This is a genomic window from Pedobacter jamesrossensis (genome assembly GCF_042650905.1).
Lineage (GTDB): Bacteria > Bacteroidota > Bacteroidia > Sphingobacteriales > Sphingobacteriaceae > Pedobacter > Pedobacter jamesrossensis.
Window position 1 is genome coordinate 1 of record NZ_JBHSBY010000124.1, and the last position, 41,286, is coordinate 41,286.

The 41,286-nt window shown below is 36.0% G+C and carries 38 protein-coding genes; 15 read left to right on the forward strand and 23 right to left on the reverse strand.

Features of this window, described 5'->3' with window-relative positions; genetic code table 11:
• Positions 1–84: 84 nt before the first annotated feature.
• Both ACFOUY_RS13185 and ACFOUY_RS13190 read right to left on the reverse strand, forming a co-directional pair.
• Complete coding sequence (locus ACFOUY_RS13185) at positions 85–354, reverse strand: cupin domain-containing protein (RefSeq protein ID WP_378961286.1); 270 nt, start codon at positions 352–354, stop codon at positions 85–87.
• 71 nt (positions 355–425) lie between these two features.
• A complete protein-coding gene (locus tag ACFOUY_RS13190) occupies positions 426–638 on the reverse strand; it encodes an SHOCT domain-containing protein (protein WP_378961287.1) in 213 nt (70 codons plus the stop codon).
• 277 nt (positions 639–915) lie between these two features.
• Here ACFOUY_RS13190 and ACFOUY_RS13195 point away from each other — a divergent pair, with 277 nt between their 5' ends.
• A complete protein-coding gene (locus tag ACFOUY_RS13195; RefSeq protein ID WP_378961288.1) occupies positions 916–1,110 on the forward strand; it encodes a hypothetical protein in 195 nt (64 codons plus the stop codon).
• A gap of 148 nt (positions 1,111–1,258) precedes the next feature.
• Here ACFOUY_RS13195 and ACFOUY_RS13200 read toward each other — a convergent pair whose 3' ends face one another.
• Both ACFOUY_RS13200 and ACFOUY_RS13205 read right to left on the reverse strand, forming a co-directional pair.
• Positions 1,259–1,981 (reverse strand): BON domain-containing protein, encoded by a 723-nt coding sequence (locus tag ACFOUY_RS13200; RefSeq protein WP_378961289.1) that lies wholly within the window; start codon positions 1,979–1,981, stop codon positions 1,259–1,261.
• Between the two features lie 99 nt (positions 1,982–2,080).
• On the reverse strand, positions 2,081–3,091 hold the full coding sequence (locus ACFOUY_RS13205; RefSeq protein ID WP_378961290.1) for a zinc-dependent alcohol dehydrogenase family protein: 1,011 nt from the start codon (positions 3,089–3,091) through the stop codon (positions 2,081–2,083).
• 329 nt (positions 3,092–3,420) lie between these two features.
• Between ACFOUY_RS13205 and ACFOUY_RS13210 the strand changes: the two genes are divergently transcribed.
• The gene (locus ACFOUY_RS13210) at positions 3,421–4,167 is read left to right on the forward strand and encodes an SDR family NAD(P)-dependent oxidoreductase (RefSeq protein WP_378961291.1); all 747 of its coding nucleotides are present in this window, start codon (positions 3,421–3,423) and stop codon (positions 4,165–4,167) included.
• 320 nt (positions 4,168–4,487) lie between these two features.
• A complete protein-coding gene (locus ACFOUY_RS13215) occupies positions 4,488–5,870 on the forward strand; it encodes an NAD-dependent succinate-semialdehyde dehydrogenase (protein WP_378961293.1) in 1,383 nt (460 codons plus the stop codon).
• 54 nt (positions 5,871–5,924) lie between these two features.
• On the opposite strand, the gene ACFOUY_RS13220 is transcribed toward ACFOUY_RS13215, so the two are convergent.
• On the reverse strand, positions 5,925–6,164 hold the full coding sequence (locus tag ACFOUY_RS13220) for a hypothetical protein (protein WP_378961294.1): 240 nt from the start codon (positions 6,162–6,164) through the stop codon (positions 5,925–5,927).
• A 495-nt stretch (positions 6,165–6,659) separates the two neighbouring features.
• Between ACFOUY_RS13220 and ACFOUY_RS13225 the strand changes: the two genes are divergently transcribed.
• Positions 6,660–6,839: a histone H1 gene (locus ACFOUY_RS13225; RefSeq protein ID WP_378961295.1), complete on the forward strand. Its 180-nt coding sequence runs from the start codon at positions 6,660–6,662 to the stop codon at positions 6,837–6,839.
• A gap of 289 nt (positions 6,840–7,128) precedes the next feature.
• Here the strand turns inward: ACFOUY_RS13225 and uraH are convergent, their stop codons facing one another.
• From uraH to ACFOUY_RS13240, 3 genes are read right to left on the reverse strand one after another with little or no spacing between them, the layout of a single operon-like run.
• Positions 7,129–7,536: a hydroxyisourate hydrolase gene (uraH, locus tag ACFOUY_RS13230; protein WP_378961296.1), complete on the reverse strand. Its 408-nt coding sequence runs from the start codon at positions 7,534–7,536 to the stop codon at positions 7,129–7,131.
• 2 nt (positions 7,537–7,538) lie between these two features.
• Positions 7,539–8,099 carry a GlcG/HbpS family heme-binding protein gene (locus tag ACFOUY_RS13235; RefSeq protein WP_378961297.1) on the reverse strand — a complete coding sequence of 187 codons (561 nt, stop codon included), beginning with the start codon at positions 8,097–8,099 and terminating at the stop codon, positions 7,539–7,541.
• Between the two features lie 52 nt (positions 8,100–8,151).
• Positions 8,152–8,721 (reverse strand): Crp/Fnr family transcriptional regulator, encoded by a 570-nt coding sequence (locus ACFOUY_RS13240; RefSeq protein WP_378961298.1) that lies wholly within the window; start codon positions 8,719–8,721, stop codon positions 8,152–8,154.
• A gap of 279 nt (positions 8,722–9,000) precedes the next feature.
• Between ACFOUY_RS13240 and msrB the strand changes: the two genes are divergently transcribed.
• The gene (gene msrB / locus ACFOUY_RS13245) at positions 9,001–9,513 is read left to right on the forward strand and encodes a peptide-methionine (R)-S-oxide reductase MsrB (RefSeq protein WP_378961299.1); all 513 of its coding nucleotides are present in this window, start codon (positions 9,001–9,003) and stop codon (positions 9,511–9,513) included.
• 7 nt (positions 9,514–9,520) lie between these two features.
• Positions 9,521–10,177 (forward strand): peptide-methionine (S)-S-oxide reductase MsrA, encoded by a 657-nt coding sequence (msrA, locus tag ACFOUY_RS13250; RefSeq protein ID WP_378961300.1) that lies wholly within the window; start codon positions 9,521–9,523, stop codon positions 10,175–10,177.
• Between the two features lie 34 nt (positions 10,178–10,211).
• Here msrA and ACFOUY_RS13255 read toward each other — a convergent pair whose 3' ends face one another.
• From ACFOUY_RS13255 to ACFOUY_RS13265, 3 genes are read right to left on the reverse strand one after another with little or no spacing between them, the layout of a single operon-like run.
• Complete coding sequence (locus ACFOUY_RS13255; RefSeq protein WP_378961301.1) at positions 10,212–11,000, reverse strand: molybdopterin-dependent oxidoreductase; 789 nt, start codon at positions 10,998–11,000, stop codon at positions 10,212–10,214.
• On the reverse strand, positions 10,984–11,691 hold the full coding sequence (locus tag ACFOUY_RS13260) for a cytochrome b/b6 domain-containing protein (RefSeq protein ID WP_378961302.1): 708 nt from the start codon (positions 11,689–11,691) through the stop codon (positions 10,984–10,986). The genes ACFOUY_RS13255 and ACFOUY_RS13260 overlap by 17 nt, the downstream gene beginning before the upstream one ends.
• Positions 11,692–11,738: 47 nt before the next feature.
• On the reverse strand, positions 11,739–12,509 hold the full coding sequence (locus tag ACFOUY_RS13265) for a DUF1223 domain-containing protein (protein WP_378961303.1): 771 nt from the start codon (positions 12,507–12,509) through the stop codon (positions 11,739–11,741).
• 319 nt (positions 12,510–12,828) lie between these two features.
• On the opposite strand from ACFOUY_RS13265, the gene ACFOUY_RS13270 reads away from it, so the two are divergent.
• Positions 12,829–13,089 (forward strand): hypothetical protein, encoded by a 261-nt coding sequence (locus tag ACFOUY_RS13270; protein WP_378961304.1) that lies wholly within the window; start codon positions 12,829–12,831, stop codon positions 13,087–13,089.
• Positions 13,090–13,145: 56 nt separating this feature from the next.
• Here the strand turns inward: ACFOUY_RS13270 and ACFOUY_RS13275 are convergent, their stop codons facing one another.
• The gene (locus ACFOUY_RS13275) at positions 13,146–13,730 is read right to left on the reverse strand and encodes a DUF4142 domain-containing protein (protein ID WP_378961305.1); all 585 of its coding nucleotides are present in this window, start codon (positions 13,728–13,730) and stop codon (positions 13,146–13,148) included.
• A gap of 221 nt (positions 13,731–13,951) precedes the next feature.
• Here ACFOUY_RS13275 and ligD point away from each other — a divergent pair, with 221 nt between their 5' ends.
• The 5 genes from ligD (at position 13,952) to ACFOUY_RS13300 (ending at position 23,441) form a co-directional block, all read left to right on the forward strand.
• Complete coding sequence (gene ligD, locus ACFOUY_RS13280; RefSeq protein ID WP_378961306.1) at positions 13,952–16,681, forward strand: DNA ligase D; 2,730 nt, start codon at positions 13,952–13,954, stop codon at positions 16,679–16,681.
• 76 nt (positions 16,682–16,757) lie between these two features.
• Entirely contained in the window at positions 16,758–17,528 is a 771-nt protein-coding gene (gene ku, locus ACFOUY_RS13285; RefSeq protein WP_378961307.1) for a non-homologous end joining protein Ku, read from the forward strand.
• An 812-nt stretch (positions 17,529–18,340) separates the two neighbouring features.
• The gene (locus tag ACFOUY_RS13290; protein ID WP_378961308.1) at positions 18,341–19,693 is read left to right on the forward strand and encodes a Gfo/Idh/MocA family protein; all 1,353 of its coding nucleotides are present in this window, start codon (positions 18,341–18,343) and stop codon (positions 19,691–19,693) included.
• Positions 19,694–19,756: 63 nt separating this feature from the next.
• Complete coding sequence (locus ACFOUY_RS13295; protein WP_378961309.1) at positions 19,757–20,854, forward strand: phosphotransferase enzyme family protein; 1,098 nt, start codon at positions 19,757–19,759, stop codon at positions 20,852–20,854.
• A 190-nt stretch (positions 20,855–21,044) separates the two neighbouring features.
• Complete coding sequence (locus tag ACFOUY_RS13300; protein WP_378961310.1) at positions 21,045–23,441, forward strand: glycoside hydrolase family 3 N-terminal domain-containing protein; 2,397 nt, start codon at positions 21,045–21,047, stop codon at positions 23,439–23,441.
• A gap of 253 nt (positions 23,442–23,694) precedes the next feature.
• On the opposite strand, the gene ACFOUY_RS13305 is transcribed toward ACFOUY_RS13300, so the two are convergent.
• Together ACFOUY_RS13305 and ACFOUY_RS13310 are read right to left on the reverse strand one after the other, a co-directional pair.
• Complete coding sequence (locus ACFOUY_RS13305) at positions 23,695–24,894, reverse strand: pyridoxal phosphate-dependent aminotransferase (RefSeq protein WP_378961311.1); 1,200 nt, start codon at positions 24,892–24,894, stop codon at positions 23,695–23,697.
• 62 nt (positions 24,895–24,956) lie between these two features.
• On the reverse strand, positions 24,957–25,355 hold the full coding sequence (locus ACFOUY_RS13310) for a DUF1573 domain-containing protein (RefSeq protein ID WP_378961312.1): 399 nt from the start codon (positions 25,353–25,355) through the stop codon (positions 24,957–24,959).
• Between the two features lie 171 nt (positions 25,356–25,526).
• Here ACFOUY_RS13310 and ACFOUY_RS13315 point away from each other — a divergent pair, with 171 nt between their 5' ends.
• Entirely contained in the window at positions 25,527–27,947 is a 2,421-nt protein-coding gene (locus ACFOUY_RS13315; protein ID WP_378961313.1) for an alpha-ketoacid dehydrogenase subunit alpha/beta, read from the forward strand.
• 301 nt (positions 27,948–28,248) lie between these two features.
• Entirely contained in the window at positions 28,249–30,570 is a 2,322-nt protein-coding gene (locus ACFOUY_RS13320; protein ID WP_378961314.1) for a tetratricopeptide repeat protein, read from the forward strand.
• Between the two features lie 3 nt (positions 30,571–30,573).
• On the opposite strand, the gene ACFOUY_RS13325 is transcribed toward ACFOUY_RS13320, so the two are convergent.
• The 9 genes from ACFOUY_RS13325 to ACFOUY_RS13365 form a co-directional block, all read right to left on the reverse strand.
• Entirely contained in the window at positions 30,574–31,323 is a 750-nt protein-coding gene (locus ACFOUY_RS13325) for a LytR/AlgR family response regulator transcription factor (protein WP_378961315.1), read from the reverse strand.
• A 98-nt stretch (positions 31,324–31,421) separates the two neighbouring features.
• Positions 31,422–32,033, reverse strand: a complete 612-nt coding sequence (locus ACFOUY_RS13330; protein ID WP_378961316.1) for a DUF1684 domain-containing protein — start codon at positions 32,031–32,033, stop codon at positions 31,422–31,424.
• 265 nt (positions 32,034–32,298) lie between these two features.
• Complete coding sequence (gene aroC / locus ACFOUY_RS13335; RefSeq protein WP_378961317.1) at positions 32,299–33,396, reverse strand: chorismate synthase; 1,098 nt, start codon at positions 33,394–33,396, stop codon at positions 32,299–32,301.
• Between the two features lie 72 nt (positions 33,397–33,468).
• The gene (aroA, locus tag ACFOUY_RS13340; RefSeq protein ID WP_378961318.1) at positions 33,469–34,737 is read right to left on the reverse strand and encodes a 3-phosphoshikimate 1-carboxyvinyltransferase; all 1,269 of its coding nucleotides are present in this window, start codon (positions 34,735–34,737) and stop codon (positions 33,469–33,471) included.
• A 125-nt stretch (positions 34,738–34,862) separates the two neighbouring features.
• Entirely contained in the window at positions 34,863–36,002 is a 1,140-nt protein-coding gene (locus ACFOUY_RS13345) for a chorismate mutase (RefSeq protein ID WP_378961319.1), read from the reverse strand.
• Between the two features lie 94 nt (positions 36,003–36,096).
• Positions 36,097–36,930: a prephenate dehydratase gene (locus tag ACFOUY_RS13350; protein WP_378961320.1), complete on the reverse strand. Its 834-nt coding sequence runs from the start codon at positions 36,928–36,930 to the stop codon at positions 36,097–36,099.
• Positions 36,931–37,587: 657 nt separating this feature from the next.
• A complete protein-coding gene (locus tag ACFOUY_RS13355) occupies positions 37,588–38,544 on the reverse strand; it encodes a sterol desaturase family protein (protein ID WP_378961321.1) in 957 nt (318 codons plus the stop codon).
• A 1-nt stretch (position 38,545) separates the two neighbouring features.
• On the reverse strand, positions 38,546–39,604 hold the full coding sequence (aroB, locus tag ACFOUY_RS13360; protein ID WP_378961322.1) for a 3-dehydroquinate synthase: 1,059 nt from the start codon (positions 39,602–39,604) through the stop codon (positions 38,546–38,548).
• The gene (locus tag ACFOUY_RS13365; RefSeq protein WP_025142770.1) at positions 39,604–39,810 is read right to left on the reverse strand and encodes an RNA-binding S4 domain-containing protein; all 207 of its coding nucleotides are present in this window, start codon (positions 39,808–39,810) and stop codon (positions 39,604–39,606) included. Before ACFOUY_RS13365 ends, aroB begins: the two co-directional genes overlap by 1 nt.
• A gap of 96 nt (positions 39,811–39,906) precedes the next feature.
• On the opposite strand from ACFOUY_RS13365, the gene ACFOUY_RS13370 reads away from it, so the two are divergent.
• Positions 39,907–41,091 carry a proline dehydrogenase family protein gene (locus ACFOUY_RS13370; RefSeq protein ID WP_378961323.1) on the forward strand — a complete coding sequence of 395 codons (1,185 nt, stop codon included), beginning with the start codon at positions 39,907–39,909 and terminating at the stop codon, positions 41,089–41,091.
• The last annotated feature ends 195 nt before the right edge of the window (positions 41,092–41,286 follow it).

The following is a 41,286-nucleotide window of genomic DNA, read 5'->3' on the forward strand; positions in this document are numbered from 1 at the left end:
ATTAACTAATTGGTTATAAGTTAAATATAAGAAAATAAACCCATAAAAACAAGTCAAATAGTTGGTAATCAGATATTTAAACACTTAACTTAATGACATTGGGCTCGCGCCGGCGGGAACTACAATCGCATCCCCGGCCTTTATGTAATATTCATTTCCATCGATAATGCATATGCCTTGCCCGCCCTCAAAACGGAAAAACTGATCGTTCGAGTGGTGCACCTCTTCACCGATATCCGTTCCTGGGGGCAGGTTCATCAGCACAACCTGAAGGTGCTCGCCTGTATAAATTACTTTTCTAAAATTGCTGTTTTCATGGGCATCTGTTTCGATGCTGCTTTTAAATCCTTTCATTTGATCTTGATTTTAAATTTGGAGAAACAGCTTTGAAATACCATTCCCGTGTTTTGTTTATTTAGCTGAACTTATGAACTCATAAGAATGTCTTTTCTTTCCTTAAATTCTTCCTTGCTTATTTCCCCGGACGCAAATCTTCTGTTAAGGATATCAAGCGGTGAATCTTTTCTGTGTCGCTGTCCAGGTATTTGGTAGGGTAGCGCAAATATCCAAAAGAGTAATACTACCCATATACACCACCAGATGAAATCCATTCCCCAATAGTTGTTTTCATAAAACATTATAATTGTTTTGATATGTGACTGGACATCCGGTCATAACAAATCTGGTGGTTTTTCGATTTGGTAGGTTGTGGAATTATGTTTATTCCTTATATCATTCACACTTTCATAGTATGTTCTTTGGTTCATCTTTCAATTTGGTGATGATTTCACGGATTTCAGCTTTTTCCTTTGATATATCCTGACGGATAAGTCCGAACAGACTCATGTAGGTGTTGGCAATCCAGACCAGAGCAAAGCTAGCAATAAGATATCCTCTCCAATCCTCCATTAAAAGGTGAAAATTTGTAAGGCATATAAAAATAATGGTAATATAATGGCTGAAACAGTATTCGCAGGTAAAAAGGTAAAAGAATTTCCTAACCAGAATGCTTTTACCATTGAGGCTTCTCTTGATGCAATATTCCCTGGGCTCCCGGAAAACCTCCTCATGCGTGACCGTCCATGCCACACAGGCAATTGGTATCGATAATAGGAAGAGCCATGTAATCTCTTGTTGAATTGACATTAGTTGATGTATTATTGATTCGTATAAACTAAAATTCTGTCGGATGTTTAAAGGATAAGGCACAGGATAACATTATGCCTCCAATGCCTTAAACATTTATTGTCTTTAATTCCTAGTGTTCAACTAACAAGTCGTTGCCTACCATAGTTACCCCACTGGCGTTCCAAGCCATTCTGCCAGCCTCATCTTTCTGATAGAAGGTACTTACATGTCCGTGCAGGTTTACGTGGTTGCCCGAAACCTGGACTTTGATCTTACAGTCCTTTAGCGATGAATTACGCTTGATTGCTTTTTCGATAGCCGCCTTTTCTATATCATCTCCATGATCAGATTTGATCTCGATGTAGTTAGAAATTCCTTTTACACCCGCAAGGTTTGTAGCTGCTTTTTCCGCCGCTTCACGCTGATAGTTCCACTTAACCTTTCCGCTCAAGGTAACCCATCCCTGTTCCACTTCAACACTCAGATGATCATCGGGCACTTCAGAATCGCCCTTGAAAGTATTGACCACGTCGGCTGCAATATCGGTATCGTTATTATTGTAGGCTGAACCCAGATTAACTGTAATTTCCTCTGCTACACCCTTAACACCCGACACATTTTTAGCGGCCTCTTCAGCCTCCAGCTTTTTTCGATAGCTGTCTACCGATCCTGTTAAGGTAACAATACCATCCTTAACCGTTACACCGATCTCTGCGGCATGCAAAAGCGGTTCCCATCTGATGGCATCCTGCACATCTTTTTGTAATTCCTCGTTTTTTTTCATCTTTTCTCTGTTTTGTATCCAATACCAGTTTAATATCCTGATCTGGATGAGTCTTTTTGTGAGCGGCATTTTAATCTGGTTTGAATTCTACAGATTCTATTTAAGGGATATTCAGTTTGGAGCCTGAGCGGATTATTGAACTCATTCAGGTCTGTCTCTTCTTCTCATCTACATCATCAGAACTGCAGCACCGGTTATTTTTCCAGCCCGTAGTGCATCAAGGGCCTCATTTGCCTCTTCCAGTTTAAACAGGGTAGTTTCTGTTCTGATGGGTATCTTAGGTGCTAGGCTCAGATACTCAATTGCATCTCGTCTGGTCAGGTTTGCCACCGAACGCAGGGTCCGCTCTTCCCAAAGACTTGAATAAGGGAATGAAGGGATGTCGCTCATGTGGATTCCCCCACAAACGACAGTGCCACCTTTTTCAAGATCTTTTAGCGCTTTGGGTACAAGTGCTCCCAGGGATGCAAATATGATTGATGCATCCATTTTTTCCGGTGTCGGCTGTGAGGAATCACCCGCCCAGGTAGCACCTAAACCCAATGCAAATTTCTGTGCCTTAGAATCCCCATCTCTGGTAAAGGCGAATACCTCTTTCTTTTCGCTGATTACTACCTGCGTAAGCAGACTGGCTGCAGCACCAAAACCATAGATTCCAATTCGATTGGCCGACGAATCGATCATCTTATAGCTTCTGTACCCAATTATTCCGGCGCACATTAATGGAGCGCCCGATGGCTTTGCATAACTAGGATCTAAAGGGAAGCAGTAATTTTCATCAGCCAGTGTATATTCAGCGTAGCCACCATCTATATTGTAGCCAGTAAACAGCGCATCTTCACAAAGATTTTCCCTATCATTAATACAATACCTACATTTACCACAAGTATAGCCTAGCCAGGGCACCCCTACAAAATCATCGGTTTTAAATTTGCTAACTTCATCTCCGGTCTGGCAAACTGTACCTATAATTTCATGTCCCATGATCAATGGAAGCTTTGGGTTAGTAAGCTCGCCGTCCATGATGTGCAGATCAGTCCGGCACACGCCGCAGGCAATCACTTTGATAAGTACTTGCTTTGATGAAGGAGTGGGGACCATCAGCTTTTTGAGTTGCAGCGGTTGCCCGGGTTTTTCCATAACCATTGCCCTCATCATACTCCTGATACGTAATTTCATAGTTGAATAGCTTAAATTGATTGAAAGAAAAAAGCGGGTTAAAAATTTGATCTGCTCCTTCAACAAAATTCAGTATTGAAAGTTGTTTTGAGAATGACGCCCATCATGCCGATTATAGATATTCATCATCAGTCCGTCCGAGATGATAGGCCAGTCAAATGAGTGGTTATCCAGTTTCAATTTTATTTCTTGATTGAAAAGCTACGCTTAGTGTGAATCCTGCAACGCTTTTCTTTAAAGGTGCAACATATAAGGTTTACAAATAGGCAACCTTTGATTGTTCCTGTTGCAGGAATTTTGCATTCTGGAAAAACCTCGAAATATTAACCATGAAAAAACTACAAGATAAAATCGTATTCATTACCGGTGGAAACTCTGGTATCGGAAAAGCAGCAGCACTGGAAGCCGCCCGTGAAGGGGCTACAGTTATTATAGCAGATTTAGCCGGGTCAAACCATCAAAAAACCCTTGAAGAAATAAGTGCCCTGGGAGGAGAATCCTTGTTTGTACCCATTGATGTCTCTGATGTGGAAAGCGTTAAACTGGCAATAAATTCTACAGTATCCAAGTTTGGGAGGCTGGACGTGGCTTTTAACAATGCAGGAATCGGCGCAGCGTATTCGGGTATACATGATCTTCCAGAAGAAGTATGGGAGAGGGTAATCTCTATTAACCTTACCGGTCAGTTTTACTGTGTCAAATATGAACTTCAGCAGTTTTTAAAACAGGGCGGTGGTGTAATCGTAAATATGTCCTCTCTGGGCGGTCTCAAGGCTGAGCATGGCCTGATTCCCTATGCTGCTGCCAAGCACGGGGTACTGGGTATTACCAAAAATATAGCCGTTCAATATGCTACCCAAAATATCAGGGCCAATGCAATATGCCCATACTATATAGAAACTCCACTGATCAGTGCCATTTCAGAGGAAATCCATCATAAATGGATTGAGGGTACCCCTTCAAAGAGGCTTGGTAAGGCAGAAGAGGTAGCCAAAGCATTTATTTATCTCGCCTGTGATGATTCCAGTTATTGTAATGGTACGCAGATCATTCTGGATGGCGGGGTGATGGCATAACATATTGACATATCTGTGCACTGCTTTTCGCCGTTGATGAACATCTTATCTCTGCATAACCTGTATCATTTGTAAAGGGAGAGTATAGGTTGACCTTTATTGGATAATGTCAATAAGTTTCTTTAGAATTTCTAAGCACAAACGGGATCGTGTATTAGCAAACGAAGGCATTTTACATTATCGGGAACTGTTGACAGCTACATAAGAAAAAGAGCAGCTGAACATGTAGCAGGCAAGGTTCTGGAATACGCTGATTGCTGATCAAAGAATAATTATTGATAGTTAACGAAAAAATAAAACAAATACCTTAATTTTTAACCATGGCCATACAAACCATAAATCCTTTTAATAATCAGGTTATTAAAAGCTACGAGGAAATGACTCCAGATGCGGTAGAAATCGCAATTTCCATTGCAGACGAAACCTTCCAGCATTGGAGGAAGACCTCATTTTCGCAGCGTAAAGTGTTGCTGCACAAAGTTGCAGACCTCATGCGTAGTCAAAAGGATGTCCTTGCCAAACTCATTACCCTTGAAATGGGGAAACTGATTGCGCAGAGTTATGCAGAAATTGCGCTCAGTGCAGATATTGTAGATTACTATGCGGACAATGCTGAAACTTTTTTGGAAGACCAGCGTCTTGAACCGGAATATGGGGAAGCATATATCAAGAGCACACCAATAGGCGTTTTGCTTGGAGTAGAGCCCTGGAACTTTCCATTTTATCAGGTAGCCAGTTTTGCAGCACCCAATATCATGGCGGGAAACGTAGTGCTGGTGAAACATGCCAGTAATGTTCCTCAGTGTGCGCTGGCTATCCACAGGCTTTTTGAGGAGGCTCGGGCACCAGAAGGTGTTTATACCAATCTTTTTCTTAGCGGAAGCCGCATAGATGAGGTGGTGGCAGATGAACGTATAAAAGGTGTCTCTCTTACCGGAAGTGAAGCCGCTGGGGCAAGCATTGCTGCCGCAGCCGGAAAAGCACTTAAGAAATCTGTTCTTGAGCTTGGTGGAAGCGATGCGTTTATTGTCTTAGCTGACGCAGACATCGATCAGTCGGTTGACTGGGCGGTAATCGGAAGAATGAACAATACCGGCCAGTGTTGCGTTGCGGCAAAAAGAATTATCGTGGTGGAAGAAGTTGCTGATGAATTCCTGACTAAGTTTAAAGCCAAACTAAGCGGACTCAAAGTAGGAGATCCAATGGATAGTGACACAGAGCTTGGGCCATTAAGCTCTGAAGGTGCGGTTATCCAACTGATTGAGCAGGTGCAAAGGAGCGTAAGCGCTGGTGCCAAGGTTCTGCTGGGCGGAAAACTCATTGAACGCAAAGGTGCCTTTATAGAGGCAACTATTTTAGGTGATATCAAGCCAGGAATGGCCGCTTACCACGAGGAACTCTTCGGGCCTGTTGCAGCTTTTTACAGGGTGAAGGATGAGCAGGCTGCTATTGATCTGGCCAATGATTCTCCATTTGGACTCGGTGGAAGTATTTTCACCAAAGATATCGAAAAAGGGAAACGCCTGGCTGAACAAATAGATACCGGCATGGTCTTTATCAACCATCCTACCTGGACCCAGGCAGACCTTCCGTTTGGAGGTACGAAACGCTCAGGATATGGCAGGGAACTGTCAAGCCTTGGCGTGCAAGAATTTGTAAACAAAAAGCTCATTAGGGTGAGTGCACTCTCTGACCCATTCTAACATCATATATTAATGCCAATGCCTTTTCTGATCCTTACATATACTATAAACGGATTAGGGAAGGTATTTTACCTTTAATATCAAAAACCAAATAAAATAGGTAACCCATGCGTTCATAAAAGAAACCAGATGTGTGCTCTGTAGATGCAAATCATTTTTCTTTTCTTCTAGACTATCTACCTGGGAAAGCGCCGATACATCATTTATCGCCTTTTTACTGGAATCCTGAATCTTTTTGATTTCTGTAAGTTTGTCGTCCGGCAACATCTGAACATGAAATCCATCTAATTCCATAATATAATCACTTTTAGTCCTTCCTGCTGAAGATTCCGGATCGCTGATCGGCTGGTCGTTTTGATCTTGTCTGAAATCACCACAAATCCAGCTATCTTTTCGTTAATTGAAAGATATGAAACGGCTTTACCCATTTTCTGTTCAGCACTCACCTTCTCACCCCAGAAACATTGCAATGGCAGCACTGATCTGATCCATCAGGCTTTTATTTCCCAGCGCAGGATTCTCTTTTCCAAGTTTTCCTGTTATACCTTTTCCGGTAATGCCCTCTAAATGATGGACATGCTCTACAGTGGGCCCCCATCTTCTTCGCCATTTTCGTAAAGAGGCTGGACAGAATAAGTTTATTGCCAAGGGAAATAGTGAGTAAAAAAGCCAATCTGCTAGTCAAGATATTTAAATCCTTTTGTTAATTTCGCGGCTCGTTTTTTGTAAATGAATCATTCAATTGTTAAACCAGATGGCCAATCTTCCGGTCATCAATAAAACCCAATTATGGAAAAGTTTGAAAAAGTAAAAGAGGTAATCTCAGCTATTGAGGCTGATGCAACGAAATTTTATGAAAACGGTAATGCAGCTGCTGGTACCCGTGTACGTAAAGCAATGCAAGATCTTAAAGTTTTAGCTCAGGAAATCAGAGCAGAAGTAACTGAAAAGAAAAACAGCGATAAATAAAAACAACACTGTTTTGGGAAATTATAAATCTCCTGGCAATTTTTGCCAGAAGATTTTTTTAAAATTTAGTTCAGCGAGTATGTTCTACAAAAATTAGGCGTTTATATGCTACGCATAGCGCCTAAAGTATAAAATGATTTAAGATTTAGGTTCAAAATATAAAACCTAGACCAGTTTAATTGAAAACGCAAAGTCTTAGCAGTGAGTTTTTAAAGGCTACACCAGCTTAATTTAAAACCTAGAGTCTACCCCTTAGAACATCACAACTCGATATTTCTCATTTAGGATGTTAATTTCCTCTATATGTGGAGTAACCATATGCTGAGAGTGTGATTGGTACATGGTAATGTTTCTCATCTTGAATCTGAAACACGACCTCAATAAAAGGGTAAAAGCTTTCGGTTTTCCTACTAGAAAAATATTCTTTTATAAAAAAGGTAAGCTTGTATATTCCTTTATTTTGTTCTCTTTGCTCAAGGAAGTCTGTAATCCGGCCTTGCGCATCTGTAACTTTCTTATCTACAAAAGACCATACTTTAGTTCTTTGATCTAGTTTTTCCAGCTGAACGGTAACACCGCTAGCAGGCATGCCTGAAGAAACATCTAAAATATGGCTTGATAACTGATATTTTGGTATCTGTCCATATGCAATATTTAGGATCATCCCCAATAGAGCACTTAAAATAATTTTTTTCATTTTTAATTTTCTTTTACTGTAATATCGGCTATTGGTAGCACCGCCGATCGTGCAATTAAGTCATCATTTTCAGCACTGCCGCCACCTGCAACACCAATACTTCCCACTATAAGATCTCCGTACCATAAAGGGACACCTCCACCGAGTAACAATAACTCAGGTAGAAAAGCTAAATTTTCGCTATCACTGCTCTTTTTTGCATTTCTTGCTAACGTAAGTGTTCTGGTTTTTGTTGAAAGCGCCGTATATGCCTTTCTTCTGGCAGCTTCGGTATTATGAGGGCCAACATCGTCGCCACGAGTAATGGAAATGGTTATTCCCGACTCATCTAAGATCGCAATCGATACCTGTTTACCCATTGCAGTTGCCTTAGCTCTGGCAACTTCGGCTAGGGCATAAGCTGCTTTTAAGGTAAGCCGACTTTTTGTTGTCAAATATGGATTGATTGATACAGCATGTGGCTCTTGCCTGGCAAAATCCTTTTTGTTATGGTTTGCCTCCTGGGCAAGAGCAGATATAGGTACAGTTATAAAAATATAAACTATAAATTTTTTGATTATCATTCTACAAAAATACTGGGTCACTTGCTAAAAAACGTTGACCTAGCGCAAGGATTTAAAGCCTGGATTTTATTCGACTAAGCGTTGAAGGGGATATACCCAGGTATGAAGCGGCCATTTTATTAGATAAACGCAGAAGAAAATCGGGTTGAAATTCAATAATCCAGCGTACTTTTTCCAAAGCATTGAAGCCCTGGAATCCATAAATCCTCTTTTGCGCATTGATAAATCCTAATTCCAGTATCTCACGATAAATCATAGCGAATTGTGGAACCATGTCTACTAAATGGAAAAAATCAGAACGACTAATGTACAATAGTTCCGATTTTGATATAGCTTGCAGATACTCAAGAGCAACAGTTTGCTGAATAAAACTGGGTAATGCCGTGCAGAAGCCACCTTTAAAACCAAAATATCGAGTAGTTTCATTTCCATCAATATTATAGGTAAATAACCTTAAGCAACCTTCATTCACAAAATAGTAACCCTTACATACTTCATTAAATCCTATGAGTATTTCATTGCGTCGAGCTTTTACTAAAATGAAGTGATTGCAAATGAGGTCCAAAATTTCTTCAGAAATGCTACTTCTGCTTGTGATATAGGTTTTTAATTGATGGTACATAGTTTAATATCAATGCCTTATAAAATGCAGATTTCCGCAGTAAAAGGTTTATAAAACACATTTGAAATATACATCAAAGTTAATTATTGTGGTAATTTACGTTTTTTAAGATAAGTAACGCCATCAAAGTTTTTACCCCTTGGTTAAAATCAAAGCAACGCTTTACGCGGCTTTGCCAATTATTTTATGCGTAAATTAGGTATAACATTGCTGGGGGTAATTAATTTACCAATTCACAAGTGTTTGTAAGGATTTGTTTCACTCAACGACTAATTGGTTATGAGAAAGTTAAAATTATTAATAATACCAATATTGGCACTTGCATTAAATGCTTGTAGCCAAAATAAAAGCACCGATGAAAATTCTAAAATGGTTAGCCAGATAAAGGATGTAAAAAAATATCCGATGGCCAAAACAAATGATTACTGGAAAAAGGTGCTTTCAGAAAATAGTTATGAAATTATGGTAAACAGTGGAACTGAAACACCATATAAAAACCCGTATTGGAATAACCACAAAAAAGGTATTTACGTTAGTGCAGCTACTGGAAAGCCTTTATTTAGCTCTGATGCAAAGTTTGAATCCGGAACTGGATGGCCAAGCTTTTTTAAACCAATTGATGAAAAGGCCATTAAAATCGTAAGAGATGCTTCTGACGGCATGATTCGGGATGAGGTTGTAGAAGCTTCAACAGGATTGCACTTAGGTCATGTTTTTGACGATGGACCGAAACCAACAGGCTTGCGTTATTGTATGAACTCTTATGCATTAAAATTTATTCCATCTAAATAAATCTATCATGAAAACTAGTAAAATATGGATACTGTTTGCGGTGTTTTTTGCTTCTTGTGCAAACGGAAAAACTGCAAAGCAAAATAATGATTTTGCCAAACTACCTCAACCCGATTCAAATGAAAAGGTAGCTACTTTCGCAGGCGGTTGTTTTTGGAGTTTAGCTGAGGGTTTGAGTGAATTAAACGGAGTTGATAAAGTTATAGCGGGTTATGCAGGTGGAAATGTTAAAAATCCAACTTACGAAGAGGTTTGTTCTGATAACACTGGTCATGCAGAATCTGTACAAGTTTATTACAATCCAAAAGTTATCAGCTATGCACAATTGGCCGAAGCATTTTTTTATGCGCATGACCCAACAACTTTAAACAGACAAGGGCCAGATGAGGGAGAGGATTATCGCTCTGTTGCATTTTATCGTACTCCAGAAGAAGAAAAAGAATTAAAAACCGTTATTGCTAAAGTAAATGCAAGTCATCATTATGGCGAACCGATAGTAACTCAGGTTGTTCCTTTCAAAGTAATTTATCCTGCAGAAAACTATCATCAAGGTTATTATAAAGCTCACCCTACAAGTTCTTATATCATAAATGTATCTAAGCCCAAAGTGATGAAACTTAGGGAAACTATGAATGCATATTTAAAGCCAGAATTTAAACATTAATATAAAGGGCTCAATTTCTGAAGCCCTTTATTATTTATAATCCAGAATAATAATCGTAGCCCTGTTCGGCCCAGTAATCTTTTGGCCTATTATTACTGAAAGACATTTTTCCGATTCTTTTAAGGTTTTTAATGCCATACTTAACCGGAATAATCAGGCGTAAAGGTGCGCCGTGTTCGTTAGTAATTGCTTCTCCATTCATTTCGTATGCAAGTAGGGTTTGTGGGTGTAAAACACTTTCCATTTCCAAGCCTACATAATACTCGCCGTTTGGAGTTTCCAAACCCATGTATTTTTTCTTTGTTTGTTCATCTAATTTATAATGAGCCAGAAAATCACTCAATTTAACACCAGCCCAATGTTGTATTTGGTCCCAACCTTCAACACATTTAAAGTCGAAAATAATTTCGGTTTTAGGCAGGGCTTTTATTTCTTCAATCTTAATACTTAATATTTTGTTATTGTTATAAATATTTAAAGTCCAATTGTTTATGTCGAAATTTTCATCGTCTTCAATTCCTATTAAACTATTTACCCTTACGTTTTTTGCCGCCCGTTCCTGAGGGTAGGTTTTAACCAAGTGATTATTGCTAAAGAAGTTTCGAAAGAAAAGTTCTGTTTTATTTAAAGCACGTCTTAGTGGGGCACGAGCGCCACCAGTAATTCCTGGAGTTTCTTCAGGTGCATTTAGCAAAGCTTTCCATCCTAAAATTGCGCCTCCGCCAAGGGCAAAAAAAGCACCAAATGAAATAAAATTACGTCGTTTTATTTTTTGCTCTATTGTAAGAGGAACATTGGCTTTCTTTTTATTCTGCTCTTTCATTGTCTTCAGTTTGGATTTTATCAGATGAGACTTCTGGATTTAGTTCTACAACTTCAAAGCCTGATACCACAGAACGAAAATTATTCCATCCAGCTAGAATTACCTGTATTACATGTATCATAAAGAATAATACGTAGCCAATGGTTAGTGCGAAATGTAGAATCCTGGCAAAATGATAGCCACCACATAACCAGCAAAGCCAGTAAAATTGCACAGGTTTGTAAATAGCAAGACCTGTTAGAACAGAACCAATACCCATAAAAATAATTGCAGTGTAAGCAATACGCTGTGCTGCATTATATTTTTTTTGAGGTGGAATGGTTTTTCTGATGTGTAAATCGTGCAAAAGTACCTGCCACGCCTCTTTAAACGAATTCTTCTTAGGAAATAATTCTCTCCATGAGCCTGAGAAAATTGTATAAAGGATGTACAATAGCCCATTAATAAAAAAGAACCACATAAAAAGGAAGTGAAAAGCCATTCCTTCAGCAAGCCGCTGTGGAATATGGAAATAATTATAAAACCATTCTGGAAAGAATTTTATAATACTGTAACCAAAAATAGAAATGCCATAAGCATCATTTGCCCAATAAATGAAGAGTCCACTCCAAATCATAATCATGAGTACCGGGAAATTAACCCAATGCGTCCAACGCATTAAAAACGAATGTTTTTCTTTAATTACCTTCATGATATTTTCTTTAATTAACGCAAAATATGAGTTTTTAAATTTATCAGTTAACTGTTAGTCATTGCTTTTTCGATTTTTGTTGCAGATGAAATTTTCCCTGTTTTTTTGTTCTGTAGAAATGCAATTATTTGTATTGCTTGAGAGTTTTTGAGTTTCTGAGAAGTTATTTCTACACTACCATTCTTTTTCCCATTTAGGCTAAAAGTTTCAAATTGATTTACGATTTGTACGTGCGAAAGTGTCTTGCCTTTATTTTCTCCTTTAAGAATTTTACTAATTGCATTTGTATTTATCAACGCGATTACTAAATCATCATTTTCAGTAGCTTGATTAACAGCATAGCTTAATGTTAAAAAATTACCTTCCTGTTTGGTTAACTTCATTTGGATACTGCTGGCTGTATTTGCAGAAAGCGCCGTAGAAATAGCTTTTCTCAATGTGCTTTCTTCAGAACCAACAAACTCTTTTGTACCATTAACTATTATTTGTGGCGTATAAACACTTTGTAAATTTAACCAATTAGCATATTGATTTTGTCTTGCCGAAAATTTAGGATTACTAAAGCTATCTTTCCAGCCTAATCTATCCCAATAATCTACATGATAAGCTAAAATATAAACAGATTTATTATAGTTTTCCTTTTCTATTTTGGCTACAAGCGCATCGGCTGGCGGACAACTCGAACATCCTTCTGAAGTAAATAACTCTACAACTGCAAAGCCAGAATCAATAGATAAATGTTTGTTAATTGGTTTTATAGAAAAAGCCATACTGATTGATGCAAGCAGTATTATGGCTAATGTTGTTTTCGCAATCATTGCTTGTTTTTTTAAGATTAGTCGTTATCTATAAAAAATCCTTACAAATAAATTGTATTAAAATTTAAGGATGCTAAAACGACAGCGAACCAAGTATTTAAGCGTTATACTGATACAATATACCATAAAATATGTACAACAAAAAGGATGGAGTTACTGACGAAATTATTTGCAGGTTTTAAAGCCGGTGAATAAAGCCTTTATGATAAGTTTAAAGTTGTTTTCAAAGCAAAGATTGGAGAGGAAATTAATAAAAATTAAATTTTATGTAAGGTTATCTCAAATTGTGCGACAAAGCATAAAACAAAAACGCAATAACATGAAAAATCAACTCTTAAAAACTACTGGTAGATTATTTTTAACCACATTATTAGCTGGTGCATTATCTTTTCCAATTTTAGCATCTGCAAGTCAGTTGCAAGATAAAATGTCGAAAATGAAACAAGACAAAATGGGTAAGAAAAAAATGGATAAGATGGAAAAAAGTAAAATGTCTAAAATGAAAACGGATTCGGTGAAGAAAGCGAAGATGGAAAAATCGAAAATGTCGACAGATAAAATGTCTAAAAGTAAAATGTAAAAAAATGCCTTCAATTTTCTTCAGAAAATTGAAGGCATTTTTGAAAATCTTATTGACTATTTCATTCCATCTTGAATTTTCTGGATCATATCCAAGTGTCCTTTTACAATTGGAGCAGTTTTAGCAGCAAATGCTTTCAAATCAGTATCGGTGCCATCTTTTGCTTCTTTTTCCATTAAATCCAAAGTAGATTTATGGCCATCTACCATCGCACTTACATAAGCCTTGTCGAAATCTGAACCGGTTTTTTTACTCAAATCATCCATCTTTTTCTTATGATCTTCATCAACTGTTGTTGGCAAAGTAATATTCTTAGTATTTGCAATCGACATTAACTCAGTGTTTGCTTGTCCATGGTCGCTAACCATCATTGTTGCAAATTCTTTAACTTTAGCATTTGTGCTCTTCTCTAAAGCTAATTTACCCAATTCAACTTCAGCCATACCACCAACAGCGGCAGTAGTTGCAAATTTCGAATCTTCTTCAGGAACTGCAATGCCGCCAGTTTCTGCTACATTGGTCGTTGTGTCTTTCGACATGTTAAGACTGTCTGCTGTTTCTTTAGCATCTTTATTTCCGCTGCAAGCCTGAAAGGTTAATGCAGATGCAGAAAGTGCCATTACATAAAATAAATTTTTCATATTATAAATTTTGTTGTGCCAATTAAACCCTTTTTCAAAGTAAATAGTTTTCAAAAAATGAATAAAAATGTTTTTAATTATTGATTCTAATTATCGGATGCTTTTAAAAGTCAGCTGTTTATATTAAATCTGGTTTGTAAAAATCTACTGAAAATAAAACTAAGCAGTATTTCGCTTTGTTACACTTTTATACCCAATCAATGCTTAATTTTTAAATTACTATGAGTTTAGAAAAGTATAAACAGAAACGTGATTTTAATAAAACTGCTGAGCCTAAAGAAGGTATTAGTAAGGATGGTAAAAAATTGATTTTTGTGATTCAAAAGCACGATGCATCTAGGTTACATTACGATTTTCGTTTAGAAATGGGTGGCGTTTTAAAAAGTTGGGCTGTGCCAAAAGGACCCTCTCTAGATCCTAAGGTAAAACATTTGGCTATGATGGTTGAAGATCATCCTTTTGATTATCGGAATTTTGAAGGGATAATTCCCGAGGGTGAATATGGTGCAGGAACAGTAATTGTTTGGGATCAGGGCTGGTATGAAACGATTGAACCTATAAAAGGTAAAAAGTCACAAGAAAAGTATTTGCTTGCCGAGCTTGCTAAAGGTTCGGTAAAAATGCGATTGCATGGCGAAAAGCTAAATGGAGAATTTGCACTTGTAAAAACAAAAGGAATGGGCGATAATGCTTGGTTATTAATCAAACACGACGATGATTTTGCAACAAAAAAGGACATAACTAAAGAGGATAAATCCATCCTCTCGGGAAAAACTATTGCTGCGGTGGAAAAAACCAGCAAAAAGATATGGACATCTGGAAAAGAAAAGAAAACTAAAGAAAATAAAGTTGTTAAAAAAAAGACTAAAGTTAAAGATGAAGATTTAAAAATCGATGTAGAAAAGGTTTTAAAAACTGCTACTAAATCTTCAATTCTTAAAAATATTAAGCCTATGCTTGCAACGCTGGTCGATACGCCATTTGATGATGCTGATTGGCAGTATGAGGTGAAATGGGATGGCTATAGGGCGCTTGCTTTCTTAAATAAAGGTTCAGTAGAACTTCTTTCACGCAATAATAAATCTTTTAATGATAAATTTTATCCGATAGTAAATATTTTTAAATCATTTAAACTGGATGCCATTTTTGATGGTGAAGTGCTTGTACTTAATACAAAAGGCTTATCTGATTTTGGCAGACTTCAAAATTGGAGAAGCGAAGCAGATGGGGAACTTGTGTTTTACGTTTTTGATATTTTATGGTATAAAGGAAAAGATCTTACCAGCCTTAGCTTGGTAAGAAGGCAAGCGATACTTAATATGGTATTACCAACAGATGATGATCGCATCAGAATCTCGAAAGTTTTTAATGCGAGCGGAATAGATTTTTTTGCAGCAGCAGAAAGAATGGGCTTGGAAGGTATAATGGCCAAGAGAAAGGAGTCTGCCTACACGTTAAACAGCCGTTCGAAAGAGTGGTTAAAAATAAAAGTTAATAAAAGACAAGAAGTAATAATTGTCGGTTTTACCAAAAATAAAGACACATCCAAATCTTTTAGTTCCTTAATATTAGCTGTTTATAAAGATGATGTTTTAACCTTTGTAGGTAAAGTTGGAACTGGTTTTTCCGATGCAAGCCAACGAGATATGATTAAGGCTTTTAAATCTTATATAGTAGAAAAAAGCCCATTTAAAGTAACACCTGACGTTAATAAACCTTCAAGATTTCAGGCAAATCAGCCCGATGCAGAAATAATTTGGATGAAGCCAGAGCTGGTATGTGAAGTAGCATTTACCGAAATTACTGCCGATGGTGTATTCCGTCATCCTTCTTTTCAAGGCATGCGTGAAGATAAAAATGCTAAAGATGTAATTAGAGAAAGTGCAACAAATACTGAAATTTTAGTCCCAGAAACAGCGGTTAAGCAAGTTATAAATTCAAAAACGAAACCCGATAAACATGCTGAAGCTATTCGCCCGCCAAAGGTTACCATTCCGAAAACTCTTTTAAATCCGAAAGATGAAACGCAGGTTAGAAAAATAAATGGTAAGGAAATTAAATTTACCCATCTTTCTAAAATTTACTGGCCTGAGGATGGCGTAACCAAGCGGGATATGTTTAATTACTATTATCAGGTTTCTGATTTTATTTTACCTTATTTAAAAGATAGACCTCAATCTTTAAACCGATTCCCCGGCGGCATTCATGGTAAGAGCTTCTATCAAAAAGATGTAAAAGGGAAAGCACCTGACTGGGCGAAAACCTTTCCTTATTCTACGAATGATGGCGAACCTAAAGAATATTTGTTAGGAGACGATAAAGCTACGCTTTTATGGATGATATCTTTAGGTTGTATTGAGATAAATCCATGGTTTTCTCGTTCAGAAAACCCCGATAGACCTGATTACTGTGTAATTGATTTAGATCCTGATAAACAAAGCTTTGACCAGGTTGTTGAAGTTGCGCTTGCTGTTAAAAAGGTTTTAGATTCTATCGGTGTACCAAGTTATCCTAAAACTTCAGGTTCTACAGGAATACACATTTATATCCCGATGGGAGCAAAGTATAGCTACGACCAAACACAGCTTTTCGCTCGAATTATTGTTGGGTTGGTGCACGAAATTCTACCAGAAATTACCTCTTTAGAACGCATGGTTTCTGCAAGAAAAGGTAAAATGTATTTAGATTTTTTGCAAAATCGCCCTGGCGCAACAATTGCCGGGCCGTATTCTCTAAGACCAAAAGAAGGTGCAACGGTTTCTATGCCATTAGAATGGAAAGAAATAAAACCAGGATTAAAAATGCAGGATTTCACAATTTTTAATACAGTAGAGCGACTTAAGAAAAAAGGAGATATTTTTAAAGGTGTATTAGCAAAAGGCATCGACCTTGAACTTGCGATTAAAAAGGCAAAAAAAATGTATCCCTCAAAAGCTGTTAATCAAGAATAATTTAATTCGATACTAAACAGTTTAAAACAATAATCTTTAGCGATTTGTTGTGGTTTAAATCTATATATAAAATGCAATGAGGTCGATTTGGAAAGGTTCAATAGGATTTGGTTTAGTTAATATACCTGTTAAGTTATTTTCTGGCGTACAAAATAGTAATCTCGATTTTGACATGTTGGATGAACGTGACCATGAAAAAATAAGGTTTTTGCGTGTAAATGAAAAAACACATAAGGAAGTGCCTTTTGAAAAGATAGTGAAAGGCTATTTTTTAAAAGACAGGTATGTGATTTTAGATAAACATGATTTTGAAGAGGCTGCTCCAGAAAAGACAAAAATAATAGAATTAGAAAATTTTGTTGATATAGATGATATCAATCCAATTTACTACGAAACTTCTTACTACACTGAACCCGAAAAACAAGGTAGAAAAGCATATGCTCTGCTTTTAAAAGCTTTAGTGAAATCAAAAAAGGCTGGCGTTGCCCGTTTTGTGTTGCGTAATACGGAGAATTTATGCGTAATCCACCCGATGGAAGATGTAATTGTGGTGACTAAAATTCGTTTTCAGCAAGAAATAAGACCGCTATCAGATATTAATAAGGTTGATGATATTGCCATTACCAAAAAGGAAATGGATGTTGGTTTAGCATTAATTAAACAATATAGTTCTACATTCGATTTAAGTGCTTTTAAAGATGATTACAGTAATGAATTGCTTAAAATTATAAAAGCTAAAGCTAAAGGGAAACGCGCTACAGTTAAGAAAATGAAGCCTCAAAAAGCAACAAGCGATGACCTTTACGAGCAACTGATGCAAAGTTTAGGTTCTAAGAAAGGTGCTTAGCTAAATATTTTAACTTCTATCAGGCCATAATCAAAAATTAATACCCGTAACTCAAGTTAACTAAAAATCAATATTTATTTCTTGCTTGATTAGCTAAACTGCAACGCTATTTTTCTCAAAATTAGCTTCCAATTCGGTTTTTAGGTTAAATTTAAGATTTGCATCAAACGTTTGCGCTTCGTTTGTTTAATGGCCAGTTTTTCATCTTCTTCTATAAATTACAAAAAGGCTTCAAAATCCCGAAAACTATTCCAAAGAATAAACTATTCTAATTTTGGAGCAAATTTTCTTCTAACTATGCATTTGCCTACTATTAAGTTATGGCTTTTAAATCAAACGTTTGCGCTTCATTTGTTTGGTAATTAATATCTCTATCGCCCTATATTGGTCTTATCAATAACTAAAATTAACTTTATGAAAAAAGAATTTTACTACTCTGATGATTGAGCCCGTGTACTAACTTTTTCAGGGAGGAGCATGTTAGTAATAATGAGCCTTTTAGCGGTAGGCGAATTTGAAAAAAGATATATAGATTCTAAAAATGCAAAAAGTCTTCAGGCAGGTAATAGTGGTTACTGAGAATAGAACTACTTTCATCAATTTTGGCACTTTCAAGTTTGCGATAAGCAACAATGCTTAAAGCTTTCCTGTATTGGCTAAAACAGCTTTCCAATACTTAAACTTACAGCTTTAGAAAGTTAAACGTGAATGGCTAAGCATACTTTTCTTGCAGAAATAGATGTTTATAATATAAAATAAATTTCAACCTAAAAATAACCCAATATAAATCTAAGAACTAAAATCCCCAAAAAATGGAGCGTAGAGACTTTATAAAAAACAGCGCAATAACGGCAGCTGGCATCACCATTTTACCAAGCGGAAGCCTTTTTGCTTCAAGCGATTCATCAAAAGTAAGATTAGGTTACATCGGTGTTGGCGCTCGTGGAATGAGCCACATTTCTGAAGGTACACTTCGTGATGATGTAGAAATTGTAGCGATTTGCGATACACAAGAACGTTCTTTAAAGAATTGTCAAGCGTTTATCGCTAAAAAGGGCAAACCGAAACCTACGGAATATACTGGTAGTACTGATGCGTATAAAAAACTATTAGAAAGAAAAGATATTGATGCAGTCATAATTGCGACGCCTTGGCAGTTTCATAAAGACCAGGCTATTGATGCAATGAAAGCAGGTAAATATGTTGGTTGCGAAGTAATTGCCGGATTGACCGTACAAGACCACTGGGATATTGTAAATACTTCTGAAAAAACTGGTATGCCTTACATGACATTAGAGAATGTTTGCTATCGAAGAGATGTAATGGCAGCGCTAAATATGGTAAGACAAGGTGTGTTTGGTGAACTTATACATTTAGAAGGTGGTTATCAACACAACCTGAGAAACGTTTTATTTAATAATGGAAAAGATTACTACGGTGGTGGTGTAGAGTTTGGGCCAAATGCATTAAGCGAAGCACAGTGGAGAACACAATTTAACATAGATCAGGATGGCGATTTATATCCCACACATGGTGCAGGCCCTGTAATGCAGTATGCCAATATAAACCGAGGTAACCGTTTTACTAATCTTGTTTCTTTTAGTTCGAAGGCAAGAGGACTTGCAGCTTACGTAGAAGACCTTTCACCAGGTCATCCAAATGCTAAAATAAACTATAAAAATGGTGATGTTACCACAACGATGATTAACTGTGCAAATGGCGAAACTGTAATGTTAAGTCACGATACGCACTTGCCAAGGCCATATTCTATAGGTTTTAGAGTTCAGGGAACTGATGGGATTTGGATGGATGTAAATAAATCTATTTACATAGAAAAAAATTCTAAAGGCAACGATAAATGGGAACCCGTAAAAGAATGGTTTGAAAAATACGACCATCCACTTTGGAAAAAATACGAGAAGGAAGCTGTGGGTGCCGGTCACGGAGGTATGGATTGGTTTGTTTTCAATGGTTTTATTCAGGCCGTAAAACAGAAAAAACAAACACCAATTGATGTTTACGATTCGGTAACAATGAGTGTTATTGTACCACTTTCTACAAAATCGTTAAAAGAAGGAAATATGCCTCAAAAATTCCCTGATTTCACCAAAGGTAAATGGAAAGAACGTAAGAATGTTTTTGCTTTAGATGACAGCGGGTTTTAGTAGTAAAAACAAAGAGGCTAAGTAATTAGAAGCCAAATACTCCCGCAATAAAATATAAAATAAATGATTGAAAAAGTTCTAAAAGCCTACGGAATAGAATGCATTGATTGTGAAATTAAGCCTTTTGGGAATGGTTTAATCAACCAAACCTGGAAGGTTTTTGCTCCAGATGGGCAATATATTTTACAAAAAGTTAATACCAATGTATTTCAATCTCCTGTTGATATAGCCGATAATACGCTGATAATTAAAAAATATTTAGATAGGGTTGCCCCACAGTATTTATTTGTAGCTCCAATAATAACCATAACAGGAGCTGGTATCATTGAAGAAGGTGATGGTTTTTATCGTTTATTTCCTTTTGTTGCCAACTCTTTTACAGTAGATACTGTTACTGAGGCAGAACAGGCATATCATGCAGCCAAACAATTCGGGAAGTTTACACGAATTCTCGAAGCTTTTAATCCTCAGAATTTAAAAGTTACTATACCTGATTTTCATAACCTTTCTTTAAGAGCTGTTCAATATTCTATGGCATTGAAAAATGCTAATAAAGAACGTTTAAAAACTGCAAATTGGGCAATAGAAAAGGTAAAAGAATATTTATGGATTGCGGAAAAGTTTAAGCAGCTTCAAGTCGAGAATAGCCTTAAAACAAGGGTAATTCATCACGATACTAAAATTAATAATGTGCTTTTACACATTGAAAGCGGAAGAGGCTTAAGCGTGATTGATTTAGATACGGTTATGCCAGGATATTTTATAAGTGATGTTGGCGACATGATGAGAACTTATTTATCTGCCGCAAATGAAGAGGAAATTTCTTTCGAGAAAATTAAAGTACGTTCTGATGTGTTTTTAGCAATCTATAAAGGATACATGGAAGAGATGCGAAGAAGTTTAAACTTAAGGGAACAGGAGCTTTTTATTTACAGCGGACAGTTTATGATTTTTATGCAGACGCTTAGATTTTTAACAGATTATCTCAATAATGATGTTTACTATCCCGTTTCTCATGCCGAGCATAACCTTTTGAGAGCGAAAAACCAAATTACGTTACTAATGGAATATACTAAATCTGAGCTAGAGTTTAAACAAATCATCGAAAACTACGAAACTCAGTTAGAATCTTTAAATGGTGGATTGAGTATGAATGTATAAATTTTTATTTTTGAAATAGAAGTTGGTGAAAAATCTGATGAGAGCCTGATTATGCTTTCATCAGATTTTTTGATTTATGAGTAATATCAGGCTCGTTTTTATTTAAATATTTGCATTAACAAGAAATTAAAGTCTTAAACTTGCCTTCTTTTTATTAGAAGACCAAAACCTTTAAAATATTTAGTAAACGATGAAAAAAAATATTACTGTGGCATTAATGACAATTGCTTTTATCTTAATTTTTAAAACTAATGGTTGGGCCCAAGCCAAAAAAGCAACAGTAATTTATAAAGATTCTAAAGCACCAATTGAAAATAGGATAAAGGATTTACTATCTCGAATGACCGTTGAGGAAAAAGTTGGTCAAATATCTATGCCACTTGGCTGGCCAATGTATACCAAAACCGCAAATGTTGTCGAAGTAAGTGAAGTTTTTAAGAAATCGTTAAAAGAAGAATATACAGGGATGCTTTGGGCAACTTTACGAGCAGACCCCTGGACAAAAAAAACCTTGTCGAACGGTTTAAATCCTGAACTTGCAGCAAAAGCAGCCAATTCCATTCAAAAATATGCTATAGAAAATTCGCGTTTGGGTATACCCGTTTTGCTTTCAGAAGAGTGCCCTCACGGACACATGGCGATTGGAACAACTGTTTTCCCAACTTCAATAGGTCAAGGAAGTACATTTAATCCAGAATTAATAAGGAAAATGGCGGCTGTAATTGCCGAAGAAACCAGACTTCAAGGTGGGCATGTGGGTTACGGGCCTGTATTGGATTTAGCTAGAGAACCCAGGTGGTCTAGAGTAGAAGAAACTTACGGTGAAGACCAGGTTCTAAATAGCAAAATGGGAGAAGCTATGGTAAGAGGCTTTCAGGGAGAAAGTATTAAAAGTGGCTCAAATGTGGTAGCAACTTTAAAACATTTTGTTGCGTATGGAGCGCCAGAAGGTGGTCATAATGGTAGCAGTATCAGTGTTGGTACACGAAGTTTAAATCAATTTTATTTGCCACCATTTAAAGCGGCTGTAAAAGCTGGTGCCTTATCTGTTATGACGGCTTATAACTCTATTGATGGAGTTCCATGTTCTTCTAATGAGGAATTGTTAAATAATATTCTTCGCAAAGAATGGGGTTTTAAAGGATTTGTCGTTTCAGATTTGAACAGTATTTCGGGTTTAATGGCTAATCATCATGTTGCAGATAATGCAGCTGAAGCAGCAGCTATATCAATAAATGCAGGTTTGGATGCAGATTTAAGTGGAATTGGTTATGGCAAGGCTTTACGCGATGCGGTAAAAGCTGGAAAAGTTTCAATCAAAACCTTAGATTCAGCAGTTAGTCGTGTTTTACGTATTAAATTTAATATGGGGCTTTTTGAAAATCCCTATGTCAATCCCGAAACTGCTAAACTTAGAATAAGAGATACAGAAAAGATTCAACTTGCAAAACAGGTTGCTCTTGAGTCAATCATTTTATTGAAAAACCAGAATAAACTACTGCCTTTAAGTAAATCGTTAAAAAGTATCGCTGTAATTGGTCCCAATGCTGATAATATTTATAATCAACTTGGAGATTATACAGCACCACAAACCGAAGAAAACGTAGTAACGGTTTTAGAAGGAATTGCAAGTAAATTACCAGATGCTAAAATTAATTATGTAAAAGGTTGCGCAATTCGCGATACACTTTCGAGCAATATTGATGAGGCCGTTATTGCTGCCAAAAAATCTGATGCGGTTGTACTTGTTTTAGGCGGCTCTAGTGCCAGAGATTTTAAAACTGAATATATTGAAACCGGTGCTGCAAAAATCAGTACATCATCCGATAAATTAAGTGATATGGAAAGTGGCGAAGGATTTGACAGAGCGACTTTAGATTTATTAGGCGACCAAATGAAACTCTTAAAAGCTGTTGTTAAAACAGGAAAACCAGTTGTTTTGGTACTTATTAAAGGAAGACCTTTAAATTTGAACTGGGCAGCTGAAAATGTTCCTGCTATTATTGATGCCTGGTATCCAGGGCAACAGGGTGGTACTGCTATTGCCGATGTACTGTTTGGAGATTATAATCCTGCCGGTAGATTAACGATTTCAGTTCCAAAATCGGTTGGTCAATTGCCTGTATATTACAATGCTCGTGTACCCGAAAAACACGATTATCTTGAAATAGATGCTAAACCACTTTATACTTTTGGCTATGGTTTAAGCTATTCTGAATTCAAATACAGTGAATTGCAAATTAAAAAGTCGAATAATAACACAATTGAAATAAGTTTCAACTTAAAAAACACCAGTAATGTTGATGGCGAAGAAGTTGTTCAGCTTTATTCGAAAAGTAAAACTTCTACTGTTGTAATGCCTGCTAAACAATTAAAACAATTTAGAAGAGTTGCATTGAAAGCAGGTGAAGAGCAGCGACTTGTTTTTGAATTAAAAAGAAGCGATTTAGAAATCTATAACAATAAAATGAAATGGGCAGTCGAAGCTGGAATTTATTCTATAATGGTTTCAGCATCGGCTGATGATATTCGATTGCAGGGTAAATTCGAACTAGGGAAAGAAGATTATTTAGTTAAAGAAAACTAATAGAAGCAAAATATAAGAGGCAGTATCAAAATTGATTTTGAAGTGCTGTTAGCAGAATAATATTTTGAGTGGTCGTCATTTCCTTGAAAACGGGAATCGTAAAGCGATAGAAAGCTTATGAAATAAAAGCCTATTAAAGCATTACGATGCCCATTCAAGCTGAGCATGACGATACCGCCAAATTAAATTCTTTTACAATAGCTGAATTTTTTATTGTGATACAGCCTCTTATTTTTAAAAGGTACTTTAACTATTAAATTTTGCGGCCAGGATATTGCTGTAATGCAATTTCCAAACAATCCATTGCCGAATTTAAATCATCAGTATTTAAAACATAAGCCATACGTACTTCTTGTTTACCAGAACCCGGGGTAGAATAGAAACCTGTAGCTGGCGCCATCATAACTGTTTGGTTATTGTGCTCAAACTCTTCTAAAATCCACTGGCAAAATTTATCAGAGTCATCAATTGGAAATTTAGCAACCACATAAAATGCACCACCCGGATTTGGGCAGAAAACACCTTCTATATTATTTAAGCGATTAACTAAGGTATCTCTGCGTAAAGTATATTCTGTATTAACTTTTTCAAAATAACTATCTGGCGTGTCAACAGCTGCAGCACCAGCAATTTGTTCTACCATTCCAGGGCTTAATCTTGCTTGTGCAAACTTTAATCCCGAAGCAATAACATCTGAATTCTTTGTTATTAAACAGCCTAAACGAGCGCCACAAGCACTGTAACGTTTAGAAACGGTATCCATAATTACTACATTTTCATCTAATCCGTCTAAATGCATAGGCGAAATAAACTCAAGCCCATCATAACAGAATTCGCGATAAGCTTCATCAGAGAATAAAAACAAATCGTATTTAAGGCAAAGTGTTTTTAAGGCTTCTAATTCTTCCCTCGAATACAAATAACCTGTCGGATTATTTGGGTTGCAGATAATAATCGCTTTAGTTTTTTCTGTAATTAGTTTTTCAAACTCAGCAATAGGAGGCAGGGCAAAGCCATTTTCTATGTAAGATAATATTGGTTTGACTACAACATTACTCATGCAGGCAAAACCATTATAATTTGCATAAAAAGGTTCAGGAATAATGATTTCATCACCTTCATTTACACAGGTTTGCATTGCAATAGTAATGGCTTCAGAGCCACCAACGGTTACCAATATATTTTCAGGTTTAATGTTGTAACCTAATTTATTGTAGTATTCAGTTAGTTTTAAACGGTAAGCTAAAGTACCTTCGGATGGAGTATATGCCCAAACATCGAAATCAATATTTTTAATTGCATTTAGCATTCCTTCAGGTGTTTCAATATCTGGCTGGCCGATATTTAAGTGAAAAACCTTTTTACCATCTTGTTTTGCTTTATCCGCAAATGGAGTTAACTTTCTGATCGGCGATGCAGGCATCTGCAACCCTTTTTGTGAAATTTTTGGCATGGTACAAAAATAAAAAAGTCCCGATGAAAATCGGGACTTTTTAAATATTATCGATTAAAAAATTATTTAGAAGCTGCGGCTACTGTTTCGCCTTTAATATAAAGCACTTTTACAGGTGTTTTAGCATTCGAAGTAACGGTTACTGTTTTTGTAAATGGTTGTGGTGCTCCAGCAGCACTAAAAGTAACTGAAATTGTACCTGTTTCACCTTTTTTCAAAGGAACAGTTGTATATTTTGGAACGGTACAACCACAACTTGCCTCAGCTTTAGTAATAATTAATGGCTCTTCGCCAACGTTGGTGTATTTGAAATCGTAAGTTACAGGCTTGTTAACCGTAATTTTTCCGAAATCGTGAGTTTCAGCCTCAAATTTAAATTCAGCAGGCTTAGCTGCAGTTTGTGCATTGGCCATTAAACCAAAACCCATTACAAAAGCGAATAATACGAATATCTTTTTCATGTTTATGTGTTGAAATTGTTTTTTGATATTTATAAAACAAATTTAATATTTCTAAGTTAAAACAAAAACTATTCCAAGATTATTTTATTAATCAATATATAATTTTACATTCAAGGATAAAGGCAAACTTTTAATTTTGTATATATTTGCCGCAACCAATATTTGATTACGATGCAGAATGAAAAATTGATTACCAACTCTATTGATGCTTCTGAATTGAGTTTTAACGATTTTAAATCAATTGTTATTAACGACTATAAAATTGCCTATGAAAGTAGGCAGGCCAGTGTTTTAGGACGCAGGGAGGTATTAACTGGTAAGGCAAAATTTGGCATTTTTGGTGATGGAAAAGAGGTTCCTCAAATTGCCATGGCGAAAGCATTTAAAAAAGGCGATTGGCGCTCTGGTTACTACCGCGACCAGACATTTGCATTTGCTACAGGTATTTCTACAATTAAGGAATTTTTCGCCCAATTGTACGCAAACCCTACAGAAGGAGCAGATCCTTTTTCTGGTGGCAGACAAATGAATTGCCATTTTGCTACAAAATCAATTAATGAAGATGGCAGTTGGAACGATTTAACACAAATTAAAAATTGTTCATCAGATATTTCACCAACAGGTGGTCAAATGGCTCGGTTAGTTGGCTTAGCTTATGCTTCAAAACTGTTCAGAGAGAATAAGGAACTAGATTATCTAAAGCATTTTTCTGTTAATGGAAACGAGGTGGCATTTGGTACAATAGGTAATGCTTCAACATCAGAAGGTGTATTTTTTGAAGCCATAAATGCTGCAGGTGTTCTACAGATTCCAATGGCAATTTCTATATGGGATGATGCTTATGGAATTTCTGTTCCTGCTAAATATCAAACCACTAAAGAAGATATTTCTGAAGTTTTAAAAGGTTTTCAACGAGAAGGAAACGTTGCAGGTTACGAAATTTATAAAGTTAAAGGTTGGGATTACCCCGCCTTATGTGAGGTTTATGAAAAGGCAATTAATGTTTGTCGTGACGAGCATGTGCCGGTTTTAATTCATGTTACCGAATTAACTCAACCTCAGGGACATAGCACTTCTGGTTCTCATGAAAGATATAAATCAAAAGATAGATTATCTTGGGAAAGCGAACACGATTGTATTTTAAAAATGCGGGAGTGGATGTTAGAATCGGCAATTGTAACAGAAGAAGAAATTGCTGAACTTGAAAAAACAGCAAAAAGCTTTGTTCGTAACGCTCAAAAAGAAGCATGGAATGAGTTTTTGGACAGTATGAAACCTGAACAAAAACAAGTTGTCGATTTTATTTCGGCTATGGCTCAAAATCAACCAGAACTGGCTAAAATATCGGCACAGTTGGCCGCAACAGCAGATGCTCAGCGTCGCGAAATTTTTGTAGCAGCTCGTAAAGCAATACGTTTATCTGCAAAACAACATTCTGCAGAGCGTGATGAATTGCTTACCTGGTACAAAAAACAAGAAACCGTTAATTACGATAGATATAATTCAAAGCTCCATACTAATGGAAATGAAGCACCTGATAAGATTCAGGTTGTTGATGCTGTTTATGATGAATTATCAAAAATGGTTGATGGGCGAGAAGTTTTAAACGCTTGTTTTAATGAGAATTTTGCCCGCGACCCACGTTTGGTTGCATTCGGTGAAGATTTAGGTAATATTGGTGATGTTAACCAAGGTTTTGCTGGTTTACAAGCCAAATATGGCGAATTAAGAGTTACAGATACTGGTATTCGTGAAATGACCATTATGGGGCAAGGTATTGGACTTGCTATGCGTGGGTTAAAGCCTATAGCCGAAATACAGTATTTGGATTATTTAATATTTGCACTAAATGTACTTAGTGATGATTTAGCATCATTGTCTTATCGTACTAAAGGTATTCAGAAAGCTCCAGTAATTGTAAGAACGAGAGGACATCGATTAGAAGGCGTTTGGCATTCTGGCTCGCCAATAAGCATGGTTCTAGGCTCTTTAAGAGGTTTGCACTTATGCGTACCACGTAATATGACACAAGCTGCAGGAATTTACAATACCCTTTTCAGAGCTGATGAACCAGCTGTTTTGATAGAATGTTTAAATGGATATCGCTTAAAAGAAAAATTACCAAATAACGTTGGTGAATTTACGGTGCCTCTGGGCATGGCCGAAGTATTGGAAGAAGGAACGGATATTACTGTGGTTTCTTACGGTTCGAGTTTAAGAATTGTGCAGGAAGCAGCAGAGGAATTGATTAGTTTAGGGATTTCCGTAGAAATAATAGACCCACAAACATTATTACCATTTGATAAAGGGCATATTTGTGCAGCATCTTTAAAGAAAACCAGTAAGCTTTTGGTTGTAGATGAAGATGTACCGGGCGGTGCTTCCGCTTACATTTTACAACAAATTTTAGAAGAGCAAAACGGATATTTTCATTTGGATGGCCAACCTAAAACTCTTACCGCTAAACCTCATCGCCCGCCTTTCGGTTCTGATGGAGACTATTTTAGTAAGCCTTCTGTTGATGACGTTGTAGAAACCATATATAAGATGATGCATGATGCTAATCCATTAAAATATCCTTCAATTTATTAAGACTTTAATCGATTATTTATCAAAAAAGATCTGCGTTTAAAACTTATAGTTGTGAAACACGGGTTTTTCCTACTTATACCTCTTGCAGGTACTTAAAATGCATTGATGATTACCTTAATCAAATAAAAAAAATTATATTACACATTAATTAAGAAATCAATCATTCCTGTTTCATAAGTTCGTTATCTGCCAAACTAGCAGTTGTTTAGTTTGTTTTTTTGCTATTTGATTTTTCTTAATAATTTCAAATTTGTTTCTTGATAATAGGTATTATCTGATGGATTATTGGTGCTTTAATTTCGTGAAATGTTTATTTAACTTAAAAATCTTCAAGCGATTTATAGCGTGTTTCGCTTTTTTTATAATAGCGGTTAATTCAATAGCGCAAACTAAAACTTCTCAGCAGAAATTAGATAGTTTATTAATTGTCAATCAAAAATACATAAAACAAGATTCTGTTAAGGCATCCCTATATATTGATATATTAAGATTGTATGGTCGTTTAAATAATCAGGATAAGGTTGAAGAATATGCTTTGAAAAGCTTGCAGCTTGCAAATAAATTAGGATCTAAAAATCTTGCGGGATTAGCACACAATAGGGCTGGACTTTTTTATCATGGTGTTAATAATTATCAAAAAGCAGAAGAAAATTATAAAAAAGCTCTGAAAGAATATTTATCAATTAATAATCAAGAAAGGGCTGCTGGAATATATATGAGCTTAGGCGCCATGTATATAGCTATTCCGGATTATGGTAAAGCGTTGGAAATGAATCAAAAGGCTGTGGCCATTTATCAAAAAACAAATAGTGAAGATAATTTATCAAGCTGTTATTTAAATATTTCAGAAATATATCAAGATTTAGGACAGCATAAGCAAGCACTGGAGTATTTGCGCATGGCTTTAAAGTTCTTTATTAAAAATGAAGATTATCGCGGGCAGGCATTAGCTTATGAAGGCATTGGGACTGCATATTTTAAAGCTTCGCCAGCAGAACTTATATCTATGGATATTTTACCCAATCAAAAATTAAATGCTGCTCTTGAAAATTTTAACAGATCTTTAAAAATAGCTGAATTGGTCGATGATAACGATGATATTTTAAGCGCTAACAAAACAAATATTGGTTTAGTTTACGAAAAAATGGGACTTAGTGATTTAGCATTTAAATCATTTCAAAGTTCTATTGAGATTTCAAAAAAATCTAATGCTAAAAGAGATTATGCTGAAAGCCTGCTGGCGCTTGGTAACTTTTATAATCACCAAAAGGATTATTTAAATGCCGTTAAATTATTAACCCAAACCTTAAATATTGCACAGCAAAGTAAGTTTTTAGATATTGAACGAGATGCAAATCTCGTATTAAGTGAGGCTTATGATAAATTGAAAAAATACGATGAATCTTTAGCTTTTTACAAACAATATGTTTTAGTAAAAGATGAAATTTTTAATGAGGAAAAAGAGCGTGAAATTACGCGTAGGCAAATGCAACTCGATTTCGGTGTTAAAGAAAAAGATTATCAGCTGAAGCAACAGGTTACTGATGCAGTATTACAACAACAGGTTTTATTGGCTAAACAGCAACAGCAAAAGCTCGTTTTAAGACAGCAGGAATTAGCGCTGAGTGATAAAGAAAAAATACTTCAACGTTTAAAGTTTTTACAAAAACAAAAGGATTTAGAAGCCGAAAAAATAGTTCAGGGAAGCATTTTTGAAAGATCGCAGCTACAATCTCGAAATGAAACTTTAGAAAAAAACAGACAAATTTCTGTACAAGAGCAGCAAATTAAGTACGATGGTAAGATTAAAATATTCTTATCGGTTGCAATTACATTAGTTTTATTTACCGCAGGCTTAATCTATTTTAATCAAAGAAAAACAACACGTCTTAATAAAATAATAAATAAGCAAAAACGCGAACTTGAGCAATTGGGTAGAGTAAAAGATCGAATTTTTAGTGTGGTAAGTCATGATATGCGCACGCCTGTAAATTCGTTGATTTCATTTATTCAACTTCTCGAGGAAGGTAATATTGAACAGGTAAAACTTAACCGATATGCTGCATCATTAAAAAATAGCCTAACCTATACTTCATCCATGATGGAGAATTTGCTGAAGTGGGCTGCAAGCCAAATGCAGGGATTTAATCCTTATTTAGAAACTATAGATGCATATTCTTTAAGTATAGAAGTGGTGAATTCCCTTCATAGTGTTGCTGATTTAAAGCAAATTACAATTCAGAATAACATTGATAAAGGCACATTATTTAAGGCAGATTCGAATATGTTTTCTTTAGTAATACGCAATTTAATAAGTAATTCTATAAAATTTACATCCGAAAAAGGCATAATTACCTTATCATCAGAATCAAACGGTGAACAATTACAAATTAAGGTTAACGATAATGGTGTTGGCATGTCTGAAGAGCAGGTTAGCCACTTTAATAAATCTGAATATCAAGGCGCAGGAGTTAGCACCCCAGGTACAAATAAAGAAAAGGGAACTGGTTTAGGTTTGCTGCTTTGTAGAACATTTATGGGGCTAATGGATAGTAAAATAACCGTTAACTCAACCAAAAATGAAGGAACTCAATTTACCTTATGGTTAAAAAAAGCGTATTAAAAATTACTTTTTAAATCTTGATAAGGTTTTTTTATCAATAACTCTATCTAATAATTCTTGTCTGTTATTAGCACTTATCGGAACATTGAAGTTATGACTGAGGTGAACTTCGTGAGAGGCTATTGTTGAGATATGATTTACGTTGATAATATATTGTTTATGAACTCTAGAGAAAAATTCGGGAAGTTGTTTTTCCAGATTTTTTAGGCCAACAAGTATAATATGTTTATCGCTCCCAGTATAAATTTTAGAAAAATCGCCCATACTTTCAATATAAACAACATCACTGTAATTTAATTTTGTAATGCCCTTTGTTTCCCTAAAAAAGAAATAATCATCGCCTTTGTCTAACTCTTTCGGTATTTCTTGAGGCGCTTGCAAAACATGCTTTCTAAGCTCTATATATTCAATTGCTTTGTTTGTTGCTTTTAGCAATCTTTCAAAAGTTGCCGGTTTTACGATAAAATCCAGCGCATCTAAATCAAAACTTTCAGCAGCATATTGACTGAATGAGGTTATAAATATGAAAAGAGGCTTATTTTTTAAAGTTTTTAAAAGAGTGGTACCTGATATTTCCGGCATATCAATATCAGAAAAAACGATATCTACAGAAGTGTTACTTAGTATAGAAGCGGCTTCCATACCGTCTTCGCAAACAGCAACGATTTTTAGAGAAGGGATTTTTTTAACGTGCATTTCTATTGCATCGCGTTCTATCTCATTGTCGTCTACAATTAAACAGCTATATATCATCAAAAGATCAATTTAGTAAGTTGTAAACAATCGTATTGTAACATTGGTTTTACCTAAATATAGTTCTTTTAGAATCTTTAAACAAACTGTAGTCGTTATTATTTCTTGTATTTCTTTTCACCAGTGTAAAGTTTTTCGCCGGCTTTAATTTCTAAATGTAAATCATTTTCTTCTGGGGGAACAGGACAACGATATCCATCGCTATAAGCACAATAAGGATTATAAGCTTTGTTAAAATCAACTTCAATCTTATTATCTGCAATTTCCTTTGAACTTAAATCAATATATCGGCCGCCCCCATAAGTTTCTTTAGAATTTGTTTCATCAGTAAATGGAAGGAATAGTAAATCTTTATATGCAAGATTATTAGCCAATGCAATGCTTTTATACAAAGTCATTGTTGTCTGCTTTCCATTTAAATTGAAACTGATTTTCGCATAGCGATAAAATTCTTTACTGGTGCCGTCATAAGTAGGCATTTTGAAAACCTTTTCGTTCTTTAAAATTTCAACCATAGCCGAAACTTTATAAGTACTATCTGCATCATAGAAATGAAGGTTCTGTAAATCATTCTCCTTTAATGGTGCATAACTATCTTTTACGAAATCTTGTTTGTATTCTTCGCGATGTTTAGCAATTTGCTCGGAGTAGGATTGAGCAAAAGAATTTAAGCTAAAGAAGAGGAATAAGATGGGGAAGAGTTTTATCATGATTGATTTGTAAATTAACAATTCTAGTCATTTATGAAATTTGGCAGTCTGATCTTGTCCCAGACCAATACATTAAAGTCCTTCGGCAGGCTACCATTGATGTTATATAAACGTATGTTTTTAAACCATCTAAGGCATCAAAGAAAATCTAAGCTGCTCCCTTGGTCTGTGTCTTCACAGAACTTAATCATTCATTCTCTTAATAATGTCATTTATATTGATTTTATGAAATAAATTAACTCTCAGGATGACAACGGATTATCAATTAAACTGTACTCACTTTATTTCTTAAAAACTGATCAGCTAATACCAAAGCGGCCATAGCCTCTACAATTACCACAGCTCTTGGTACAACACAAGGGTCGTGGCGGCCTTTGCCTTTAATTTCTGATGCTTCGCCCGCTGCGTTAATCGTTTGCTGATTATGCATAATGGTAGCAACAGGTTTGAATGCCACTTTGAAAGTAATATCCATTCCGTTAGAAATGCCACCTAAAATGCCACCAGCAAAGTTTGTTGTCGTTTTAAATACTTTTGAATCTGCTGCTTTTGGTTGAGGAATATCATTGTGCTGAGAACCCCTTAGCTCACTTCCGGCAAAGCCAGAGCCGTATTCGAAACCATGAACAGCATTAATACTCAACATCGCTTTACCTAAATCGGCATGTAATTTATCAAAAACAGGTTCGCCCAAACCAGCCGGACAACCCTTAATTACACAACTAATTTTACCACCAACAGTATCACCATCTTTTCTAACTGAATCAATAAATTCAATCATTTCATGTGCAGTTGCCGGGTCGGCACAACGAACAATATTTTCTTCTCTAATATTCAGCAAAGCTGATAAATCGTTACTTTCTAAATTTGGTGCTTCGATAGTTCCAACTGAAGTTACGTGAGCAAATATTTCAATGCCTTGTTGTTTTAAAAACAATTTAGCAATGGCACCAGCAGCTACACGGGCAGCTGTTTCGCGTGCAGATGAACGTCCGCCACCGCGATGGTCGCGGATGCCGTATTTTGCATCATATACATAATCGGCATGACTAGGGCGGTATACATCAACATTATGTCCATAATCTTTCGAACGTTGATCTTCATTTGGAATAAGTAAAGCAATTGGTGTTCCTGTACTTTTTCCTTCAAAAATGCCTGATAAAATTTGAACCGTATCACTTTCCTTTCTTTGTGTCGTAATTTTAGATTGACCTGGTTTACGTTTATCCAATTCTGATTGAATAAAATCCATGTCGATATCTAATTGCGCCGGACAGCCATCAATAATTACCCCAATGGCCACGCCATGAGATTCGCCAAAGGTAGTTATGCGAAATAGTTGTCCGAATGAGTTGCCTGCCATGTTTATTTTAGATTGATGATTTTAGATTTACGATTTTTAAGCATTTGGTTTAATCTTGATACTTAATACTCGCTACTTGATACTAATTGCGAATCCCGCCTTCTTCAAATCTTCCCAAAAGTAAGGATAAGATTTTTCAACAACCTGCATTTCTTCAATCTCCACTTCGTTAATCATTAGGGCAAGCGGTGCAAAAGCCATGGCCATTCGATGGTCTTCGTAAGTTGCAATGCTAATTTTTTCAGGAAAATGAAGTTCAGCGGTATTTAAAGTATAAACCAAATTATCTTCAGTTAAAGTTACGCCAATTTTAGCCAATTCATTTTGTAAAGCCGCAATTCTATTTGTTTCTTTAATTTTTAAAGTTTCTAAACCAGTAAATGACATATTTTTGCCCAAAGCAGCAGCAATTACCACTATGGTTTGTGCTAAATCAGGGCAAGTTTTTAAGTCTAAAACCTGATTGGTTTCTAAAGATAAACCTAAGTTACTAATCGAAATTCCGGTTTCCGTTTTACTGGTTGCGATACCAAAAATCTTCATGATTTTTTGAATCTGACTATCGCCTTGTAAACTTTTTTCTTTTAATGCAGGTAAACTAATTTCAGCCTCATCAGCCAAAGCTGCAATGCTATACCAATATGATGCTGCACTCCAATCTGGTTCTACAACAAGCGTTCCTGGTTTAAAAGTTTGCGGCTTAATCGAAATCGAATTTCCATTCCAAGAATGTTCAATGCCAACTTCAGTTAGCATATCTAAAGTCATATCTACGTATGGTTTAGATGTCAATTCACCCTCAATTTCTAAAGTTAAACCTTGTGGTAAAATAGGGGCAATCATCAGTAAAGCTGAAATATATTGGCTGCTGATATCGCCTTTGATTTTAACTTCAGCTGTTTTTTGATTCAAAGGACCTACAATATTTAAAGGTGGAAATCCCTCAGATTCTGCGTAAGAAATATCTGCACCCAGTGTTTTTAAAGCCTCGGCTAAAATTCCAATCGGGCGTTGTTTCATCCGTTCAGTTCCTGTTAACAAGAAGTTTCCATTTTTGGCCGAAAGGTAAGCCGAAAGAAAACGCATTGCAGTACCCGCCGGACCAACATCTACCGTTCTCGATTCCTGAATTTCTACTTCTAATTCTTCTTCAAGTGTATTAAGAATTCCATTTAGTGTTACCGTATCGGCAGCGTTAGATAAGTTTTCTACTTTAACCAGTTTTTTGCTTAAAGCGCTAATAATTAATGCTCTGTTGCATTCGCTTTTCGAGCCCGTTAACTGGATTTCCGTATTAATATTCTTGGTTCCTTTAAAAGAAACTAAGGCATTTTTTGACATTTATAGCCTCTCCCTAACCCTCTCCTGAGGAGAGGGAACTTAAATCGTTTGTGAAAATTTATTATAAATTAAAGGTTTAAAGCAAATGGTTTTACCCTACACCTTAAACCTTTAAACCGTCTGTTTTATTTTGCAACTTCAGTATGTTGTTCAGCAGCAATTCCTTCGGCAGCTTTACCCGCATTCATAATTTCCGTTTGCTTACGGATAGATTCGCCATGCATCAATTCTAAGAATTTCTCCGTAAAGTTTAAGTCTAATTTTAAAGCTTTTGCAAAAGCGTGACCTTTTTTAATGATTGCATCCCAACGGTTAACCTGTAAAATGGTTACTTGGTTATCGCGTTTGAACTCGCCAATTTTTTCAACGATAGCCATGCGCTCGCCCAATTTCTGCAATAAGATATCATCAATTTTATCAATTGATTTACGTAAATCAGCTAATTTATCAGCGAAAGCTTCATTTGGAGCCTCTGGTTCACGAACAGTTAAACGGTCAACCAATTCTGATAAAGCAGCTGGTGTAACTTGTTGCTTCGCATCTGTCCATGCAACTGATGGATCTACGTGAGATTCAATCATTAAACCTTGCATATCTAAATCCAAAGCTTTTTGAGAGATGTAAGGGATTAACTCGCGATTACCGCAAATGTGACTTGGATCGTTAATGATTGGCAATTCCGGACATAAAGTTTTCAATTGGATAGCCAGTTCCCACATTGGTTCGTTACGGAAAGAGCTTTTCTCGAAAGAAGAGAACCCACGGTGAATTGCACCAATTTTAGTAATACCTGCACCGTTGATACGCTCAATAGCACCAATCCATAATTGTAAATCAGGATTTACCGGGTTTTTAATTAATACAGGAACATCATGACCTTTTAAAGCGTCAGCAATTTCCTGAACTGTGAAAGGGTTTACTGTAGAACGTGCACCAATCCAAAGAATATCAACACCTGCAGCTAAAGCCTCTTCAACGTGTTTTGCATTTGCAACTTCAACAGCAGTTGGTAAACCAGTTTCTGCTTTAGCACGTTTTAACCATTCTAAGCCGATGCTTCCAATACCTTCAAACTCTCCCGGACGAGTACGTGGTTTCCAAATACCAGCTCTTAAAACTGATACTTTACCAGTTGCTGCTAATAAATGCGCAGTAGTTAATAATTGTTCTTCAGTTTCTGCACTACACGGTCCAGAGATAATTAATGGTTCGTTGTTAACGTTTAACCAAGTGTTTAAAGGTTGAATGTTTAAATTAAGTTTCATGATTTATGGCTTGTAATATTTTATAATTCGATTGTTTAATTATTATGTTGTTTTTTGTTGAATGGTAATTCGTAATTCTAAAATTGTAACTCTTTTAGACTTTATCGTTCTTTAGATATTCTCCAAGGATATTAAAATTCGAAGTGTATTTTAATGCTTTTCTTACGGCTTTATCATACTTTTCGGTACTTGGCCATTCTAAATCGACGTAAAAGTAATATTCGTTTCTTTTACCTAATACTGGCATAGATTGTATTTTTGTTAAGCTTACCTCTTGTTCGGCAAAGATGTTTAAAACTGTTGCTAAAGAACCTGCTTTGTGACCAACCTGAAAGCAGATTGATGCTTTATTTATTTTCTTGCCCTCGTCTGTTTTGTCTTTTTTGAGGATAAGGAAACGAGTGTAATTTTTTTTGTTAGACTCTACGCGACGTTCTAAAACATTTAATCCGTAAAGTTCTGCTGCTAAGCTGTTTGCAATCGCCATAGTATCCGTTAATTTTTCTTCTTGGATACGTTTTGCGCAGGCCGCAGTATCGTTACTTTCTACGATTTTAATATGTGGATAATCGTAAAAGAAATCGATGCATTGACGGATAGCGATAGGGTGTGAGGTTACGATTTTAATATCCTCGAACTTTACGCCCGGCAATGCCATTAAGTGCAATTGAATAGGCAGGTAAACCTCGCCAACTACCGAGAAACCGTAATCTCGGATTAGTGTGTAATTTGGCAGTAAGCTGCCTGCTATAGAGTTTTCGATAGCCATTACTACGAAGTCGGCATCGTTTTTCTCCAGCTTGTCGCAAGTTTCTTTAAATGAATTGCATTCTACGGTTTCGATGTTTTTACCAAAGAACTTGTAGGCTGCTTCTTCGTGAAAAGATGCTTTAATACCTTGAATTGCTACTCGTTTTGTCGTTTCCATTTTTGCGTAAAACAAAAAAGTCCCGGCTGTTTGCCGGGACTTTCTTATACATTTTAATATTGTTATATATTTTTTTGCATATTAGCCCCGGCTCTTACTAAAATAGTAGAAGTAACCAAAGTAATATGTGTTTGTAATTTGCATTTCTTTTTTTCGTTGAGCCAAATGTAGTAACAAAATTTAATTTGTCAATAGGAAAATGAAATTATTTTTAATAAAATTTAATTTTGTTTGATTTAGGCTGTTTTGATGATGAGTATAAAAGGTTTGAATGGGGTTAACAGTAGGTGTTGAAATGTGCGATTAAATCGCTTTTCTGTTGTGCACTCGTTAGAAACGAGCGCAAGCAACATTGGTCTAGATCAAAAATGAGAATTAAATTTTCATCTGGGTTTTCGTAGCACAGTTTTTAAATTCGTAAACCTGATAGCAACGGAAATACTTTTTGTTGCAGGTATTTAAAGGTTCTTACTGACATTGCCAAAAAGATTGAAATGGATAGCAGGGCAGGTTTAGCCAAAAGAGCAGGAACCATTCGTTTTCGCAAAAAAAATACGCTAAACAAAAAACGGCCTGTAAAATACAGACCGAGTTTTATGATTTTGCTACTTCTAAACATAACCCACAATTAAAATCATAGGCAATATGACTAAAGAATTATCCCGTCGAACTTAACTCTCGCTGTTGTTCGTTGATATCTTTAATTTTATTCTTTTGCTTTTCCAGTTCTTCGGCTTCACGTAATTCTTGCTGCATAATCTTAGCAATTTTTGTACTGCCATCGTGGCTCCAACCCGGAGGATTTATAATATATCTAATCTTATCTATAAACGTTGGTGCTTTTTTAACATCAGCAGTTAAGGCAATAATTTCATGGAAAATAATATTAACCGGTCCAGTATCTTTAGGTTGGGTAGTTAAGCCATATTTAATTTTATCTTCCTCTAATTCTTCTTGAAAAGTGCCAAACCATCTATCCCAGAGAATTAAAACCATGCCCATGTTTTTATCTAAATAGCGTACATTGCTGGCATGGTGAACACGGTGGTGAGATGGTGTAACAAATACATATTCGTACCATTTTGGTAGTTTTATATTATACTGCGTATGGACCAAGTTTCCATAAATCTGCGTTACCAGATAAGCAAAAAGGATATCCATTGCTGTAAAACCCATAAACGCCAAAGGCAAGTAGAAGAAAACGCGATACAAAGGTTCGAAAACAGTAGAACGAAAACCTGTGGTTAAATTAAAATGTTCTGATGAGTGATGCGTAACATGCATTGCCCAGAAAAAGCGTACATAATGACCAACGGTGTGTAAAAACCAGTAAAGAAAATCTTGTGCGAGGATTAAAACTATCCAGTAAATCCAAATGTTAGAGATTTGGAATAACCTAAATTGGTAGAAATATTCTAAGAGAAAGAATGTTGCCGTTTTCATACCGAGATTAATTACAACTGCCGAAACCATTAAATAAATATTGGTCCAGGTGTCGCGTTTGGTGTATAATTTTCTGTCGTTGGCATAGCTGAAATACATTTCAACCAAAGTTAAAACGATTACAAAGCCAAATAATGCGCCTACAGAAATATCACTTCCGGTGTACTTCATTTTACAAACTGTTATAATAATCTAAACTGCTTAAAATATCGGCGGTGCTTACACGGCAGTTAAACGTGCATTTGCCTGTGGTTTCTAGTAAAGAGAATAAAATGTTGCCATCTTCGTTCTTTTTGTCGCTTTTCGTTAACTCCAAAAGCGTATCGAAACTTTCTTTTTTAATGTTGTATTTAGGGTATAACGATAAAATGTAGTCACTAATGTCTTTAAGTTCTTCTTTGGTTAAACCACTGTTTTTGATAGATAAAGCGGCCTCGCAAATAAAACCAATTGCAATGGCTTCGCCATGTGTAAGCGGATTTTCATCATTGGTCAACGAATAACCTTCAACGGCATGCCCAATGGTATGACCGAAATTTAAAATCTTACGCAGATTTTTCTCCTGCGGATCGATGGTTACCACTTCGTTTTTAATTTCTACTGAACGGTAAATATCATCTGCAGATGGTGTTAAGTAATCAGTAGTTTTTAACTTTTCGTAATAAGCTTTATCGTAAATTAATCCGTGTTTAATCATCTCGGCAAAGCCAGATAAAAGCTCACGTTGTGGCAAGGTTTTTAAAAATTCTGTTTCAATAAAAACCATTTGTGGCAAAGTAAAAGTACCCACCATGTTTTTTACATTATCAATATCGATGCCTGTTTTACCACCAACTGAAGCATCAACCTGAGAAAGTAGGGTAGTAGGTACATTGATGAAATCGATACCGCGTTTGTAAGTCGAGGCAATAAAACCACCCATATCGGTAATTACGCCACCGCCCAAATTAATCATCAAACTTTTGCGGTCGGCTTCAAAATCCAAAAGGGTTTTCCAAATGCCTATACAGAAATCGATGTTTTTATTTTCTTCACCTGCAGAAGTTTCAATCAAATCGAAATCTGAGAAATCATCCATCAGCGATTGAAAAACTGGCAAACATATTTCGCTGGTGTGTTCATCAGCAAGAATAAAAACCTTACTGTACTTATTGCTTTCTAAAAGTATTTTTAAAGCCTCTAAATTGCTTTCGAAATATAGAGAGTGGCCTGCGCTTGTTAAAGTTTCCATTAAATTACTTCGATTTTATCTTGTTCAAAAGTTATGATGTCGCCAACTCTAACTTTGTATCGCTTACGAAACTCAACTTCGCCATTGCATTTTACTAATCCGTCCATCACAGCAGCCTGAGCATCTCCGCCGGTGCCAACCAATCCTGTTGCTTTTAGCAATTGGATTAATGGAATAAATTCGCCCTCTAATTTGAATTGTATCATTTTGCTGCAAAAATACGATTATTTACAGTTTTTTAGTTTTAACAATGGATGCTTTTTATAATTTTGCATCCATCTGACTTTATTTATAGCTAAAAAATGGATTTATCCCCCAACAAACAACCTAATTTCGACAATACAGAAGTAGCTTTTCGCCAAAAAACAAATGCCGAACTGAAGAAAGCATATTGGCTTTTTAAAATGATTGGGAGTAATTTTTTAACAAAGGTTGGTCCACCGGTTGCTAATTTCTTTTTAAATATTGGTTTGCCTATTCAGGGGGCAATTAAAGCAACTATTTTTCAGCAATTTTGTGGTGGCGAAACCATTGCCGAATGCGATAAGGCGATTGAGCAACTTGCCAAAGGTGGTGTTGGAACCATTTTAGATTATTCTGTCGAGGGCGAAGAGGAGGAGCAGGTTTTTGATGAAACTTGCCAGGAAATTATTCGTACCATTCTTCGTGCCGATGGCGATAACAATATCCCGATAACAGTTTTCAAAATTACTGGAATTGGCCGTTTTGCTTTGTTAGAAAAGTTAGATGCGAAACAGACCTTAGCTGACTATGAACAAGCAGAATTTGAAAAGGTAAAATTAAGATGTGAGATGATTTGCCGTACAGCTTTTGAAAAAGGGGTGCCAATTATGATTGATGCTGAAGAAACCTGGATTCAAGATACGATTGATGAATTGGCTGTAGATATGATGCGTAAATTTAATCAGAAACGTATTATTGTCTATAATACTTATCAAATGTATCGCAGCGATAAATTGGCGGATATGAAAGCCGACCACCTTATTGCAAAAGCTGCTGGTTTTATTTTAGGCGTAAAAATGGTTCGTGGTGCATACATGGAAAAGGAGCGTAAACGTGCTGCCGAAATGGGTTATCCTTCTCCCATTCAGCCAGATAAAGAATCATCAGATAGAGACTACAATGAATCGTTGCGCTATTGTGTCGATCATATTGAAGAAATTGCAATTGTTTGTGGTACGCATAACGAAGATAGCAGTCGTTTGTTAACTTATCTTTTGGATGAGAAAAAAGTATCACATAGCCACCCACACGTATATTTTGCACAGTTGTTAGGCATGAGCGATAATTTAAGCTTTAATTTAGCAGATGCTAATTATAACGTTGCAAAATATGTTCCTTATGGCCCAATTAAAGCTGTAATGCCGTATTTGTTTAGAAGAGCACAAGAAAATACTTCAGTAGCAGGTCAAACTGGTAGAGAACTTGGTTTAATTGAAAGAGAATTAAAGAGAAGAAAACTGTAAATCAGTTGCCAGTAATTAGTTTTCAGATTGGATGAATAGTTCAACAGAAAATACCATTTACTTTTAATATACATTTTAAAAGGGATTACTAATCAGGGTCAACGCATAAAATTTTCTAAAATTCGTTGTGTTATCCACAAAATGTTAATTTCTGCCTAAGAACTTTTTTATTTTAAAGGCCTGGTTTCATATAGC

What these genes read in the sequence shown, in the direction of transcription:
- ACFOUY_RS13240 (WP_378961298.1), bottom strand. Translation starts at nt 8,721, where the DNA reads ATGTACCATCAATTAAAAACCTATATCACAAGCAGAAGTAGCATTTCT.
- ACFOUY_RS13325 (WP_378961315.1), bottom strand. Translation starts at nt 31,323, where the DNA reads ATGATATATAGCTGTTTAATTGTAGACGACAATGAGATAGAACGCGAT.
- ACFOUY_RS13255 (WP_378961301.1), bottom strand. Translation starts at nt 11,000, where the DNA reads ATGAAAGAGCAGAATAAAAAGAAAGCCAATGTTCCTCTTACAATAGAG.
- ligD (WP_378961306.1), top strand. Translation starts at nt 13,952, where the DNA reads ATGAGTTTAGAAAAGTATAAACAGAAACGTGATTTTAATAAAACTGCT.
- ACFOUY_RS13305 (WP_378961311.1), bottom strand. Translation starts at nt 24,894, where the DNA reads ATGCCAAAAATTTCACAAAAAGGGTTGCAGATGCCTGCATCGCCGATC.
- ACFOUY_RS13220 (WP_378961294.1), bottom strand. Translation starts at nt 6,164, where the DNA reads ATGGAATTAGATGGATTTCATGTTCAGATGTTGCCGGACGACAAACTT.
- ACFOUY_RS13200 (WP_378961289.1), bottom strand. Translation starts at nt 1,981, where the DNA reads ATGCCGCTCACAAAAAGACTCATCCAGATCAGGATATTAAACTGGTAT.
- ACFOUY_RS13295 (WP_378961309.1), top strand. Translation starts at nt 19,757, where the DNA reads ATGATTGAAAAAGTTCTAAAAGCCTACGGAATAGAATGCATTGATTGT.
- ACFOUY_RS13260 (WP_378961302.1), bottom strand. Translation starts at nt 11,691, where the DNA reads ATGAAGGTAATTAAAGAAAAACATTCGTTTTTAATGCGTTGGACGCAT.
- ACFOUY_RS13190 (WP_378961287.1), bottom strand. Translation starts at nt 638, where the DNA reads ATGTTTTATGAAAACAACTATTGGGGAATGGATTTCATCTGGTGGTGT.
- ACFOUY_RS13365 (WP_025142770.1), bottom strand. Translation starts at nt 39,810, where the DNA reads ATGATACAATTCAAATTAGAGGGCGAATTTATTCCATTAATCCAATTG.
- aroB (WP_378961322.1), bottom strand. Translation starts at nt 39,604, where the DNA reads ATGGAAACTTTAACAAGCGCAGGCCACTCTCTATATTTCGAAAGCAAT.
- ACFOUY_RS13315 (WP_378961313.1), top strand. Translation starts at nt 25,527, where the DNA reads ATGCAGAATGAAAAATTGATTACCAACTCTATTGATGCTTCTGAATTG.
- ACFOUY_RS13205 (WP_378961290.1), bottom strand. Translation starts at nt 3,091, where the DNA reads ATGAAATTACGTATCAGGAGTATGATGAGGGCAATGGTTATGGAAAAA.
- ACFOUY_RS13210 (WP_378961291.1), top strand. Translation starts at nt 3,421, where the DNA reads ATGAAAAAACTACAAGATAAAATCGTATTCATTACCGGTGGAAACTCT.
- ACFOUY_RS13355 (WP_378961321.1), bottom strand. Translation starts at nt 38,544, where the DNA reads ATGAAGTACACCGGAAGTGATATTTCTGTAGGCGCATTATTTGGCTTT.
- uraH (WP_378961296.1), bottom strand. Translation starts at nt 7,536, where the DNA reads ATGAAAAAAATTATTTTAAGTGCTCTATTGGGGATGATCCTAAATATT.
- ACFOUY_RS13265 (WP_378961303.1), bottom strand. Translation starts at nt 12,509, where the DNA reads ATGATTGCGAAAACAACATTAGCCATAATACTGCTTGCATCAATCAGT.
- ACFOUY_RS13275 (WP_378961305.1), bottom strand. Translation starts at nt 13,730, where the DNA reads ATGAAAAATTTATTTTATGTAATGGCACTTTCTGCATCTGCATTAACC.
- aroC (WP_378961317.1), bottom strand. Translation starts at nt 33,396, where the DNA reads ATGGCAGGCAACTCATTCGGACAACTATTTCGCATAACTACCTTTGGC.
- ACFOUY_RS13300 (WP_378961310.1), top strand. Translation starts at nt 21,045, where the DNA reads ATGAAAAAAAATATTACTGTGGCATTAATGACAATTGCTTTTATCTTA.
- ACFOUY_RS13185 (WP_378961286.1), bottom strand. Translation starts at nt 354, where the DNA reads ATGAAAGGATTTAAAAGCAGCATCGAAACAGATGCCCATGAAAACAGC.
- aroA (WP_378961318.1), bottom strand. Translation starts at nt 34,737, where the DNA reads ATGTCAAAAAATGCCTTAGTTTCTTTTAAAGGAACCAAGAATATTAAT.
- ACFOUY_RS13215 (WP_378961293.1), top strand. Translation starts at nt 4,488, where the DNA reads ATGGCCATACAAACCATAAATCCTTTTAATAATCAGGTTATTAAAAGC.
- ACFOUY_RS13345 (WP_378961319.1), bottom strand. Translation starts at nt 36,002, where the DNA reads ATGAAACTTAATTTAAACATTCAACCTTTAAACACTTGGTTAAACGTT.
- ACFOUY_RS13235 (WP_378961297.1), bottom strand. Translation starts at nt 8,099, where the DNA reads ATGATAATCAAAAAATTTATAGTTTATATTTTTATAACTGTACCTATA.
- ACFOUY_RS13270 (WP_378961304.1), top strand. Translation starts at nt 12,829, where the DNA reads ATGAAAAATCAACTCTTAAAAACTACTGGTAGATTATTTTTAACCACA.
- ACFOUY_RS13330 (WP_378961316.1), bottom strand. Translation starts at nt 32,033, where the DNA reads ATGATAAAACTCTTCCCCATCTTATTCCTCTTCTTTAGCTTAAATTCT.
- msrA (WP_378961300.1), top strand. Translation starts at nt 9,521, where the DNA reads ATGAAAACTAGTAAAATATGGATACTGTTTGCGGTGTTTTTTGCTTCT.
- ACFOUY_RS13225 (WP_378961295.1), top strand. Translation starts at nt 6,660, where the DNA reads ATGGAAAAGTTTGAAAAAGTAAAAGAGGTAATCTCAGCTATTGAGGCT.
- ACFOUY_RS13370 (WP_378961323.1), top strand. Translation starts at nt 39,907, where the DNA reads ATGGATTTATCCCCCAACAAACAACCTAATTTCGACAATACAGAAGTA.
- ACFOUY_RS13310 (WP_378961312.1), bottom strand. Translation starts at nt 25,355, where the DNA reads ATGAAAAAGATATTCGTATTATTCGCTTTTGTAATGGGTTTTGGTTTA.
- ACFOUY_RS13350 (WP_378961320.1), bottom strand. Translation starts at nt 36,930, where the DNA reads ATGGAAACGACAAAACGAGTAGCAATTCAAGGTATTAAAGCATCTTTT.
- msrB (WP_378961299.1), top strand. Translation starts at nt 9,001, where the DNA reads ATGAGAAAGTTAAAATTATTAATAATACCAATATTGGCACTTGCATTA.
- ACFOUY_RS13290 (WP_378961308.1), top strand. Translation starts at nt 18,341, where the DNA reads ATGGAGCGTAGAGACTTTATAAAAAACAGCGCAATAACGGCAGCTGGC.
- ku (WP_378961307.1), top strand. Translation starts at nt 16,758, where the DNA reads ATGAGGTCGATTTGGAAAGGTTCAATAGGATTTGGTTTAGTTAATATA.